Raw genomic sequence first — 55,296 nt, 5'->3', positions numbered from 1 at the left:
GGCATGGATGATCGCGTCATAGTCCGTCTCACCGCGGCCGATGTCCCGATAGGGGAACAAGCAGCCGGACGGAGACATCAAGCTCTCCTGAATCATGTCCACGACGCCGGTGTCAGTGATCACCGTGCCGGGCTGGCGATTCCCGGCACTGGAGGCGCGTTTGATCATTCCGTGGAATGGAGATTTCTTGTCGGAGTTCAGCACATCGCACAGGCTTGATGGCGCCTTGCGTATTGCCAGCCGTGCCGGCAGTGGGCTGTCGACCTCGGGCAGCAGTTCGGTGACCAGGCCGCGCGGTAGCGGGCGCGTGTTGTTGATGCGTACGAACTGATCACGTTGCAGGTTCACTGTATCGGCGACAAACGCCGTAACAGGAACCGGGAAGTCCCTGCGTTTGGCACGCGCCAGGGCCAAGGTGCGCTGTTGTCCATCAACGATCCAGGCAGGCTTCGGTTTGCCCTCCTCCGGCAGCGGAAGGAATAGCCGGCCAGTGTCGGAGTCACCGTCGTCCGGAAGCCGGTTGCCGCCGCGGGTGGCCTTGAATCGGACATCGGGCGAGAGCGCCATGATGATCGGGTTCGGAAAGATTGGAAGCGGGCTGTCTAGATACTCGGCGATCTCCTGGATGTGCTTGCGTACCTGTGGCCGCTGATAACCGATCAGCTTGCCTGCCTCGTCGCGGCTCACGCGGGAGATGTCGGCGAACTCCAGGACGTGCTCGGCCCGCAACATAAAAATGTAGAGCGGGTAGTCCTTGACCTGGACGATCCGAAGGGCCCGGACCTCGACGGAAGGCTCGTTCCTAGGCACGGACATCAGGACCATTCCTTGGGCGCGTCTTCCTGCATGACCTTCTGGAACAGTCCTTTGAAGCGGGCCTGCTCGCAAGACTGTCCAGAATCGCGGAGGCGGCGGAGCAGCCTGGTCGCAGAGACAGGGCCGATTTCCTCAGCCATAGTTGTGCGGATGAAGGCTAACACCTCGTCATCGCTGAGCCTGGTACCTGCCGTGCGGGCGATCACCGGTGGAGCAGACGCCCTCAACTCCGTCATCAGCGTGGCGAGTACCGTCCGTGTCAACGGCTTCTGCTGTTCGCTGGCCATCTCAAAAACACGAAGGGCGGCCCGTGCGTGCAAGGAAAGCAGGCTCCCGCCGACTGCCGGTTGGACCGCCGCGGTGACGGGAATGATGAAATCCTTCAGCCCTGGGTACCGGCCCCCCGGTCCAATGATCACGAAGTTGTCGGGATCAGCTAGTTTTCCGGCCGCCTGCCGGAGGTCATCCGCGCACGGCTTCAGGTAGGCATCGGACATCACGGCGATGACGACCGCGTCAGAGTTGCCGGCGGTGAGGCCGGTGAACGTCCGTGGAGAGCCGGGAACGGGCCCGGCCCACTGCGCCAGAGTCTCCCACCACCGGCGGGCGTCGTCGGTGGTCGAGGCGACGGAGTCGGCCTGACCGAAGGCGAAAGTGGCCGCATAGGCCGCAATGTGCGCGTCTTCTGGCATCAGCCCGTAGCCAGCCGAGCAGATCCACATTGATGCGTCGGGTCCAACTACCTCTCCGAGTTGCTTCGCCACCTGCCAGTACTCACCGGCGTACAGGTCGGCGGCGCGTGTGTTCGCCGCTTCCTTGGCCAGGCGGCAGATCCAGTCGCGGCAACGCGCTTCGGCACCATTGCCTTCGGCGAGTTCGCGTGCCCTGAGTGTGGGGGACAGCACGCCTCGCTTGCGGTTGGCACAGGTGACGATCAGGTGGACGGACCGGTCGCCCGGAGTGGTGTTGTTTCCCATGTCCTATGCGTCGCCGGTTCGGCGAGTCCAAGACACCGCCGCGTAGGCAGCGTGATTGTGGATACTCTCGTCGTTGACTGCGCGCAGCCGGTACGCGACGACGCTCTCCAGCGTCTTCAACGACTGGGCGACATTGCGGACCATGTCCTCAACGAAAGCGGGGCTGTCGTAACCCGCCATGGTCACGTGGCGCTCGTCCGGCCGCTTGAGGACGGCGTAGACCGGCGAGGATGCCGACTTCTCCGCGATGTCGATCAACTCATCAAACCAGAGACCGTTCTGTGGGTCGGTCGGCTCGACCTCGATCGTAATGTGACCGCGCTGGTTGTGGGCGCCCCGATCACTGATGGCCTTGCTGCACGGGCAGACACTGGTTACCGGCACCGTGACGGCTATCGTGACCTGGGTTCCCTCGGCTGCGCTGACGGCGGCCAGCGAGCACGCATAGTCAACGAAGCCGCGCGCGCCGGTCACCGGTGCCGAACGCTCAAGGAAATAAGGGAAGCCGAGGCTGACCCGCGATGTGGGACTGGCCATGCGTTGCCGCAGGTCCTCGGCGATGGTTGCGATACCGCTGAGGCTCAGTTGCTCCCGAGCCTCGTGCAGCACTTCGATGAAGCGGCTGAGGTGGGCTCCCTTGACCTCATGGCCTAGGCTGACAGACATGGTGGCGGTGCCTACGGTCTCCCGCTTGGCCCCCTGTCCGTCGGCGACTAGGACGGGATAACGGAGCCCTTCCACGCCGACCTCGTCGAGCGGAACGCCACGCGAGTCGGGCGTGGCCTGAACATCCTGCAGAATCATGCTTCCCCCCGGTAGACACAGCCGGAAGTACAGGTCTCACGCACCATGACGGCCGAGAGCGGCAGTTTGTCAGCCAACCGATCCCAAATCCACTTGGCAAGGACCTCGCTGGTCGGGTTCTCCAGCCCTGGGACCTCATTGAGGTAATAGTGGTCGAGTTGTGTGACCAGCGGTTTGACTGCGGTCTTGATCTCGGCGAAGTCCATGAGCCAGCCCATAGCCGGGTCGACTTCGCCGCTCACGTGCACCTCGAAGCGGTAGCTGTGGCCGTGCAGCCTTGCGCACTTGTGGCCGCCGGGCACGTTCGGCAGCCGGTGGGCAGCCTCGAACGTGAACTCGCGGAAGATCTCCATCAACGGATTCCCAAGGTCTTGTGAGTCTGGACGCTCAACTGCCATTGCGGGTTGGCAAGGCAGTAGTCGATCGCGGCCTGTGTGTTGGCAACGAGATCGGGACCGTCCATCGGCTGCAGGAGAAGCCGGTCGAAAGCAAGGTGTTCAAAACGTTCAGGTTCGGCGCCGACCTGCGGATAAACCAGCTTCAGGTCGTTGCCCGAGGTCAGCACGATCTTGGTGCCGGCTTTGGGGCTGACGCAGATCCAGTCGATGCCCTCGGGTGCGGGGCACGTCCCGTTAGTCTCGATTGCGATCTCGAACCCTTCGGCGTGGAGGGCGTTCACGGCCTCGCGGTCCAGTTGCAGGAGCGGTTCGCCGCCTGTGCAAACCACATAACGGCGGCTGCGCGGATGTTCGCGTCCCTGCCAGGTCTTGGCGACCGCAGCCGCGAGATCGGCAGCTGTCTGAAACCGGCCGCCGCCCGGTCCGTCGGTTCCGACGAAGTCAGTGTCACAGAACTGACAGATAGCCCGGTGGCGATCCTTCTCACGGCCGGTCCACAGATTGCAGCTGGTAAAGCGGCAGAACACCGACGGACGCCCTGCGTGGCTCCCTTCGCCCTGCAGCGTGTAGAAGATCTCCTTGATCCGGTACATCCGGCCCGTCAGGCCTTCGCCGACGTAAAGGAGGGGTCGACGAGGCCGAGTTCGGCGAAGCCCCGGCTGCGAAGCAGGCACGAGTCGCACGTTTCGCAGGCGCGGCCGTCGATGGGGTCGTAGCAACTGTGCGTCCAGTTGTAGTCCACGCCCAGCGCCAGGCCTCGCTCAATGGTCTGAGCCTTGGTCAGGTCGATCAGCGGAGTGTGGATCTTGAGCTTCTGAGTGCCTTCGACGCCGGCTTTGGTGGCGAGGTTCGCCATTCGCTCGTACGCCTCGATGTACTCCGGCCGGCAGTCGGGGTAGCCGCTGTAGTCCAAGGCATTGACACCGATGAACACATCCGACGAGGTCAGTGTCTCGGCCCAGGCGAGCGCGAACGACAAGAAGACAGTGTTGCGCGCAGGCACGTAGGTGATCGGAATCCCGTCGCCCAACTCGCTCACATCGTCGTGGCGAGGGACGTCGAGGGATTCGTCGGTCAGCGCTGAGCCGCCAAAGACGGCAAGGTTGATGTCAGCGATCACGTGCTCGGCTGCACCCAGCTCACGGGAGACCTTGTCCGCCGCGTTGAGTTCCTCGGTGTGCCGCTGTCCGTACCGGAAGCTGAGGGCGTAGGTCTCGTACCCCTCCTCCCGCGCGATCGCCAGGACGGTGGTCGAATCGAGACCACCACTCAGCAGGACCACTGCCTTGCGCTTGTCCGTGCTCATCTGTCGCTCCCCCATCCCCGGGCACCCACGGGAAACTGCAGCCTCATGCGTAACCCGGATGAGTGTAGTTTCCGTTTCGGGCGTCCGCAATCTGCCATGCGCACGGGGGAGTCGCCCGTGCCCACCTACGAGACGCTGGGCCGCACAACCGTAAGGTGAGTCGGATGCAGGGCTCAGCAGGATCACAGAAACTGCATCGATCGCTGCTGCGGAGACGAGAGCACTTAAGTCACAGTGAGTCATTGGTCGGTTGTTGGATGCCCACTCGCCGTACTGCAGGTCGAGTGTCCTGTGCACAGCGTGCTTGCGCTACGAAGGTGCCGACGTGGTCCGGGGTGGGAGCCGGCTCTATGCGAGAAGTGATCTCCACGAAGCCGTGGGCTTGGAGGATGGTGGTCCAGGTGTCTGGTTCGTAGGACCAGCGGTAGAGCCAGGCTTGGGGGCCGGTGAAGCCGGCGCCGTAGATGCCTTGGACGCCGTAGGAGCCGGGGACAGCGGGGGCGTGAGAGAAGACCAGCTTGCCGCCAGGGTTCAGGCGGGTGTGGATAAGCGGAAGCAGGTCGTCGGGGTTGGTGAACCAGACCGCGCCCCAGATGGAGTAGATGGCATCCCAGCGCTGGTCTGTGGCGGTGAGGTAGTCGATGACGTCGGCGTGTTCGAAGCGGGCCGAGGGAAGGTGGCCCCAGCGGCTCCGGGCGCGCTGGCACTGGGTCTCGGAGATGTCGATCCCGGTGGCTGCGATGCCCTTGGTTGTTAGAGCCGCTACGGCGTCGCCTCGGCCTGAGCCGAGTTCTAGGGCGGTGAGCGGGTCGCCGAGCAGTTCGTCGCCTGGACCGTGGCCGGGATACTGCGTCCAGCCGAAGGCGTTCTTGAGGGCTTCTTCTGGCGCCTCGTCTGTGACGCCCTCGGCGTAGTGATCCCAGTAGCTAGTGCGGTCATTGACGCTGGTCGGCATGTGTGCGGGCCCCTGGTGAGTGGATGGTGGGACCCGTGTCACGGTAGCCGTGGAGCGGCAGCGGCACCTGCTGCTTCGCCTTCAATGCACGGCGAGGGGCCGGTGCCTCGGCGGCGCCGGCCCCTCGGTGTGATGTGGATCAGTGGCAGTTGCTGCCGGGGTAGCAGGGGGTGCACTTGGCGAAGTCGGCCTCCCACAGGGGCCAGTCGATCGCGAACCCGTTGGCTTCGATGATGTGGGCCGTCCGCTCGACGGAGCCATCGTGCTTGAACTCGATCGCCGGGATGTGCTCCAGGAAGCGGCCGAAGTGCCGGTCGCAGAACTCGCGGTAGTTGCGGGTGTCGAGGATGAATCCGTGGACGGCGGTGTCGACTAGCGGGCCGCAGCCGATCTCCAGGTTCTCGCCCCACTTCTCCATCGCGGTGATGAGGTAGGCGACGGCCTGCCCGAACAGACGCTCGGCCATCACGGTGTCGAAGGGGTGGTCGCGGACGAGGAGGGCGATCTGCCGCTCCCAGACCTGTGGGTTGATGAACGACTTGGGGTCTCTGGGCTGGGTGCCCGTCCGGCCGATGTCCTGGACGGTTCCGGTGGTCATGATGAGCCTCCTTGAGCCGGTGACCTGCCGTGGGCTCAGCGGTCTGGCTTCACTGTCGGCCGGTTGGGACGACGTGAGGAGGCCGGCGTGCAGGTCGTGGACGCGGTGTGCATGTTCTGCACGGCCTCTGGGACTCAGCCGGGTGTTCGGCTTACGGTCGAAGGCTTGGGTTTATGGGATGCCGCAGCGGGCGGCCAGGCCTCGGAGCTCGGGGGACGTTCGGCCGGAGACCAGGAGGCTGGTCACCAGGTCGCGGACGGCTGGGCGGGAGTGTGTTTCTTGAGGGGCCGCGCGTTCTGCATGGAGGAGCGCCTGTAGGCACTGGTCGCGGCGTCCCCACATTCCGTATGCGCGGGCGATGTCGGTGAAGTAGCGGGCTCGGCGTTCCAGCGTCGGTAGAGACCGTGGCGTGAGTTTGCGGGCGGCTGCGATGGCTGAAGAGGGGTCGCCTGCGGCGTACTCGGCGGAGATGAGGTGGAGCTGGACTGCGGTGGGGCTGAAGCCGCCGCCGTGGTCGCGTAAGAGCACGCCTCTGCCGAGTTGTGCGGCGGTTGCGGCTGCTTGGTCTGTCAGCTGTCGCATACCGGAGCGGTCGCCGGCGTGGGCGGCGGTGTACGCGGCCGACATCACCAGCAAGCCGCGTTCGGCGGTGAGAGTTGGATCGCGGCCTTGCAGCATCTCGTCCTCGGCCATGCCCAATGCGATCTGCGCCGCCTGGGTGTGCAAGCCTGCGCGGCGTGCCAGCACGGCGAGGTTGCGTGCTGCTTCGCCAGCCACCAAGGGGTTGTCGGATGCGGCGGCGAGAGTGCGGGCCCTGTCGGCGGCGATCCAGCCGAGTTGATCGTCCAGCTTGATCATGATGCGCGTGACGAGTGTGTACGTCTCGGCGAGGACGGAGCTGGCCGTTTCTCCTGCTGAGTGCCCGCTGGAGATCAGGCGCGAGTGCCGGACGGAGTTGGGGGGCCTGTATCGGCTGACTTCGGTGGTCGGTGCCGAGCATCGCGTCGCGGATGCGAGGCAGTAGGTACTCACGCGGATTGGTTTCGGGGCCGGCCGCTGCCGCTACGGCGGCTCGGGCTGGGGCGCTGGCGGCGGCAGCGGTGACCGCGAGGCCGGTCAGCAGTTGGCGGCGCCGCACATCGTCCTCCGCGGGTGGGTGGATCGTCACCGTAGCGGTGATGCCCAGTGCGGTCGGGGTGATCTCTAGAACTTCGGCGAGGCGGCGGAGGGTGGCTACGTCGTCCAGCGCTTGGGCGCCTGTCTCCAGGCGGGAGATGGTGGAGCGGGAGCAGTGGATGCGGTTGGCCAGGTCGTGGTGAGTCCAGCCGCGGGCGACGCGGGCGGAGCGTACGAGCAACCCGAGGCTCGGGCTCATGGCGGCCCCCGTGATGAGAGGAACGAGCTCGGGAGAGTTATGCCCGTCGGGGTGCTCGTCCGCAGCCAGGGTGAGGTGGCCGTGTTGGGGCGGCTACATCGCCGGGGTCATGGGTGGAGGCGCCGCCAGCATTGGGAGCCTTCGACCGGTTTGGGTGCTGGACGGATGGCCGCCGTTTGAACGTTGGGCGAGCGATGAAAATATCTGTCGGTGCTGGTCCGGGACGGACCGTGTCGGCGAGTAGAAGGTAAGTCTCGCGGACAAATGACGGACAAAAGATCTTGAGGCCGGTCTCCTTGGAGGAGATCCGGCCTCTGACCTGCATCTTTGTGTCGGGGTGGCGGGATTTGAACCCACGACCTCTTCGTCCCGAACGAAGCGCGCTGCCAAGCTGCGCTACACCCCGGTGGTGGCTGCCCGGGAGTCGTACGTTCTCCCGGCGCCTTGTCCACCTTAGCGGATGGCGGGGGGTGGTGCGGCCCTATTTACGGGCTGTGAAGCCGGTCACGGCGCCGGAGGGGGTTAGGGCGATGTCGGTCAGGCCGGCGGTGGTGAGCCAGGTTCGGAGGTCGGTGAGTGTGCCGGGGGAGCCGAAGAGGCCGCGGCGTTGCATCAGGGTGATCAGGGCGTCGTGGCGGCGGGAGGTGCCGCGGGTCACGGTTGTGCCGCGGAGGGTGCCGCCGGGGCGTAGGACCCGGGTCAGTTCGGTGATGGCCAGAGCGGGGTCTTCGAGGCAGTGCAGGCCGTTGTAGGTGAGGACGGCGTCGAAGGTGGCGGGGCCGAAGGGGAGGGCGTAGATGTCGGTCTGGAGGAGGGTTCTCGTCTTGCGGCGGGCCCTCTTGAGCATGGTCTGGGAGAGGTCGGCTGCTACGTGGCGGGGGTTGTAGGTTATCGCCAGGCCGCCGCCGCAGGGGATGTCGAGGGTCAGGGCGGTGGGGTCTTGGGCCGCGATGCTCTCGCGGAGGTGGGTTATGTCGTAGTTCCAGAGGGTGCGGGCTCCTAGGCGGGAGAGCACGGGGTTCTGGACGGCGTAGTCGTAGAGCGCGGCTGGGAGGGTCGCGGTCTGCCAGTTCACCGGGGGACGAGGGTCAGGAGGGTCGCTTCGGGTGGGCAGCAGAAGCGCATGGGGGCCTTGGGGGACGTGCCCAGTCCTGCGGAGACGTGGAGCCAGGAGCCGCGGTGCTTGTTCAGGCCCTTGACGCGGGGACGGTCGATGCCGCAGTTGGTGGCGAGGGCGCCGTAGAAGGGGACGCAGACCTGGCCCCCGTGGGTGTGGCCGGCCAGGAGGAGGTCGTAGCCGTCGGCGGTGAAGCGGTCGAGGTTGCGGGGTTCCGGGGAGTGCATGACGCCCAGGTGGACGTCGGCCTGCGGGTCGACCGGGCCGGCGATCTTGTCGTAGTGGTCGCGGTCGATGTGGGAGTCGTCGATGCCGCCGAACTCGATGTCCAGTTCGCCTACTTTGAGGCGGCCGATGCGGTTGTTGAGGTCGAGCCAGCCGGCGGCCTGGAGGGACGAGGCGAGTTCGCGGTACGGGAGGTCGGGTTCGCGGCGGGTGCGGCCGTAGTCGGACTTGCTCGTCCGCCAGATGTAGCGCAGGGGGTTCTTGAAGATTGGGGAGTAGAGGTCGTTGGAGCCGTAGACGAAGACGCCCGGACGGTCGAGGAGGGGGCCCAGGGCGTCCAGGAAGGGGCCGATCGCGTCGCGGTGGGAGAGGGAGTCGCCGGTGTTGACGACGAGGTCGGGCTCCAGGGCGTCCAGGGAGCGGACCCAGTGGATGAGGCGGCTGCGGCCGGGTGTGAGGTGCGTGTCGGAGATGTGCAGGATCTTCACCGGGGGACGGCCGGGAGGCAGCACCGGCACGTCGAAGCGGCGGAGGCGGAACCAGTTCCGCTCGATCACCGAGGCGTACCCGAAGGTCGCGGCGCCCGCGCCCAGCAGCCCCAGAGGCACGGCGTAGATCTTTCGCACGGCTCTCCCTTCTCAGGGTTCCATGCTTCCAGAGATGGGCACCGCGCGGTAATCCCGATGAGCTCCGGGTGCCGTGCGGGCATGATGTGACCATGACCTTGAAGGAGAAGCTGGAGACCGATCTTTCGACCGCGATGAAGGCGCGTGATGAGGTGCGCACCCGCACGCTGCGGATGGCGCTGACGGCGGTGAAGAACGAGGAGGTCGCCGGGAAGCGGTCGCGTGAGCTGTCCGACGACGACGTCGTCAAGGTGCTCACCCGGGAGGCGAAGAAGCGCCGTGAGGCCGCGACCGCGTTCGGGGAAGCGGGGCGTGAGGAGCAGGCGCAGGCGGAGCGGGACGAGGGCGTGGTGCTGGAGGCGTATCTTCCCGCGCAGCTCACCGATGAGGAGCTGACTGCGCTGGTCGCGGACGCGATCGCCGAGACGGGTGCGGCGGGGCCCCGCGCGATGGGGCAGGTCATGAAGGCCGTGAACCCGAAGGTGGCCGGGCGGGCCGAGGGGGGACGGGTCGCGGCCGAGGTCAAGCGGCAGCTCGCGGAGTGAAGGGGCGGTGTCGCCGGACGGTCCGGCGACACCGTGGCGTCAGTCGTCCGGGCGCTCGCGTTCGGGGCCGCTGCTCACGTAGAGGATGACGGTGGTGCCGGGTGGGACTTCGCTGCCGGCGCCGGGCGAGGTGGAGACGACCGTCCCCTTCGGCTGGTCGGACTCGACGGACCCTGACGCGACCCTGACCTGGAGGTCGGCGCCCTGGAGCCGGGCGGTCGCGGAGGCGATGGTGCGGCCCTGCACGTCCGGGACCCCGACGGTGTCGCCGAAGTTGTTGGACGGGGTCCGGAAGCCGGTGGCGGGCTCGCCGGCGAGGGCGCGGCGCATCGACGTCTGCCAGATGCCGCCGGGGATGCCGGCGCCGTAGACGCCGTAGACCTTGTACTTCCAGGGGCCGCGGAAGTCCCAGTAGGCGGTGGCGGCGGCTAGGTCGGGGGTGAAGCCGGCGAAGACGGCGCAGGTGAACTCTTCACAGGTGCCGGTCTTGCCCGCGGCGGGCCGGCCGAGGCCGCGGCCCTGCGCCGTCCCCTTGGTGATGACGCCCTGGAGGATGGAGTTCACCTTGTCGGCGACGTCCTCGTCCAGGACCTGCTTGCACTTGTGCTCGGGGAGCTTCAGCCGCTTGCCCTGCGCGTCGACGACCTCCGTGACGGAGATCGGCGGGCAGTACTTGCCGCGGGCGGCGAAGCCGGCGTAGGCGGCGGCGAGGTGCACCATGTCGACGTCGTTGACGCCGAGGACCTGGGAGGGGATCGGTATCAGCGGGTTGCCGTTGCCCTGCCTCATGCCGAACTTCTCGGCCATCTTCACGGCGTTGCAGACGCCGACGCGCTTCTCAAGGGCCGCGTAGAAGGTGTTGACCGAGTGCCACGTGCCGGTCTTGAGGTTGAAGTTGCCCTTCTCGCTGTCGCCGGCGTTGGACACCGTCCAGGCTTCACCGCCGCCGACCAGGTCGTTGGTGTACTTCTTGCCCTGGATCGTCCCGGTGTACCGGCATGGCTGGAAGCCGCCGATCGTCATCGTCTCCGGCGAGTTGATCGTCGTGTTGACCGGGATGCCCTGGTCGAGTGCGGCGGCGAGCGTGAAGACCTTGAACGTCGAGCCCGCCGACACGCCGGTGCCGCCGCCGTGGGCGGTGTCCGCGGGGAGGTTGATGGTCGTCTTGCCCTTGCCGGGGCCGAACTCCTTGCTCAGCCCGATCGCCCTGATCTTGCCGGTGCCGGGCTCGACCATCGCCTCGGCGGCGACGCGGTTGCCGCGGGGGCGGACGGTCGAGCGCAGGGTCTTGTCGACGGCGCGCTGGTCCTTCGCGTCGAGCGTCGTGCGGATCGTGTAGCCGCCGCGGTTGAGTTCGTTGACGATGCCCTGCTGCTCTTTCGCCTCAAGGCTCCAGTACTTGCCGTCCGACAGGATGTTGAGCACGTCGTACTTCACGTACTCGCAGAAGTACGGCACCTTGCTGACCTGGCAGCCGCCGACCGGGTCGGTGCGGTTCAGCTCGATCGGCTTGGCGGCCTCCTCGTTGGCCTCGGCCTGGGTGATGTGACCGAGCTGGGCCATCCGGTGGAGGACGACGTCGCGCCGCTTCCGCGCGTCCTTCGGGTTGCGGATGGGGTCGTAGGCCGTGGGGTTCTGGGTGATGCCGGCGAGCAGCGCGGCCTGCCCGAGGGTGAGCTTGGACGCGGGGACGCTGAAGTACCGCTTGGCCGCGGCCTGGACGCCGTACGCGCCGGCGCCGAAGTAGGCGATGTTCAGGTAGCCCTCGAGGATCTGGTGCTTCGTCAGCCGCTGCTCGATGTCGAGGGCGTAGCGGAGTTCGCGGAGTTTGCGGCCGACGGTGGGCGCGGTGGCCACGCGGTACTCCTCCTGCGTCCTGGCGGCGTCGACCAGCAGGTTCTTGACGTACTGCTGGGTGAGGGTGGATCCGCCCTGCGTCTGCTCGGACTCGACGTTGGATGCCAGCGCGCGGAGCGTGCCCTTGAGGTCGAGGGCGCCGTGCTCGTGGAACCGGGAGTCCTCGATGTCGATGATCGCCTTCCGCATGATGGGCGCGACCTGGTCGAGGCGGACGGACTCGCGGTACTTGTCGAAGAACGTCGCGATCGCCTTGCCGTCGGAGTCGTACACCACCGTCTTCTCGGACGGGGGTGTCGTCTCCAGGCGGCCGTCCATGTTCTCGAAGTTGTTCGCGGCGTCGCGTGCGGTCAGGCCGGCGCTGCCGACGGCGGGCAGCGCGATGAACGCCACGAGGACGCCCGCGACGACCCCGGCCCCGAGCAGCCTGAACAGCGTGGATACCGCCTTGACCCGATCCGTATTCGCAACGCGCACGTGGACTAGGGTACGCGGGACGAGCAGTGCATCTGGGACACGTCTCCCGTAACTCCCGCTTTCCGGCGACGCTGACCGGGATGTTCGTCCGGTATGCCCTCATGATGACAACCTGCGCCGCGTCTGGCGCGTCAACTACAGGTAACTAGTCCGTTCCGGCGGTATGGCCCCGGTGGGCTATATCGAGAATGGGCCCTCCGGGGACTGTTGAAACGTCCCTCGCTTCCGTAAGTTCTTCCCCACGGCTTTCGTTTGGCGGCCTGACGTCCGCGCCCGTCCGGCCAAGGAGCGCAAATCGACACAGACCCTAGGGGAGTGGGGCCAAGATGTGGATCACGGATTGGACCGCCCGCGCCGCCTGCCGTAACGCGGATCCGGACGCCCTGTTCGTGCAGGGAGCCGCGCAGAACCGAGCCAAGCTCATCTGCCGCGGCTGCCCAGTGCGGACGGAGTGTCTCGCCGACGCCCTCGACAACCGGATCGAATTCGGTGTCTGGGGCGGGATGACCGAGCGGGAGCGTCGAGCCCTGCTGCGGCGCCGGCCGGATGTGCGATCGTGGCGCGCGCTGCTGGAGACCGCGAAGGAAGAGTATGAGCGGTCGGTCGATGTCGACGAGGAAGAACTCGTCGCCAGCTAACCGGCCCGCCCGAGCGGCTCGTCCGGTAGAGGTTCAAGGACCGGCACGGTCCAAAGAGAAGCGTGGCAGCGGGCCCGCACCGACACCCGGTGCGGGCCTGCCGCCGCACCCGCCCTCTGCCGACTCTCCATCCGCGACGTTGCGAGTATGCGACGTGCGCAGACTCAGGAGCGGCTCCGACTGCGTGTCCGCCCGTGCAGGGTGGGCGGCGGGAGGGTCAGGCGGCGGCCGGGGAGCTGGTGGGGGCTGCGAGGTCTTCGCCCACCTGGCGTAGGCCGTCGAGGTCGTGGACGTCCTCCGGCTGCGCGGGGACGGCCGTCACCGGGACGGTCGGGTGGGTGGACGCGAAGTGGTCGCGGAGCCGGTCCTCGCGGGCCGCGAGCTGCATGCGGTCGGTGTGGAGGCGGAGCAGCGCGGCGGTCAAAGGGTGTTCGCCGCGTTCTTCCAGCGTCTCGGCGGCGGCCTGGCTGCGTGCGGCCGACAGGGCGTCGGTGGCGGATTCGTGGACGCGGTTGACCACGAGCCCGGCGAGCGGCATGCGTTCCTCGGCGAGACGTTCCACGAAGTAGGACGCTTCGCGGAGCGCGTCGGGTTCTGGGGCGGCGACGACGAGGAACGCGGTGCCGGGCGTCTGGAGGAGCCTGAACGTCTTCTCGGCGCGTTCGCGGAACCCGCCGAACATGGTGTCGAACGCGGCGACGAACGTCTGCACGTCCCGCAGCAGCTGGACGCCGAGGACCTTGTTGATGACGCCGGTGAACATCCCGAACCCGGCGCTGATGACCTTGACGCCGAAGCGGCCGCCGGTCTTGGCGGGCGCGGCGAGGATCTTCATGAAGCGGCCGTCGAGGAAGCGGCCCATGCGTTCGGGGGCGTCCAGGAAGTCGAGGGCGTTGCGGGACGGCGGGGTGTCCACGATGATCAGGTCCCAGGCGCCGGAGCGGTGCAGCTGCCCGAGCTTCTCCATCGCCATGTACTCCTGCGTGCCGGACAGGCTGGACGACAGCGACTGGTAGAAGGGGTTGGCGAGGATCTGCTTGGCCCGGTCCGGGTCGGCGTGCGCCTCGACGATCTCGTCGAAGGTGCGCTTCATGTCGAGCATCATGGCGTGCAGTTCGCCGTCGCCGTCGATGTCGATCCTGCGCGGGTTGTTGTCCAGCTCCGACAGGCCCATCGACTGGGCGAGGCGGCGGGCGGGGTCGACGGTGAGGACGACCACGTCCCGGCCGCGTTCGGCGGCGCGGATGCCGAGGGCCGCGGCGGTGGTGGTCTTGCCGACGCCGCCGGAGCCGCAGCACACGATGATCTTCGTGCGCAGGTCGTCGAGCAGCGCGTCGACGTCGAGAGCGGGCGGGGTCTTACCGGTCGTCATCGCGTCCCCTCGATGGTCGTGCGCGGGCCCGGGGCGGTGGCCGGGCGGCGGTCCCGGACGCCGGTCGTGTGCGGGGCCGGGGCGGTTGTCATGCGGCGCCCTGGGCGCGCAGGGCGGAGGCCAGGTCGTACAGGCCGGCGAGGTCCATGCCGTCCGACAGCAGCGGCAGCGTGTAGCGGGGACGGTCGATCGACTCCAGGCGTTCCTTCTCGCGGCGCTGGAGCGCGGTGCGGCGGGCGTGGTCGGTGGCCTCGGCGGCGAGGATCGCGGCGATCGACTCGGAGTCGTGTTCGAGGCCGGCGGCCTTCACACCCCGGACGATCTCGTCGGTGTCGAGAGTGCCGGCGGCGGCCGCGGCGAGGTCGTCCTCGGCGAGGACGGTCGGGTGCTCCATGTTGACGACGACGCCGCCGATGGGGAGGCCGACGTCGGTGAGGGCGCGGATCCCGTCCATCGTCTCCTGGACGGGCATCTCCTCGAGGAGCGTCACGAAGTGCACGGCGGTCTCGGGGCTGCGCACGACCTTCATGACGGTGTCGGCGTGGTTGCGGACCGGTCCGACTTTCGCGAGCCCGGACACCTCGTCGTTGACGTTCAGGAACTTCGTGATGCGGCCGGTGGGCGGGGCGTCCATGACGACGGCGTCGTAGATGAACGAGCCGTCCTTCTTCTTGCGGCGCACCGACTCGCTGGTCTTGCCGGTGAGGATGACGTCGCGCAGGCCGGGGGCGATGGTGGTGACGAAGTCGACGATGCCGAGCTTGGTCATCGCCTTCCCGGCGCGCTTGAGGCTGTAGAACATCTCGAGGTACTCGATGAGCGCCTCTTCGGTGTCGATGGCGAGCGCGTACACGTCCCCGCCGCCGGGGGCGACGGCGACGCGGCGCTCCTCGTACGGCAGCGGCGGGCAGTCGAAGAGCTGGGCGATGCCCTGGCGTCCCTCGACCTCGACGAGGAGGACCTTGCGGCCCCCGGCGGCCAGGGCCAGGGCGAGTGCGGCCGCGACGGTCGTCTTGCCCGTGCCGCCCTTGCCGGTGACCACATGGAGGCGTACGCCGTCCCAGTCGGTGTCTCTCGCGCTCACCCGATCGACCATATCGTTCGCTCGTCAAACACTTCAGAGTGCGCCCGCCCTCATGCAAGTGATCCCTGACACGGTGCCGTCTCAGCTGCGGAGATCATTCGCGGACGTTGTTTCCGGCCTGCCCGCGGGGTTAGCTGGGAAACGTGAACCGGCCGTGGCCGGTCGCCTGAATCTTCACGGGTTCAGAGCCCTGTCGAGGCTCCGGGGAGGCCTGTCCGGCCCGCCCCGGCCGTCCACGCGAGAAAGGTGCCCGTGATGGAAGCAGTAGCACTCATCATTTTGCTCGTCGTCGTCATCGGCGGACTGATGGTCCTGTCGTCGTCCATCCGTGTCGTCCAGCAGTTCGAGCACGGGATCGTGTTCCGGTTCGGCCAGGTGCAGCGGGGCGGGCAGTTGCGCCCCGGCGCGGTCCGGGCCCCCGGGCTGACGGCGATCGTGCCGATCGTCGAGCGGATGCAGAAGGTCAGCCGGCAGACGATCACCATGGACGTGCCCGGTCAGGACGGCATCACGCAGGACAACGTGAGCGTCCGCGTCGACGCCGTCGTGTACTTCCGGGTGATCGACCCGGTGAAGGCGATCGTCAACGTCCACAACTATGGGTACGCGGTGTCGCAGATCGCTCAGACGTCCCTGCGTTCGGTCATCGGGCAGGCGGACATGCAGGAGCTGCTCGGCGAGCGCGCGAAGATCAACGCGCATCTCCGGGCGATCATCGACGAGATCACCGAGGACCCGTGGGGGATCATGATCGAGCGGGTCGAGATCAAGGACGTCTCGCTGCCCGAGGGGATGAAGCGGTCGATGGCCCGGCAGGCCGAGGCCGAGCGGGAGCGGCGCGCCCGGATCATCACCGCGGACGGCGAGTTCCAGGCGTCCAAGCGCCTCGCCGCCGCCGGCGAGATCATGTCGCAGGACCCGGCGGCCCTCCAGCTGCGTTTGCTGCAGACGGTCGTGGAGGTCTCCGCCGAGAAGAACAGCACGCTGATCATGCCGTTGCCGGTCGAGATCCTGCGGTTCTTCGACCGTGCCGCGGGTGCCGCCCGCCCGGCCGAGGAGGAGGCCGAGCGCGGGGACGGCAAGCCCGGCCTGGCGGAGCGGCTCGCCAAGGCCGAGGAGGAGCTGGCGAAGGCGGCGGAGACGTCCCCGACGCTGGGGTCTCCCGAGGACGTCCCGCCGGTCATCGGACTGGACGAGCCGAAGCGCGACGAGGCCGCTTCGCCAGGCCTGACCGGGCCGCCGGACGATGGGCGTCCCGGCATCACGGGCGCCGGCGGCGCGGAGGCTCCGGGTTCCGGTTCGCAGGACGGCGAGCAGCCCCCGCCCCAGCGCTGACCATGACCCGGTGACCCCGCCGCGATGATCACGACGGCCACCTCCGGGGCGAGTCTCCCGGAGGTGGCCCGTCAGGGGGTGAGGACGAGACGGCCCCGAAGGCCCCCGGCCTCCAGCCGGACGTGGGCCTTCGCGGCCTCCGCCAGTGGAAGCGCGCCGGCCACGCGCAGGGTGAGCCGGCCCTCGTCCACCAGGTCGGCGAGGTGGCCGAGCTGCCCTGCGTCGGCGCGGATCCACTCGTTGCGGACGCTGATCCCGCGCAGCGGCACCGGTACGGCCGGGCCGCCGTTGACGGCCGCGAACGTCCCGCCGCTGCGGACGGCGTCGAGCGCCGCCGCGGACAGCAGCGCCGCGTCCACGGCCCCGTCGACGCCGCCGGGGACGAGCGCGCGGACCGCGTCCGCGAGGTGGACGTCCCGCGGCACGAACATCTCCGCGCCGAGCCGGCGGACGAGGGCCTCGTCCGCCGCGGAAGCGGAGCCCACGATGCGGAGGCCGCGGAGCGCGGCGAGTTCGACGGCGTAGCCGCCGACCGCACCGGCCGCGCCGGTGACCAGCAGCGTGCCGCCGGGAGGAAGGCCGAGCAGGTCCAGTGCCTGCAGTGCCGTCAGCCCGTTCAGCGGCAGCGTGGCCGCCTCGCCCGGGGAGACCGAACGCGGCGCGCGGGCGACGGCGCCGGCGTCGAGGACGATGGCCTCCGCGTAGCCGGCGAGCGGGACGTCGAGCCGGTCCTGCAGCCCGATGACCTCGTCCCCGGCCGTGAGGTGCGCGACACCGGGGCCGGTCTCGTCCACGGTCCCGGCGACGTCCATCCCGATGCCGACCGCCGCCCGTGGCCCGGCCGCGATGGGTGAGCCGGGGGTGGGCGGTGTGCCGAAGGCGGGCATCAGCCCGGCGCCGGCCAGGGCGCCGGAGCGGACCGCCGCGTCGACCGGGTTGACCGCCGCGGCCGCCACCCGGATCCGCACCTGTCCCGGCCCGGGGACGGGCACCGGGACGTCGGCCTCCTCCAGCGCCTCGGGCCCGCCCGGTGCCTTGACGATGATCGCGCGCATGCCAGAACTCCCTGCGTGAAGTGGATTACGGGGAGAACCCCCGCACCGATCACTGTCGCCGGAACAGCGCGGAGCCGGAAGAAGTTACTTCGGAGTGCGTTCGGCACCCGGAGGTGAGCCCGCAGCATGGCGACGATGACGGCGGCGCAGCGCCGCGAGCAGGAGAAGGCGGCGTTCGACGCCTTCATGGAGACGTGCCCGATGAACCAGCTGCTGGGCATCGTCGGCAAGCAGTGGAGCACGATGGTCCTCATCGAGCTGGCGGAGGGCACGCGCAGGTACGCCGAGGTCAGCCGGGCGATGCCGGGCGTCAGCGCCAAGATGCTCACGCAGACGCTTCGTTCCCTGGAACGGGACGGATTCGTGGCGCGGACCGTCACGCCGTCCGTGCCGGTTCAGGTCGAGTACACGCTCACGCTGCTGGGCGAACGCATCATCCCGTTGGTCAGGTCGATGCTGGACTGGGCGAATCGCCACGTTGACGAGATCCATGCGGCGCGCGCGCAGTACGACGCGTCCTAGCGCGTCCTGAAGGGCGTCCAGGTCACGTCGACCGGAGGGCGAGTGGCGGGTCGACCGGAGGGCGAGTGGCGGGAGGCGGCTCCGGTGGCCCGTTGAACGGTGGGTTCGAAGGGGGTTCGGGTAGGCCGATCGCTAGGGTGAGGCGCATGAAGAAGTGGGAGTACGCGACCGTTCCGCTGCTGGTGCACGCCACCAAGCAGATCCTTGACAACTGGGGCCAGGACGGGTGGGAGCTCGTCACCGTCCTGCCGGGTCCGAACCCGGAGAACCTTGTGGCCTACTTCAAGCGCGAAGTGCAGTCCTAGCAGCCGGCCCTGAACGAGCAGCGCCTCAACGAGGAGGAGTCGCATTGAGCACGCCCGAAGAGCGGATCCGCGAGCTGGGGCTCGAGTTGCCGGAGGTCGTCCCACCGGTGGCGTCGTACGTCCCCACGGCACGGACGGGTTCGCTCGTCTACACGTCGGGGCAGGTCCCGCTGGTCAAGGGTGAGCTGGGCCTCACCGGGAAGGTGGGCGCGGAGGTCAGCCCCGAGGAGGCCGCCCGTCAGGCGCGGATCTGCGCGCTGAACTGCGTCGCCGCGCTTAAGGCGGAGGTCGGGGAGCTGTCCCGGGTGGTGCGGATCGTCAAGGTCCTCGGCTTCGTTGCCAGCGCACCCGACTTCCACGGCCAGCCGCAGGTGGTCAACGGGGCGAGCGACCTGCTGGCCGAGGTATTCGGGGACGCGGGGAAGCACGCGCGCAGCGCCGTCGGCGTCGCCGTCCTGCCGCTCGACGTCCCCGTCGAGGTCGAGCTGATCGCCGAGGTCTCCTGAGCCCGTCCGCCCCCCGGGGCCCGCGGATCTGGGCGCCGAAAAGGGCGGACGCCGGCGGCGGGGCTTGACTGAATGACGTTCGGTATGCCCGAATGGGCCGTCACAGGGCGGTGGGCGGGGGCTGGAGAATGGTAGGGCGGCGATGGTGAACGGGCTCAAACTGCCGGCGGAGTACCGGGGCCAGATCGAGGACATCCTGGCCGGCCGGGCCGAGCCCGTCCCGGCGCGTCCCGCGGCCACGGTCGTCGTCCTCCGCGATCATGACCGGCACGGGCTGCAGGCGTTCCTGCTGCGCCGCGTCCGGTCCATGGCGTTCGCGCCCGGCGCCTACGTGTTCCCTGGCGGTTCGGTCGACCCGCGCGACGGGGAGGCGTCGCTGGCGTGGTCCGGTCCGCCGGCCGCCGAGTGGGGCTCGGCGTTCAAGGCGGACGAGACGCTCGCCCGCGAGCTGGTGTGCGCGGCGGTCCGGGAGACGTTCGAGGAGACCCTCGTCCTGCTGGCGGGCCCGACCGGGCGGACGGTCGTGGACGATACGCGCGGCGACGAGTGGGAGACCGACCGGCAGGCCCTGCTCGACCGTTCGCAGTCGTTCTGCGAGTTCCTCGACCGGCGCGGTCTCGTGCTGCGTTCGGACCTGCTCCGCCCGTGGGCGCACTGGATCACCCCGAAGATCGAGCCGAAGCGCTACGACACCCGGTTCTTCGTCGCGGCGATGCCGGAGGGGCAGCGGGCCCGGGACGTCAGCACCGAGGCGGACCAGGTCGCGTGGGTGCGTCCGGCGGAGGCCGCCGAGCGCGCGACCAAGGGCGAGTGGATGATGCTTCCGCCGACCATCGCGACGCTGACCGAGCTCGCCGAGTACGAGACGGTCGCGGACGTGCTGGCCGCGCCCCGCGAGATCGTCGTCAACGAGCCCACGGCGGAGATCATCGACGGCGAGGCGTACCTGGTCATGCCGGAGTCCGACATGCGGCACTACCCGGGCTGGTGAGGGCGCCGTGCGCGGTGGGCGGGCGTTCATGTGGCGGCTGGCGGGCACGTCGGCGCTGCGGCATCTCGACCGGCTCGGCTGGAACCCGGTCCGTCACCCCGATCGGGTCTCGGGCAGGATGGGGGACATGACGGAGATCGACGGGATGGGCACTGAACGGGCGATATGTGTGCTTGCCCAGAACCCGTCCGCCATGACCCTGGACGGCACCAACACGTGGATCATCGCGGAGCCCGGCGCCGACGAGGCCGTCGTCGTCGACCCGGGCCCCAAGGACGGCAAGCACCTGCGGCGCGTCCTGGAGACCGTCGAGGCCCAGGGACGCCGCGTCGGTCTCATCCTGCTCACTCACGGCCACCCCGACCACTCCGCGGGCGCGGGGAAGTTCGCGAAGCTGGCCGGCGGGTCCGTCAAGGTGCGGGCGCTCGACCCGCGGCACCGGCTCGGCGACGAGGGGCTCTCGGAGGGGGACGTCGTCACGACCGGCGGCCTGGAGCTGCGGATCATGGAGACGCCGGGCCACAGCGACGACTCGCTGACGTTCTGGCTGCCGGCGGACGGCGCCGTTCTCACCGGCGACACCGTCCTCGGGTACGGGACGACCGTTCTCGAGGGCAGGCTCAGCGACTACCTCGGCTCGCTGGACCGGCTCCGCGCGTTCTCCGCCGACGTCGAGGCCGCCACCATCCTCCCCGGCCACGGGCCGAAGCTGGACGACCCGATCGCCGTCCTCGACCACTACATCGACCATCGCCGCGAGCGCCTCGCCCAGGTCGAGGCCGCGGTCGCCGCGGGCGCGCGGACCGCCCGCGAGGTCGTCGAACGCGTCTACGCCGACGTCGACAAGTCGCTCTGGCCCGCCGCCGAGGCGTCCGTCCAGTCCCAGCTCGACTACCTGAACGAGCGCTGAGCGGACGCGCTCGCGCCGCGCCGCGCCGGTGGTCGGCCCAGCGGCCGGGCGCTACTTCGAGCGCTTGCGGAGGCGCTCGATGTCGAGGATGACGACGGCGCGGGCCTCTATGCGCAGCCAGTTGCGCTGAGCGAAGTCGGCGAGCGCCTTGTTGACCGTCTCCCGGGACGCCCCGACGAGCTGCGCCAGTTCCTCCTGGGTGAGGTCGTGGTGAACGTGCAGGCCGGCCTCGGACGGCTGGCCGAAGCGCTCCGCGAGGTCGAGCAGCGCCTTGGCGACGCGCCCGGGGACGTCGGTGAACACCAGGTCGGCCATGACGTCGTTGGTCTTGCGCAGCCGCTGCGCGAGCGCGCGAAGCAGCTGGACGGCCACTTCGGGGTGGCCCGTCAGCCAGGGACGGAGATCATCGTGGCCCAGACCGGCCAGGCGCACCTCCGTCACCGCTATGGCGCTCGCCGTCCGGGGACGCGGGTCGAAAAGCGACAGCTCACCGAACATCTCGCTGGGGCCGAGCACGCTCAGCAGGTTCTCCCGGCCGTCGGGCGCGGTCCGGGTCAGCTTGATCTTGCCTTCGAGAACGACGTACAGCCGGTCTCCGGTCTCGCCCTCGTTGAACAGTGTCTGACCGCGGGCGAGACGCACCTCGGTCACGTTGGCGCGCAGCGCCTTGGCGCCCTGCTCGTCGAGGGCCTCGAAGAGCGGGGCTCTGCTCAGAACGTCCACGTCGCGATCGGTCACGCTTCTCCTCCTCGAACACCTACATGCATAGTGTGACGTACGTCCCACCGCGTACGTGAAGGCAGGGTCACGGCGCGCCGAAACGCGGGACCGGGCTCTCCGGCCTCGCCGGGGCGCCGCGGTCCCGTTCGCCCAGTGTACGGACCTTTGGGTGAATGCCATCACAGCGGTCTCATCGCCCCTAACCGGACGGTCCCGGAGGTGTAGCGGTGGTGCCCTAATCTGAGCGGATGTCCCAGTCCTCGCCGCGCAGGCTTCCCCGGGGGCGTCACGCGCTCTCCCGCTCGGAGGTCGAGCGGGTGCATCGCGACCGCCTCTGCGTGGCCATGGCGGCGGCGATGACGGAGAAGGGCTACGTGGGCACGTCGGTCGAGGACGTGCTGAGGCGGGCCAGGGTGTCCCGCCAGAGCTTCTACGGCTTGTTCTCGTCCAAGCTCGACTGCTTCATGGCGGCGTTCGACAAGGCGAGCGCGCTGCTCTGGTATCAGCTGGAGGGCGCCGCGGAGGGCGGGGGCACCCCGATGGCCCGGTTCGAGCGTGCCTTCACCGCCTACCTGGAGGCGCTGGCGTCGGAACCGGGTTATGCGCGGCTCTTCCTGGTGGAGGTGTACGCGGCGGGTCCGGAGGCCATTCAGCGGCGCTCGGAGATCCAGCACGACCTTGCCGAGGCCCTCGCCGAGATGATGGGGCTGAGCGGTGAGGCCGCCGCGTTCGCCTGCCAGATCGTCGTGTCGGCGGTGGGTGCGATGGTGACGCCGGCGGTCGCGGCGGGCGACATGGAGGCGCTCCGCGCGGTCGGCCCGCCGGTCATCGACCATGTGCGCCTCCTGCTGGCGTCGGGCGCCCTGGACGGCTGACGCACCGGAGACGCGATGGGCTTCAGCGGTGCTCGTCGGGCTGGATGCGCAGCGCCGTGATCACGGTGGCGAGCATCTCGTAGTGGCCGGCGAGCACGGTCAGCTCGACGCACTCGCCCTCGGTGAGGTAGGTGCGGAGCGCCGTCCAGGCGTCGTCGTCGAGGTCGCGCCGGTCGTGGAGCTGGTCGGTCGCGGTGAGGATCGCCCGCTCGCGGGGGTTCCAGCCGGCCGCGTCCGGCCCCTCCTTGAGACGCTCGACGTCGCGTTCGCGGACGCCGGCGCGGCGGGCGAGGCGGACGTGGTGGTCGAACTCGTAGCGGCAGTCGCGCAGATGGGCGACGCGGAGGATCACCAGTTCGGTCTCCCGGCGCGGCAGGGTGCCGCCGGGCATGAGCCGTCCGGCGAACCACAGCCAGCCGCGGAACAGGCCGCGGCGGCGCGCCAGGGTCAGGAACAGGTTCGGCGGTCCCGTGCCGGCGGCCCTGCCCGCGATCTGGCAGGCGAGCCAGTTCACCACTCCCACGTCCCGGATCCGGCCGGGGGTGGCGCGGGGCGCCGTCACCGGTGGGACTCCGGCTGCGGTGTGGTCAGTTCGACCTGTTCCGTCCGCGCGATTTCGAGGATCTGGCCGAGGCCGCGCTGGACGGCGCGGTCGACGACGGGCTGCGCGATCATCCTGACCGGCAGGACGCCGCCGACCCACCAGGGTGCGAAGACGCGCTTGGAGCGACGGGCGATTCCGCGTTCCAGCGCGTCGATCCCCACGCGCAGCGGCGCGACGCTCGAAAGGAGGCTGCTGCTCGCACCCGCGTTCATGAGGGCGGACGCCGCCTTGGTGTCGAACCCCCGCCGCGTCATGTCGGTGTCGAGTTCGGCGAAGTAGGCGACGCCGGCCTTCGCGCCGGACGGACGAAGCTCGGCCCTCAGCGTGTTGCCCAGCGCCTCCACAGCGGCCTTGGACGCGCTGTAGGCGCCCAGCAGCGGCGCGTGCACGGCCGCCGCGAGGGACGCCACGGCCAGCGCGTAGCCGCGTTCATGGCTGATGTGGGGTCCGGCCGCCCGGAGGGTGTTGTGGACGCCCAGGACGTTCACGCGCAGGCTCTGTTCCAGGATGGACGGGTCCCCATGGATGATCGGCATCTGCGCGGCGACACCGGCGTTGGCCACGACCACGTCCAGGCCGCCCAGTTCGCGCGCCGCGTCGTTCGCGACTTCCTCGACCTTGCCGCGGTCGGTAACGTCGCAGGCCCACCATGGGGCCTGCCCGCATTCGGCGGCGACGGCGGCGAGCTGTTCGGGCTCCAGGCCGGTGAGCGCGACCCGCGCGCCGCGTTCGTGCAGCCTGGTGGCCAGGGCGGCGCCGATGCCCCGGGCGGCGCCCGTGATCAGTACGCGCCGTCCGGCGAGGGTCGCCGTCCACCGGGAGGAGTCGAAAATCATGCGGGTGACCTTAGCATAAAAGAACATGCGTGTCTTTTTAAGGAAGGCTCTACCCTGGCGGCATGGCGACCAATGCGGCCCCGAGCGGTGCGGGCCCCAGCAGTGCGGCCCCGAGCGATGCGGGTCAGAAGGGCGGGCGCACCCCGCGGGGCGGTGGCGGTGCGGGGCGCAAGCCCGAGACCCGGCTCGCGCTCGTGCGGCGGGCGCGCCGGATCAACCGGATCCTGGCCGAGACCTACCCCGACGCGCACTGCGAGCTGAACTTCGGCACCCCGTTCCAGCTGCTCGTCGCGACCGTCCTGTCGGCGCAGACCACCGACATGCGGGTGAACCTGACCACGCCGGGCCTGTTCGCCAAGTACCCCACGCCGGAGGATCTGGCCGCCGCCAACCCCGAGGACGTTGAGGCGATCCTGAAACCCACCGGGTTCTTCCGCGCCAAGACCAAGTCGGTGATGGGGCTGTCCGCCGCTCTGCGCGACAAGTTCGGCGGAGAGGTCCCGGGGCGGCTCGAAGACCTCGTCACCCTGCCCGGCGTCGGACGCAAGACGGCCAACGTCGTCCTGGGAAACGCGTTCGACGTCCCCGGAATCACCGTCGACACTCACTTCGGCCGCCTGGCCCGCCGGTTCGCCTGGACGGCCGAAGACGACCCGGTGAAGGTCGAACAGGAGATCGGCGAACTCATCCCGCGCAAGGACTGGACGATGCTTTCGCACAGGCTGATCTGGCACGGCCGCCGCATCTGCCATGCGCGCCGTCCCGCCTGCGGCGCATGTCCCCTCGCACGGCTGTGCCCGTCGTTCGGCGAAGGCCCGATCGACGAGGAGACCGCGCGCAAGCTCGTCAAACCCGGGCCGTTCTCATGACGCGGGCGCGGACGCCGGGAAGGAACGCGGGCGCCGGGGAGTTGGGACGGACGTGACCGAGACCGCCCCCAGTTGCCCTCCATGGCTCGAACGCTTCCGCACCGAAGGCCCCCGGATGCAGGTGCCGCCGATGTTCCGGCCCGCCTCCGCCGCCCGCGCGGCCGCCGTCCTGATCCTGTTCGGCGAAGGCCCGGACGGCCCCGACGTGCTGCTCACCGAACGCGCGGCCACGCTCAACAAGCACGCCGGTCAGGCGGCCTTCCCCGGCGGCCGCATCGACCCCGAGGACGACGGGCCCGTCGCGGCGGCGCTGCGCGAGGCGTGGGAGGAGGCCGGCGTCGAACCGGCCGGCGTGGACGTCCTGTGCTCCCTGCCCGAGCTGTACCTGCCGCGCAGCGAGCACCGCGTCACACCCGTCGCCGGCTGGTGGCGGGAGCCGTCGGACGTCGCCCCCGGCCACCCCGGCGAAGTCGCGGCGGTCGCACGCGTCCCCATAGGCGAACTCGTCGACCCGGCGAACCGGATGATGGTCCGGCACCCGTCCGGGATCAAGCTCGGCCCGGCGTTCCACGTCCGGGACATATTCGTGTGGGGGTTCACGGCGGCGCTGCTCACCCAGGTCCTGGACGCCGGCGGCTGGAACCGCCCCTGGGACACCGGCCGCGTCGAGGAGCTTCCGCCGGAGGTCCTGAACCTCGCCTCCCGCGGCTGAGCACCCCCGGACCGGCGGCGATGACCGCCTGCACCCGGCGCGACGAGACGAACCGCAGGTCAGGCGGATGATCTCATCCCGGGCGACGACGGCGACGGGCGTGCATCACACCCGACGCCTACTCAACGCACCCGAATCTGGTACATCGAGGGGACGTTAACCGGGGGCGCGGACCTATACGGTGAAGCGGTGCTGCACGACCACATTCTTGATCTCATCCTGCTCGTGCTCGTCGTGCTGTTCGGAGTCTCGGGCTACCGGCAGGGCTTCATCGTGAGCCTGCTGAGCTTTGGCGGCTTCGTCGGCGGCGGCGTCGCCGGAGTGCTGATCGCGCCGCCGATCGCGGAGGCCACGGTGGAGGGCGCCGCGCAGCAGGTCCTCCTCGCCATCGTCATCGCGTTCCTGGCCGCCACGTTCGGGCAGCTGCTCGCGTCCTCCCTCGGCGCCATCCTGCGCAACCGGGTGACCGGCATGAACGCCCGGACGGCCGACGCGGTCGGCGGCGCCTTCGTCAGCGCCATGTCGCTGCTGATCGTCGCCTGGTTCTTCGGCAGCCTGTTCGCCAACTCCGGGTTCAAGCCCGTCCGGACCCAGGTCAAGGGCTCCTCCATCATCGGCGGCATCAACGACGTGATGCCGCCGCAGGCGCAGTCCTGGTTCACCTCGTTCCAGGGCTTCGTGAAGAGCAGCGAGTTCCCGCAGGTCTTCAACGGCCTCGGCGGCGAGTCCGTGGTGCAGGTGCCGCCACCGGACGAGTCGGTCCTGAACACCCGGGGACTGAAGGCCGCCCGCGGCAGCATCGTGAAGATCGTCAGCACGGCGCCGCAGTGCCAGCGCCGGATCGAAGGCACCGGGTTCGTGTTCGCGCCGCAGCACATCATGACCAACGCGCACGTCGTCGCCGGGGCCCGCGGCCAGTCGAGGGTCGCCACCGTGAACGGCGAGACCGGCCGCGGACGCGTCGTCCTGTACGACCCCAAGCGCGACGTCGCCGTCCTGTACGTGCCGGGGCTGCGGGCGCCCGCGCTGAAGTTCGCCGACGAGGCCCGCGTCCGCGACGACGCGATCATCGCCGGTTTCCCGAAGAACCAGCCGTTCACCGCCGGCGCCGCCCGCATCCGCGCCCGGCAGACGGCGCGCGGCCCGGACATCTACCACTCCGGCCAGGTCAGCCGTGAGATCTACGCCATACGCGGCAAGGTCGAGCCCGGCAACTCCGGTGGCCCGCTGCTGACCACCGACGGCCGCGTCTACGGCGTCATCTTCGCGGCGGCGCTGGACACGCCGTCCACCGGCTACGCCCTCACCGCGAAGGAGGTCGCCCCAGACGCGCGCGTGGGGCGGAACGCCACGACACCGGTGTCCACGCAGAGGTGCTCTGACTGAGTTACGCCTTGACGAGGCGGACGGTGATCGGGCCGTCCTCAGGACGGTCGGCGGCCAGCGCACGTGTGCGTTGAACCACTCCCTGGACGTCGATGCCGTGCGGAGGGACGGCCGCGTACGGGACGAGGCGGTCGGCGGCGCGGCTGAGGAGTGCCTCGGCGCCGCGCGTGTTTCCGCGGCGCAGATGGGTTATCCCTACCGCGACCTGTGCCAGACCTCTCCACAACTCCCGTTCGGGCTCCGGGGCCGCCTTCCAGACCGCTTCCAGTACCTCGTGCGCATGGAACGGACGGTCTTCGTCCAGGAGACGCTGTGCCTCGACCAGGGCCTCGGCGGGTGGCAGGTCGATGTCTTCGGGCATCGTGGGTATGCCGGACGCGCCGTGAGGCAGAGGTCGCCCGTACGCGTCGCGCGGCCGTGCGTTGCGTGGGCGTCCAGCCTCGTCCCGATCCCGCATCCCTCCACGGTACGCGGGTGTCCGCTCAGCGTTCGGGTTCGGGGTCGGCGAGCCAGCCGAGAAGCTGGGCGTCGAACGCCCGCGGGCGTTCCTGGTGAGGGAAATGACCGGCCCCGTCGATGAGCTTCCAGCGGTAGGGGGCGGCCACGTAGCGGCCGGAGCCCTGCGCACTGCCCGGGAGGGTGCACGTGTCGAGCGTGCCGTGCAACTGGAGCGTGGGTACCTGGATGGGGGCGCGCATACGGTGCGCGTAGCGGATACCGTCCGGGCGGGCCACCGAACGGATGAGCCAGCGGTGGTACTCCAGCGCACTGTGCGCCGCCCCCGGAATCTGCACGGCCTTCCTGACGAGCTGCTCTGTGCGTTCGTCCGGCCAGCCCGGGGCGGACCATTCGTGCAGAAGCCTCCCCACCAGCGCCGCGTTGTCGCGGACGAGCCGCCGCTCGGGCCACAGCGGCAACTGGAAACCGAACGTGTGCCGCGTCGCCCACCCTTGCCCGCGCGGGTCACTGGTGACGGCCTGGCGCAGCCGAAGCGGATGCGGGGCGCTGACCACGGCGAGCCGCTGGACGACCTTCGGGTGGTAGACGCCCATCGTCCAGGCGAGCAGTCCGCCCCAGTCGTGCCCGACGACGATCGCGTTGGCCTCCCCCAGCGCGCGGACGAGCCCGGCGGCGTCCCCGGCCAGCGTGACCAGGTCGTAGCCGCGGGGCGGTTTGTCGCTGCCGCCGTACCCGCGCAGATCGACCGCCGCCGCCCGGTAGCCGGCCGCGGGCAGCGACACGAGCTGGTTGTGCCACGACCACCAGAACTCGGGGAAGCCGTGCAGGAGCAGGACCAGAGGCCCCTCACCGGCCTCGGCGACGTGGAACCGCGTCCCGCCGGCGCTGACCTGCCGGTGGGTCCAGGGTCCGTCGACCTCGATCAGTGATGCCTCGTTCCCGGACATGGCGTGCGTCAGGCCGTCAGCTCGGGGGCGTCGGAGTCGCCGCGGCGGCGGAGCGCGGCCAGGTCGTGCTTCAGCGTCTTGCGGGTCCGCTTCGCCCCTTCGATCTTCTTGATGAACCGCTTGGCGATGAGCATCAGGAGGCCCGCGAGCACCACGTACACGACCGCGACGATGAGGAACGCGAGCCAGTGCCAGATGCCGAGCCCCACCAGGCCGTACGCGAGCGAGATCGACAGCAGGATGACGACGAGCCCGCCCATCACCGCGGCGATGGTGAACATCACGCTGCTGATCGCCGCCTTCTTGGCGTCGGCCTTGAGTTCCAGCTTGGCCAGGGCCATCTCCGCCCTGATGAGGTTGGAGACGTTGCTCGACGCCAGCGCGACCAGCTCGCCGACGGACTTGTCCTCGACGCGCTCGCCCGGTAGAGCCTCCGACATATCGATTTCTCCTTAGTCCGGGCGCGCGCGCAGACGCACCCTTCTCCGGAAGACGACGGCCGCGGCCGCCGAGGCGAGAATGCTCGCGATCAGGACCGCAGTCGTCACTCTCTCGAATTGTGACGGGTCGGTATAGGCCAAACCGCCGATCAGCAGCGAAACGGTGAAACCCACCCCGTGAAGACCCCGTGAAGACCCCATGAACCTACCGATCATGACGGCGGCCCGCGCCGGTGGGCCGTCCACCGGGCGCGGGCCGCGTCGTTCGCGGTCGGTCGTCGGACTCGCGGTCAGTCGTCGTTCGCGGTCAGTCGTCGGACATGCGGTCAGTCGTCGGACTTGGCGCTGGGCAGCTTCTCGGAGATGAGGTCCATGACCGTGCTGTCGGCGAGCGTGGTGACGTCGCCGATGCTGCGGTTCTCGGCGACGTCCCGCAGCAGCCGCCGCATGATCTTGCCGGAGCGGGTCTTGGGCAGCTCCGGCACCATCATGATCTGCCGGGGCTTCGCGATCGGGCCGAGCACCTTGGCGACGTGGTCGCGCAGTTCCCGCAGGAACTCCTCGCCCTCCACGTCCCCGCCGGCGTCGCCGCGGGGGATGACGAACGCGACGATGGCCTGCCCGGTGACCGGGTCCGTCGCCCCCACGACCGCCGCCTCGGCGACCTTCGGGTGCGCGACCAGGGCCGACTCCACCTCCGTCGTGGAGATGTTGTGGCCGGACACGAGCATGACGTCGTCCACGCGGCCGAGCAGCCACATGTCGCCGTCGGTGTCCTTCTTGGCGCCGTCACCGGCGAAGTACAGGCCCTCGAAACGCGACCAGTACGTCTTGACGTACCGTTCGTCGTCGCCCCAGATCGTCCGCAGCATGCCCGGCCACGGCTCCCTGACCACCATGAAGCCGCCGCCGCCGTTCGGCACCGACCGGCCCTGGTCGTCCACCACGTCGGCGGCGATGCCCGGCAGCGGACGCATCGCCGCGCCCGGCTTGCACTCCGTGACGCCGGGCAGCGGACTGATCATGATGGCGCCGGTCTCGGTCTGCCACCACGTGTCCACCACCGGGGTCCGGTCACCGCCGATGTGCTTGCGGTACCAGACGTAGGCCTCGGGGTTGATGGGCTCGCCGACCGACCCCAGCACGCGCAGCGACGACAGGTCGTACTCCGCCGGGATGTCGTCGCCCCACTTCATGAACGTGCGGATCGCCGTGGGCGCCGTGTAGAAGATGGACACCTTGTACTTCTGGATGATGTCCCACCAGCGGCCCTTGTTGGGCGTGTCGGGCGTCCCCTCGTAGATGACGCTGGTCGCGCCGTTGGCGAGCGGCCCGTACACGATGTAGGAGTGCCCGGTGACCCAGCCGATGTCGGCCGAGCACCAGAAGATGTCCTTCTCCGGCTTCAGGTCGAACACCGCCCAGTGGGTGTACGCGCACTGGGTCAGATAGCCGCCCGTGGTGTGCAGGATGCCCTTCGGCTTCCCGGTCGTGCCGGACGTGTACAGGATGTACAGCGGGTGCTCCGAGTCCATGGGCTCGGCGGTGTGCTGGTCACTCTGCCGTTCCACGACGTCGTGCCACCACAGGTCGCGGTCGTTCTCCGCCACCTGCTCGCCGGTGCGGCGGACGACGATGACGTGCTCGATCGTCGGCGTCTGCGCGACGGCCTCGTCCACGATCCCCTTCAGGTCGGACGGCTTGCCGCGCCGGAACCCGCCGTCCGCCGTGATGACGAGCTTGGCCTGCGCGTCGTCGATGCGGGTCCGGAGGGCCGTGGACGAGAAACCGCCGAACACGACGGAGTGGGTGGCGCCGATACGCGCGCACGCCAGCATCGAGATCGGCAGCTCGGGGATCATCGGCAGGTAGATCGCGACACGGTCGCCCTTGCGGACGCCCAGTTCGAGCAGGGCGTTCGCGGTCTTGTTCACCTCGCGCTGGAGGTCGGCGTAGGTGAGGGTCCGGGAGTCGCCGGGCTCGCCCTCCCAGTGGAACGCGACCTTGGCCCCGCGTCCGGCCTCGACGTGACGGTCGACGCAGTTGTAGGCGACGTTCAGCTCACCGCCCACGAACCACTTGGCGAACGGCGGGTTACTCCAATCCAGGACGTCGTCCCAGCGCTTCGTCCAGGTGAGCCTGTCCGCCTGCTCCGCCCAGAAGGCCAGGCTGTCCTCCGCTGCCTGCTCGTACGCCTCGGCCTTGACGTTGGCCGACTCGGCGAGCTCCGCGGGCGGGGGGAAGCGCCGGGTCTCCTGAAGAAGGTTGGACAGTGTTTCTTGGCTCTGGCTCAACGCGCACTCCTTGCTAGCTGAAGCGGGGTCGCCCGGTATCCCCACTTCACCAGGAAGGCGCCGGTCCCCACAAGGCCGCCTTCCGGATGTCGGAGAAGAGCGCGACCGGTTGCCGTGACTCCGGATCGTGTTGTGCGGTGCTCAGCACAACAGCCCTTCCCCAGTCTGCCGCGCCGAAATCGCTTTCGTCGCCCACCGCCGTGGGGCGTTGCGTGGGCGTCGCGGGTGACCGAATAGGGTCGGGCCGTGACCGATGCCCTTGCTGATGTAGCGAACCTTCCCGGTGTCGCCGACGCCGTCGATGACGCGCGTTCCGCCGTGGACCGGCTGCTCGGCCACCGCATCCTGCGGCGGCGCAGCGCCGAGGTGTCCACCGAGTCCGCGCTGCGCGGGGCGCGGGCCTCCGCCGTCCTCGAAGGCGCATCGGTGACGCTGGACGAGCTGCGCACCACAGAGCACCCGTCCGATCCGGTCGTTCAAGGCTCTTTGCGTGTGTCCGCTGAACTGGGGACGCTGACGGAGACGTGGCGTAATGCCCCGCGGCAGGCGCTCGCGAGACTTCACGTCCTCGCTGCGGCGGACGCGGTCGAAGACGCCGATCTCGGACGTCCGCGCTTGGACGGCGGGACTGTGAAGGACGTGCTGGGCCTGGGCGAGCCGCCTTCGCCGTCCGAGGTGGCCCTCCGCCTGGACACGCTCAGCGGACTGCTCACCGAGACGACGAAGGCGCCGGCGCTCGTGGTCGGGGCCATCGTGCACGGCGAGCTGCTGACGCTGCGTCCGTTCGGCTGGGGGAACGGGCTTGTCGCCCGCGCCGCCCAGCGGGTCACCTTCGTCGCCCGTGGCCTGGACCCCAAGTCACTTGTCGCGCCAGAGGTCGGGCACCTGGAACTCGCCGACGACTACGCCGAAGCGCTCCGCGCCTACTCGTCCGGCACTTCCGAGGGTGTCGTGCAGTGGATCGCTCACTGCGCGGCGGCCGTGGCGGCTTCCGCGCGGGACTCACAGGCCATCTGCGAAGCGTTCATGCGCGGCTGATCCCGCCAGCCGGCAGGTCTGGTCCCGCCACCTGGAGGATTGGTTCCGCCGCCTGGCAGGTCTGGCTCTGCCCGGCAGGTCTGGTTCTGTCACCTGGCAGGTCCATGCTGTGCGTATGGCAGATCGCATGCACGGGCGACCGGCGGCACCCACCGACACCACCATCTCGTCGGCGAACTGGGATTCGCGTGACCTGACCGGTGAGAACCACGAAAACGTCCTGTTCGTGGACGTCGATATGACCGAGGCCGGTGGTGTCGGCGCCGTCTTCACCGATTGCACGTTCCGCGGCACGCGTTTCAACGCGTCCACTCACACGGACGCCGCGTTCCTGAACTGCACGTTCGTGCGATGCGGTTTCTTTGACGCCACCTTCAGCGGCTGCAAGCTCATCGGAAGCATGTTCGACGGCTGCACGTACGACCTGTTGAAGGTCGAGGGCGGCGACTGGTCGTTCACCGGCCTTCCGGGCGCCGACCTCCGCCGCGCGTCGTTCACGGACGTACGGATGCGTGAAGTCGATCTCACAGGTGCGAGGTGTGCGGGCGCCGAGATTCGCGGCGTCGACTTGTCAGGTTCGTCACTCCACAAGGCGGACTTTTCCGGCTGTGATCTCCGCGGAAGCGACATCTCCGGGATGGATCCGTTCACCGTCGAACTGAGGCGCGCGGTGATCGATCCGTTTCAGGCGGTCGTCGTGGCAACGGCTCTGGGACTGGAAGTCCGCGACTAGCGCCGCCGTGCCCCACGGCCTTGAAGCGGAGCGAACGGCGCCCCTCTACGGGACGCCGCCGCCAGTCACGTCACACCGGGTTACCAAGCGTGCACCTCAAATCCGTCGGACCGGGTCAAGCCCGTCTCGACGCGCCTCCCGCGGCTGGTCGCGCGTGGGTGCCCGGCTGCCGTGCTCGGACACGTGGTCCGTATGACCTGTCTACGCCTCATTTGACCTGCTGACAAGCCCCCATTCGGGAAAGTGCGTCCGGCGGGCGGCCATCGCGCCGGACGGGACACCGGTGCCTTGTGAGGTCAAGATGGGATAGAGCGCGCCATTCCGGACTATCCGGAACTACCTCTCTGGTCCCGATTTTGATCACTCACCGTGATCGTTTCTATTTGCGCCGGATCGGCGGGGCGACAGGAAAGATCTTTAGTTCTGCTGTACGCTCCGACTCCCGTCCCGATGCACTCCTTGTGCACGGGAACGGGGTGCCCGTCGAGGGTGGGACGGCGTCTCACACACCGTCGCCCCGCACGCCGAGGGCATCACCCCGACCAGGTGAGGAAAATCGTCACGCGGGAGGGGCAGATTGCGTCTCGACGAAACTCTCGACCATCGGGCAGCATATGTTTGTATCTGCCTAGACTGGAGTCAGTGAGTTTGCCTCTGCCATAGGGCGAACTTGCGTACGGCTTACGCCGAACTCCCCCGAGACTTTCTTGGGAAAGCGGGCCGGCTCTACCCCCCCGGAGCCGGACCGCCCGGCGACCCCCGCTCTCCCCCCCGGCGGGGGTCGCCCAGCCGTGAAGCGGCCGGGCGGTGGCGCCAGACGCACAAGCGCCACCGCCCCGCCGCCCCGGCCCACCCAGGCACACCCGGCCAACGCGCCCGCCACCCCACCTCTCCGCCCGGCCGGCGGCCCCCGCGCCCGTCCACGGCACGCCCTCCCACGGCATGCCCGCTCGCCGTGCCTTCGCCTCGTCGAAGAGCAGGGAGGCGAAGTTATCCACAGTTCACGGAACGTCTTCACCGCGGTCACTCCGCGTCGCAAGGTGGATCCCACCGAACGTCGAAGGAGTATCCGATGAACCTCGCGGCACTGATCGTCACGGGCGACCCCGCCCTCGCCGACGGCCTGCTCCGGCTCGCGGCCGCCGCCGACGCCCACGCCGAAGTCGCCTACAGCGCCGATGAGGCCAGGGCCGCCTGGACGTGGCCGGCCCTCATCGTCGTCGGCGCCGACGCGGCCGGGGACGTGGCGTCCGCCGGCCTCCAGCGCCGTCCGGGCGTCGTCCTTGTCACCGGCGACGGTGCCACGTCCGACACGTACCGCCTGGCGGTCGAGGCCGGCGCGCAGGACGTCGCCGCCCTGCCCGACCAGGAAGACTGGCTGATCAACGCCTTCGCCGCGGCCGGTGAACCCGAGAGCGGCTGGGCCACCACGGTCTGCGTGGTCGGTTCACGGGGCGGCGCGGGCGCCAGCGTCCTCGCCACCGCGCTTGGTCTCACGGCCGCCGGCCAGGGCCTGCGCACGCTGCTCGTCGACGCCGACCCGTTCGGTGGCGGCGTCGATCTCATGCTCGGCCTGGAGGAGCACGAGGGCGTTCGCTGGCACGACCTCGCCGAACGGCGGGGCCGGCTGAATACCGCGACACTGCGCGAGACGCTGCCGCGGTCGGGTGACCTGTCCGTCCTGTCCTGGCGGCGCGGTGAACCGGTCCCGGTCTCCGACGACGCCGTCCGGTCCCTGTTCGACGCGGCCGTCCGCGGCTTCGACCTGGTCATCGTGGACGTGCCCCGCTATCCCGGCGACGTCGGCCGCGCGGCCCTGCGCTCCGCCGACATCACGTTCCTGCTCGTCCCGGCCGAGGTCCGCGCGACCGTCGCCGCCGACGGCCTCGCCGCCTCCCTCCGCCGCGACACCGCCGACGTGCGCCTCGTCGTCCAGGGCCCGGCCCCCGGCGGGCTCACCGCCGGCGCCGTCGCGCACGCGCTCGACATCCCGTCCGCCGGCGCCTTCGAACGCGACCGCCGCCTCCCCACCGCCATCGACGAGGGCGGCCTCGAACGGGCCTGCCGCCGAGGACCTCTCGCCGAGTTCTGCGCCGGCGTACTCGCCAACCTCGCCCTCCAGCCCTACGCGTACCGGGAGGAGGCCGCATGACCGGGCTGTCCGACGCCATCCGCGACAGGCTGGCCGACTCCGGCGGCGAGCCGACCACAGGCCGGGTCGCCGCGGCCCTGCGCGCGGAGGGACGCCTGCTCGGCGATCGCGAAGTGCTCACCCTCGCCGACGAATTACACGCCGAGTTCGTCGGCGCCGGGCCCCTGGAGCCACTCCTGCGCTCCCCGGACGTCACGGACGTCCTGGTGAACGGTCCCGACGAGGTCTGGGTCGACGCGGGCTCCGGTCTCGTCCGCACCGCGCTGCGGTTCCCGGACGAGCCGTCCCTCCGCCGCCTGGCCCAGCGCCTGACCGCCGCCGCCGGACGACGCCTGGACGACGCCGCCCCCTACGCCGACGCACGGCTGCCGGGCGGAGTGCGGCTGCACGCCGTCCTCCCGCCCGTGGCCGCCACGGGGACCTGCCTGTCCCTGCGGCTCCCTCGCCGCCGCGCCTTCACGCTCGACGAGCTCATCGCCGCGGGCACCATCCCGCCCGAGGGCGCCGACCTGCTCGCCGCCTTGATCGAATCCCGGGCCGCCTTCCTGGTCACCGGCGGAACGGGAACCGGCAAGACGACCTTGCTGAGCTCGCTCCTCTCACTGGCAGATCCCGCCGAACGGCTCCTCCTCGTGGAGGACTCCGCCGAGCTGAAACCGTCCCACCCTCACGTGGTCAGGCTGGAAGCACGACCGCCCAACATGGAGGGCGCCGGAGGCGTGACCCTGAACGACCTCGTCCGCCAGGCCCTCCGCATGCGTCCCGACCGTCTGGTGGTGGGCGAGGTCAGAGGCCCGGAGGTCGTGGTCCTGCTGCAGGCCTTGAACACGGGCCACGAAGGGGGCTGCGGCACCCTGCACGCCAACACGGCGGGGGACGTGCCCGCCCGCCTCGAAGCCCTGGCATGCGCGGCCGGTCTGACCCGGGAGGCCGTCCACAGCCAGTTGGCCGCCGCGCTGGACATCGTGGTCCACCTGGTCCGCGAACCGGGCGGAGGACGCCGCCGCGTGGCGGAGATCTGCCTCCTCCGCCGAGCGCCCGACGGCCTGGTCGGCGTCGTCCCCGCGGTCTCGTTCACCGCGTCCGGCGAGGTCATCCGCTCCCCGGGCGCAGTGTCCCTCGCCACCAGGCTGGGAGAAGGCCCGTGATCAACACATTGGCAATTCTCTGTTCGGCCGCCGCCGTCTGGATGCTTCTGACCCCTGCTCCCGCTGCGCGCCGCCTGGACCGCCTCGTCACCAGCCCGCCCGACAACCCGATCATCCTCGTCAAGGCAAGAGCCGATGCGTTCCAAGAACGGAGAACCCGCCCCCGCCGACGGCGCGCATCCGTCATCGAACTGTGCGACGCCATGGCCGCCGAACTCGCCGCGGGCCGAACCCCCGACGACGCGTTCACAGCGGCCGCCACGGTCCTGGACCCGCACGTCTCGAAGGAACTGCTCAGCATCCCCCGACCACCTTCGGAGCACTTGGGGGAACTCGCGGCCCGGCCGGGCGCCGAAGGTCTCCGCCTCCTGGCGGCCTGCTGGCGCGTCGGCTCCGAACGCGGCGGCACCCTCGCCACCGTCCTGGACGGACTGGCCGTCGCCCTCCGCGACGAAGAGTCCCAACGCCAGGACGTCTCCGTCCAGTTGGCCGGCCCCAGGGCAACAGCCCGGCTTCTCGCCGTACTGCCCCTCCTGGGCCTGGCCATGGCGGCGGCTCTGGGCGCGCACCCGATCCCCTTCCTCTTCGGCACTCTTCCGGGCGCGGCGTGCCTGATCACAGGGACGGCCCTCAACCTGACCGGCCTCTACTGGACCCGCCACCTGGCCAAGTCCGCAGAATCCACCCGCTGAGCGCTACACCAGCGAACCAACCCAAAGCACACCGAGGCCAAGGCCCCGAGCCGTCCGGTGCCACACCGCCCTCCGTCCCCTCCCTTTGTCGGGTCCCCACGCTCAAGGAGCTCTGATGATGGCGTTGATGGCCGTGCTATGCGCGGCAGCGTCGGCCTTCCTTCTTCCCATGACCACGAACCCAGCCGCGAACAGGCTGAGAGACCAGTTCCGGAGGCCGGTGCTCCGCCCAACACGGCAGAACCCAGATCAAGAGAAGCGCAGCAGCCAAGGTCAGCACGAGCGTGATCATGGCCGCCGACCCCGGAGTATCGAGACGATGCCGGGACCCGAGCCTGGCAAGACGCAAGACGCAGCCCATAGACGCGACGTCATCCTCCGATGCCTGGCCGCGGCGATGGCAGGAGTGCTCTGCAGGGTGATGCTGGGCGGGCCGGCCGGAACGGCGATCGGCGTCCTGGTCGCGACGGCTGTCTGGTTCTCGTTCGGCCGCCTGGGGAACGCGGAACGCAGACGCAGGCGGGCGCGCCTCGTCGCGGACCTGCCCGTGGCGGTGGACCTTCTCGCGGCCTGCCTGCGCGGCGGCGCCCCCTGGCATGACGCGGTCACCGCCGTCGCGGACGCGGTCGGCGGCCCGCTCGGGGACGAGTTGCGAGCGGTCTCCACCCAGATCCGGTTAGGGGCCGACCCGGCCGAAGCATGGCTCACGCTCGCGAAGGAGCCGATGCTCGCTCCGCTGGCCCGCACGGCTGTCAGGGCGGCGTCCACCGGCGCCGCACTGGCCCCGTCCCTGAGCCGCCTCGCACGAGACCAGCGCCGTGTGGCGCGCTCGGCCGCGGCGGCCAGGGCGCGGTCGGCGGGCATCCGCGCGCTCGCCCCGCTCGGCTTGTGCTTTCTTCCCGCCTTCGTTCTGCTCGGCGTCGTCCCCGCCGTCGCCGGGATCGCCTCGACGATTCTCCTGCCGCGGTGACCGGAGTTATCCACAGTGCGCCGTTCACCCGTGACCCGGCCCCCCGGCTCGGCAGCCTCTGAACAGAACGACCACGAGGGAAAGGAGCCCCATGCGGGCGATACAGACGGCGGTGCGGCGATGGCCCCGCCAATGCGGGGACCGGGGAATGTCCACGGCCGAGTACGCGGTCGGCACCATCGCCGCGGCGGCGTTCGCCGGCCTGCTGTTCAAGATCGTGACCAGTCCGCAGGTGAAGGAGTTGCTCTTACAGATCATCGAGAAGGCCCTCAAGCTGGCCGGCTGAGGGACCGCGGGATGGCCACGGCGGAGATCGCCGTGGCACTCCCCACCCTGGTCCTGGTGACCGCGCTGGCGCTGTGGGGCTTGACGGCGGCGTCCGTCCAGCTCACCTGCACGGACGCCGCCCGAACCGGTGCCCGCGCGGCGGCCAGAGGCGAATCCCTCACCGCCGTGCGCGAACTGGTGGTGAAGGCCGCCCCCAAGGGAGCCACGGTGCGGGTAAGCCGAGATGAGGCCACCGTCCACGTGGACGTCTCCACCCCCGTCAAGCCCCCTGCGGCAGCCGCCCTGCCCTCCTTGACCGTCCACGCCCACGCGGCCGCCGCAACAGAACCAGGCGTCCCACCCAACAACAACTGAGCCACCGCACAACCCCACGCAACGTCCCCGCCCGTCGTCGGTGGGGGTGGTGGAGGGCGTTTGAAGTTCGGTGGTTCGTCTTGGTGGGGCCTGTTCTGGGAGGGCGGTGTTGAGAGGCGGGTATTGAGAGGTGGGTGTGGTGGTGGGGGTTGGTGAACGTGTGCGAGGGGTGTTCGGGGCAGATCGTGGGGCGGGGACGATCTGGGTCCTGGCCTTTGCCGCCGTGATCTGGGTGGGCGGGATCGCGGCGGTGGCGGTCGGTGGGGTGCGGGGTGCTCGGCATCGGGCGGCTGCGGCGGCTGATCTGGCGGCGTTGGCCGGGGCGGGCCGGGCGGTGGCGGGCGGAGCCGACGCGTGCGAGAGGGCGAAGGTGATCGCGGTCGAGTCCGGGGCGCGGTTGGTGCGGTGCCGGGTGAGGGGCGATGTCGTCGAGGTGTCGGTGACGGTGGACCTGGTGGTGCCCATGGGGCTCGGGGCGGTGCAAGTCCTATCGCGGGCAAGGGCTGGCCCTGTGAAGCAGGAGGGCGTACCCTGACGCGACACAGCTCGTTGCACTGAGTGTCAATAGGCCGGGGAGTCGCGGAGGATGAAACGCGTGTCTCTTTGTCATCGTCCTGTGACTTGTGCTACCCGGTGGTACGTTACGCTGCCGTAAGCGTGTAGTTATCGCACGGGACGGTGTGCCCCGCGAGGCCTCGGCGGGATGAGACGAGCAGACGCTGTCGAAGGGATTGAGCCCGTGACCATCATTCGCAGGATCGGTGCAGTCGCGCTGGCGGCCCCCCTTGCGATGAGCTTCCCGGTACTCAGCGCACTCCCCGCGCAGGCCGCCACGACGAGCGTCATCACCCCGGCGGACGGCGCGGTCATCAAGAGCGGTTCCGAGTTGACCGCCGAGGCTCACTTCGACTTCGCGATCACCATGCAGCTGTGGGTCGACGGCCCGGGGATCGGCAATACGTTCCTCAAGGAGAAGGGCTTCGCCGGCGACATGTCCGGGACCTTCCCGATCCGGCGGAACGGCAGCTACAAGGTCTACCTGAAGGGCAAGCAGACCGGCCACATCTACGACTCCAACACCTTCACCGTGCGCATCGCGCCGGCCGCGCCCACCGGTGTGTCCGCCCAGGTGTCCGGCGGCAAACTCGTCGTGAAGTGGAACCGCGGTCTTGAAGACGACCTGAGCGGCTACGCGCTTTCAGGTTCCGGGGTGAAGTCCAAGTCCGGTTCGGTCGGGTCGCTCTGCCAGGGGACGAGTTGCTCCACCAGCCTTTCGCTGACCCGGTCGAGCGGGGCGGTCTCCGTGGGCGTCCGGGCACAGCGCCCCACCGGGACGGGCGGATCGCTGTACTCGAGCACCTCCACCGCGAACGCCGCGGTGGGCGGTGGCGGTTCAGCGTCGCTGCCCGGTGGCTCCGCGCCGTCCCTCCCCACGGGTGAGGCGCCCAGCGCCGCGACCCCGCTGACGCCGTTCAACAACGAGTCGCCGGTGACCCTGCCGTCCGTCCAGCCCGAGGGGGCGACGCCCGGGTTCACCTACCCGGCGCCGCAGATCGCCACCGACTCGCCGAAGGCCCAGAACATCGCCGCCACCGATCGGCTCCAGTGGGGCAAGAGCGTAGGCATCGCGCTGGTCCTCCTGATCGTCGCCGCGCACCTCGGAACCTGGACGCGTCGCCTGCGCTTCGCCCAGACGGGAACGAGCAGCAAGGGCATGGCGGCCCGCATCGCACGAAGCGGCACCGGCCGCAAGCGGGTCAAGAAGACACGCGAGCAGATCGCACGCGCCGAGGCTCTCGCCAAGACGGCCCCGGTCATGGCGGTCGGCGGCAAGGCCAAGAAGGGCGGACTGGGCCGGAAGCCCTCGCGCCCGGGTGACACGATGATCCTCACGCCGCCGTCGGCCAAGGCGAAGCCCGCGCGCCGTCCCGCGACTCTCGGCAAGGTGGCCAGCGGCGTGGACGTCAGCATCGCCGCCAAGTCCGGCTCGAAAACCAAGCGCGCCCGCCGCCGCAAGTAACCGAACCCCGAGCGAGAGACCAGCCCCGGAACGTGGCGGGCCTGGAGCCGAACGCCCTGGGTTGCGCCGAAGTTCACGGGTAGGGCGAGACCGGCCCCGGAGCGTGAGGGCCTGGCGCCGATGGGCCCGGGGTGAGGCGGAGTTCACGGGTAGGGCGAGACCGGCCCCGGAGCGTGAGGGCCTGGCGCCGATGGGCCCGGGGTGAGGCGGAGTTCGCGGATAGGGCGAGACCGGCCCCGGAATGTGAGGGCTTGGAGTCGATGGCCTCGGGTTGAGGCGGAGTTCACGGGTGGCTGACTTCTGGGGCCCTGTGGGGTCTTGATGATCTTGTTATTCCGATGGGTGCGGGGTCGTCCAGGTGTAGTGGGAGGCGGTTCGGGTGGGTGTTCGGGGGTTGATCGAGAGGGGCTGGCGGGCTGGTTTGGGCAGGGTCTAGGCTGCCTTGCCGGGTGGATCGTCCAGATCGTCCAGCAAGGCGTCCATGGAGAGGAGACCCTCCGCATGATCTTCCTGGGGCTGATCGTCACACTCGCCGCCATCGTGGCCGGGGTCGCCGTGGTGCTGGGGAACACGGGCGACGCGCAGATGACCATGTTCGGCGACAGTGTTCCGGGGATCACGGAGCAGTGGCACGTCTTCATGGCCGGGGCCGTCGTCTCCATCGTCTTCATGGCGGGGATGCTGGTCGTCGCGCTGGGGTTCAAGCGTGCGGTGAACGCGCGCCGGGAGTTGCGGGATCTGCGGGACGAGCATGAGGAGTCCCTGCAGACGCTGGAGATGGAGCGGCGGAAGCTGCAGCACGCCCTGGCTCAGGCGCGGCGCGGAATCGACGACCAGCCGTCCGTGCCGGCTCAGCGGGTCGCTCCGAGCTGACGATGCGCGGCCGGGCTCTCAGGGCGACTCGTCCTGGTTCGCCGGAGCCACGTACTGGGCCTCGTAGGCCTCCGATGGGGCGATGGGCGTGATGACGTCGATGAGGACGCCGTTGGGGTCGGCCACGATGAAGTGACGCTGCCCGAAGTCCTCGCTGCGAAGGCGGAGTTCGGGGTGCAGACCTTCCCGGAGGACGAGCCGTTCCCATTCGGCGTCCACGTCCTCCACCTCGAAGTTCAGCAGCAGCCCTCGGACGGGTGTCCGGTACGCCTCCGGCAGCGTCGGGTGTGCGTGGTCGAGCAAGGCCAGTTCGTAGGGGGACGTTCCGGGGCGGCGCAGGCTCACGTACCAGTCCGCCTCGAACGTCGTCTCGAATCCCAGCAGTTCGGTGTAGAAGCGGTGGGATGCCTCCAGCTGGGAGGTGCAGATCACCGGGTAGAAGCTGGTCAGTCGCATGGACGCTCCTTTCACATACCAACGGTATGCGAAGCTACACTGACATACCGCCGGTATGTCAAGGAGGTCGCGTGAACGTCAGGGCACGGCAGCGGGAGCGGACGCGTGAAGCGCTGCTGCGCGAGGGCAGGACACTGTTCGCCACGCGCGGGTACGGCGAGGTGAGCCTCGCCGAGATCGTCGGCGCGGCCGGGGTCACCAAGGGCGCGCTGTACCACCTGTTCGAGAGCAAGGCCGACCTCTTCCGCGCCGTCCTGGGGCAGGTGCAGGAGGAGGTGGCCCGGACGGTGGCGCGGACCGCCGACGCCGAGGACGACCTCTGGACACGCTTCACGGCGGGCTGCCAGGCGTTCCTCACCGCCAGCACGGCCCCCGGCATCCAGCGCATCATGCTCGTGGACGGTCCGGCGGTGCTGGGCTGGAACGACTGGCGGGCCATGGACGAGGCCGGCTCGGCCAGCCATCTCGCCGACGTGATCACCGAGTTGATCGGTGAGGGACTGATCGCGCCTCAGCCGGTCGCGCCGCTGACCCACCTGCTGTCCGGCGCGATGAACGAGGCCGCGCTGTGGTTGGCGGCGTCCGGTGACCCCGAGGCGAACCTGCCCGATACCCGGTCGGCGCTGGCCCAGATGCTCGACGCCCTCCGCGTTGCTTGACGCGCGTTGCTTGGTGCGCGTTGCTTGACGCGCGCTGCTTGGTGCGCGTTGCTTGATGCGCGTCGCTTGACGCGCGCTGCCGATGGAGATCAGGAAGCTGAACACCGTTCGTCCGTCCGGCTGAACGCTGTCCGCACGTCCGGCTGAACACCGTCCGTCGGTCTGGCTGAACACGTCCGCCCCTTCCGGCTGATCATTGTCCGTCCCGTCCGGCTGAACATCGTCCGCGCGCGTGTTGGATCGCTGGTGGCGAGTTGGTGTTGTCGGCTCGGGCGCGGTTGAGGAGAGTGCCTTCTCTGATTTTTTCTGTCGTGGGTGTCGGATCGTGGTGGGTTCGTTCGTGGCCATGGTGAGAGGCCGGCAACGGGCCGGTCGCCGTTCAGTAGAGGAGCGTGCACACCATGGACCGGGAGAGTGTGAGCGCCACCCTGACCGTCGCCGCGCCCGTGGCGAGGGTGTTCGCGGTGCTGGCGGACCCGACGACCCATTCCGCGATCGATGGGACCGGCTGGGTTCAGGAACCCGCCGACCGGGCGCTGCTGACCGAGGTGGGGCAGGTTTTCCGGATGGACATGTATCACTCCGGCCATCCTGACGGTGACTACCGGGTGGCCAACAAGGTGGCGGTGCTCGACCCGCCGCGCGCCATCGGCTGGATGACGGGGACGGAGGCGGACGACGGCCGCCTGGAGTTCGGCGGCTGGATCTGGCGTTACGATCTCGCGCGGCTCGGCCCGTCCGAGACTGAGGCCACGCTCACCTACGACTGGTCGGCGGTGCCGCAGAGCATCCGGGAGTACCTGCAGTTCCCGCCATTCGGCCCCGAGCATCTCATCAACTCACTGCACCACCTGGCCGAGCTTGCCGCACCGACGTCCCGGACCAGACGCCTGGCGACGGTGTCCGGTGGCTGACAGCGCCGCCAGTGCCGCAACCGAGGAAACCGGGGCGATGGCGGCCCGTTCGAAGCGAACCGCGTCCAACGCCGTGGTCTCCAGTCTGTACCCGCACATTTAGATCGACCGCATTCGAGGAGAGCATCATGACCGCTACTTACACCTTCGACGTCTTTTCCACCCTCGACGGCTACGGCTCCTACAACAGCGACGGCGACTGGGGCGGCTACTGGGGCAAGCAGGGTCCCGAGTTTCTCGACCGCCGCCTCGACCTGTACCGCGAGGAGCAGCGGATGGTCCTCGGGGCCAACACCTTTCGGCAGTTCGTGGAGGCGCTGGGCCCGAGCACCGAGGAGGCCAAGGTGACCGACCCGGTGAACACCCGGATGAGGAACATGCCGACGACGGTGGTGTCGACCACGCTGGAAGGCCCCCTCAACTGGCCGGACGCGACCCTCCTGAGCGGCGACGCCGTCGACGTCGTCGCCCGGCTCAAGGAGGAGTCCGAGGTGCCGCTGCGCTCGCACGGCAGCTTGTCGATGAACCGGGCGCTGATGGCCGCCGGCCTGGTCGACCGCGTCCTCGTGACGCTCTTCCCGGTGATCAGCGGTCAGACCGGGGCGGACCCGATCTTCCAGGGCGCGGCCGACTTCGACCTCGAGCTTCTCGAGGCCCGGACGCTCGACGGCCACACCCAGGAGCTCATCTACCGGCCCACCCCGCATATCTGAGGGTCACGCCGGGGCTTGGGCGAGGAGGATGGCGAGGAGGTCCAGGGCGCCTTGCTTGTCCAAGGGGTCGTTGCCGTTTCCGCATTTGGGGGACTGGATGCAGGACGGGCAGCCGGAGTCGCACTCGCAGGACTCGATCGCGTCACGGGTGGCGTGGAGCCATTCGGCGGCGTCGGCGTAGCCGCGTTCGGCGAAGCCGGCGCCGCCCTCGTGGCCGTCGTAGACGAAGACAGTGAGGAGCTCGGTGTCGGGGTGTAGCGCGGTGGACACGCCGCCGATGTCCCAGCGGTCGCACGTGGCGAAGAGGGGGAGCAGGCCGATCGAGGCGTGTTCGGCGGCGTGGGCGGCGCCGGCCAGGTCGAGCCTGTCGAGAGAGGCGATCTGGGTGTCGGAGAGCGTCCACCAGACGGCGCGGGTGCGGAGGGTGCGGGCCGGGAGGTCGAGGGGCTTCTCGCCGAGCATCTCGCCTGTTTGCAGGCGGCGCATCTGGTAGCCGACCACCTGGCGGGTGACTTCGACGGTTCCGAAGCAGAGCGTGGCCTCGCCCCAGGACGTGGAGCGGAGCCGTTCGACGATGGCGATGTCGGTGACGTCGCGGGCGGTCGTCGAGTAGTCGGGGTCGGCCGGTTCGACGAGCGCCACCGAGTCGTCCAGGTCGAGGGTTTGGACGATGAACGAGTCGCCCTGGTGGATGTAGACGGCGCCGTCGTGGACGGTGGTGTGCGCGGACGCCTCGTCGACCGTGCCGAGAAGGCGTCCGGTGCCCAGTTCGACGACCTGGATGGGTTCGCCGCCCGCTCCCCGGATGTCGGCCAGCCCGGCGGCCTTGTCGCGACGTGTCCAGTACCAGCCGGCGGGGCGGCGGCGGAGGAAGCCCCGGCGGACGAGGTCGGGCAGGAGGTCGGCGGTCGAGGGGCCGAAGAGCGGGAGATCGTCCTCGGTGAGCGGCATCTCCGACGCCGCCGCGCATAGGTGGGGTTCAAGGACGTACGGGTTGTCGGGGTCGAGCACGGTGGCCTCGACCGGCGTCCCGAAGATCGCCTCCGGGTGGTGGACGAGGAACGTGTCGAGCGGGTCGTCGCGGGCCACCAGGACCGACAGTGCCGCCTGACCGGAGCGTCCGGCGCGTCCGGACTGCTGCCACAGGGACGCGCGGGTGCCGGGCCAGCCGCAGACGAGGACGGCGTCGAGCCCGGAGACGTCCACGCCGAGTTCCAGGGCGTTCGTGCTCGCCAGGCCGATGATCGAACGGGAGCGGAGTGCGGCCTCCAGGGCGCGCCGTTCCTCGGGGAGGTAACCGGCGCGGTAGGCGGCGACCTGCTCGGCCAAGGCGGGAGTGACCTCGTGCAAAGCGCGCTTGGCGCTGAGTGCGACCGACTCTGCACCGCGCCTGGAACGGACGAACGCGAGCGTCTGGACGCCTTCGACGACGAGGTCCGCCAGAAGGTCGCCGGCTTCGGCGGTGGCGGTGCGCCGGATCGGGGCGCCGCGCTCGCCGCGCAGTTCGGTCAGGGGCGGTTCCCAGAGCACGAACGTCGCCGGGCCGCGTGGTGAGGCGTCGTCGTCGACGGCGACGACGTCCAGTCCGGTGAGGCGGGACGCGGTGGTCGCGGGCTCGGACGTGGTGGCGGAGGCGAGGATGAAGGTCGGGTCGGCGTGGTACCGGGCGCACAGTCGGCGCAGGCGGCGCAGGACGTGCGCGACGTGCGAGCCGAAGACGCCGCGGTAGCCGTGCGCCTCGTCGATGATGACGTAGCGCAGACGGCGCAGGAACGACGACCAGCGGGAGTGGCTCGGCAGGATCGACCGGTGCAGCATGTCCGGATTCGTTAGCACGTAGTTCGCGTGTTGCCTGACCCAGGTTCGCTCGTCCTGCGGCGTGTCGCCGTCGTATGTCGCCGCGCGCACACGCGTGAGGCGCAGGGCGCGCAGGGCGCGGAGCTGGTCCGCGGCGAGCGCCTTGGTCGGCGACAGGTAGAGGATCGTCCCCTCGTGGCGAGGATTCTCATCCCCCGCATAGATCGCCTCGATGGAAGGCAGCAGGTAGGCCAGGGATTTCCCGGACGCCGTCCCTGTGGCGATGATCACAGAGCGGCCTTCGTGGGCGTGTTCGGCGGCGGCGGCCTGGTGCTCCCAGGGCGCCTCGATGCCGGCCGCGGCCAGCCGCTCGACCAGCAGTGGCGTTGACCAGGCGGGCCAGTCGGCTCGGCGGCCCTGACGTGCGGGAACGCTCTCCACATGGGTGATGCGTTCGCGCCGGGTGGGGTCGGCGAGCAGCCGGTCCAGGGGGGAGGAAGATCTTTGGGCGCCCATCAGGTTTTCAGTTTGCCAGCCGGGGCAAAACAACGGGAACGCCCCGGCGCCGGTGTGCCCGTCCCCCTGTCCTGGCCACTGGATCAGCAGGTCAGACGGGATGGCGCGAACTTTCGTCCGTGTGGGCGATAACGTGCGTGTACGACGCCGGAGCGTGGTTGAATCACGGCGAACTCTCGATGGCCGATCCGCCGCCCCGGTTGGCCCGGCGATCGAGATCAGATAGTGCTGCACGGCGCGCTGGAGGATCTGTGGACCTGAAGGTGAACGACTACACCACTGACGATGGCCTCACCGTCATCAACGTGGAGGGCGAGATCGACGTCTACACGGCGCCGAAGCTTCGCGAGAAGCTCATCGACCTGGTCAACAAGGGCAAGTTCCACCTGCTCGTGGACATGGAGAAGGTGGAGTTCCTCGACTCCACCGGTCTCGGCGTCCTCGTCGGCGGGTTGAAGCGGGTGCGCGCCCACGACGGTTCGCTGGAACTGGTGTGCACCCAGGAGCGCATCCTCAAGATCTTCCGGATCACGGGGTTGACCAAGGTCTTCGGCATCCACGACTCGATCGCCGAGGCCGAGGAGAAGCGCAAGGGCGCCAAGTAGGCGGCCTGTAGCTGAAATGTCGACCGTTGAACTGTCCTTCAGTGCGCTGCCCGTCCATGTTCGGACCGCCCGCCTGATCGTCACCGCCGTGGCCCGCCGCAGCGGTGTTGCCGAACCGTTGCTGGACGAGGTCAGGCTCGCGGTCGGGGAGGCGTGCTCGCGTGCCGTGGAGGCGCATCGCCGGCACTGCCCGGACGAGCCCGTCCGCCTGGAGCTGAGCGGCGCCGACCGCCGCTTCGAGGTGACCGTCAGCGACACCGTCTCCGAGGACGCGGCGGGGGGCCTTCCCACGGCCCCGGACGCGGAGGAGTTCGAGTACGGCCTGGGCGAAGGCACCGCGGAGCTGGGGCTGGCCGTCATCGCCGGGCTCGCCGACGACGTGGAGATCGCCGCCACGCCCAAGGGGGTCCAGATACGGATGAGCTGGCCGGCCGAGGCGGAGGCGACCATCTGACGCGCGCCCGCCCCCACCGACGGCCGAAGGCCCCGCCCACCCCGGGCGGGGCCTTCGACGTCCCAGGACCACGAAGTCCCGCAAGGGCCGTGAACACACCCCAGACCCCCACTCCGGCTCCGCCTGGGGCGAGTGCTCGTGGTGGTGGGTTGGGGTGTCCGGTTTGGGACGTGTGGGGCTGGTGGGTTTGGGGGTGTGAGACTCTCTTGGGGATGATCTCGGTCTGGATCGATTTGGGTCTGGACTTATTCCGTGTTAATGGCTAGCTTAAATGCGGACGCCGGTGGCCTCGCCGATGCGCCTGAGACGTGCTGCGCATGTCAAGGTGGCCGCGAGGTAATAAAGAGCTAACCCAGGCTGACCTGGGGAAACGACGCATGGCCGGGCCTATTGGGGAAATTCCGACGTACCGTCCATTGCATTTTGGCGACATCCGCATCCAGGGCCCTTCGGCCTTAACATTCGACCTACGCCTGCGTAGACTCCCCGCACCCGCGTTGCCGTGCGAGGGCGTTCGAAATCATGACTCGCGGGGTACGCGGTAAAGATCGTCTTTAGACGGTCGAGATCGCAACACCCCTGTCGAGGAGGACGGATGTCTGGGCTTTCCCTGTCAAGCCCGGCCAGCGCAGATGTGGATCTCGGCGGCGGCGACCTCTCATTGGTCGTCGTCGTCGCCGTGGTCGCTCTGCTGGCACTGGCCGTCGCCGCGGGTCTCGTACGTGATGTCCTGGCCGCGGGCCAGGGCACCGACAAGATGCAAGAGATCGCGCGAGCCGTTCAGGTAGGAGCGAGCGCCTACCTGAAACGCCAGTTCCGAACGGTCGCGGTCTTCGTGGTCCTGATCCCGCTCGTACTGCTGCTGCTACCCGCCGACTCGACCGGGGAACGGATCGGGCGGTCGGTCTTCTTCATCATCGGCGCGCTGTTCTCGGCCGTCACCGGGTTCGTCGGCATGTGGCTGGCGGTCCGGGGCAACGTCCGGGTCGCCGCGGCCGCCCGCGAGGAGGGCGGCGAGAGGACGGCGATGCGCATCGCCTTCCGTACGGGCGGCGTCGCCGGCATGTTCACCGTCGGGCTCGGCCTGTTCGGTGCGGCGGTCGTCGTGCTGGCCTACCAGGGCGACGCGCCGAAGGTCCTGGAGGGCTTCGGGTTCGGCGCCGCGCTGCTCGCCATGTTCATGAGGGTCGGCGGCGGCATCTTCACCAAGGCCGCCGACGTGGGCGCCGACCTGGTCGGCAAGGTCGAGCAGGGCATCCCCGAGGACGACCCCCGCAACGCCGCGACGATCGCCGACAACGTGGGCGACAACGTCGGCGACTGCGCCGGCATGGCCGCCGACCTGTTCGAGTCGTACGCGGTCATGCTCGTCGCGGCGCTGATCCTGGGCACCGCGGCGTTCGGCACCGAGGGCCTGGTGTTCCCGCTGATCGTGCCGATGATCGGCGTGATCACCGCGGTGATCGGCATCTTCGCGGTGGCGCCCCGGGCGGGCGACCGGTCCGGGATGACGGCGATCAACCGGGGCTTCTTCATCTCGGCGGGGATCTCGGCGATCCTCGTCGCGATCGCCGCGTTCGCGTACCTGCCCTCGTCGTTCGCGGACCTGACCGGGGTCACCGACACGGCGATCCAGAACCTGGACGCCAACCCCCGCTGGGTGGCGATCGGCGCGGTCCTCATCGGCATCGTGCTGGCCAGCGCGATCCAGTTGCTGACCGGCTACTTCACCGAGACGAACCGCAAGCCGGTCCAGGAGGTCACCAACAGCGCCCGCACCGGGCCCGCGACCGTCATCCTGTCCGGCATCTCGCTCGGCCTGGAGTCGGCCGTCTACACCGCCCTCGTCATCTGCGGCGCCATGTACGGGGCGTTCCTGCTCGGCTTCGGCAACACCACCGTCGCGCTGTTCGCGGTGGCGATGGCCGGTACCGGGCTGCTGACCACCGTCGGCGTGATCGTCTCGATGGACACGTTCGGCCCCGTCTCCGACAACGCCCAGGGCATCGCCGAGATGTCCGGGGACGTGACGGGCGAGGGCGCGGCCATCCTGGAGCGGCTGGACGCGGTCGGCAACACCACGAAGGCCATCACCAAGGGCATCGCGATCGCGACGGCGGTGCTCGCCGCGACCGCGCTGTTCGGCTCGTTCCGGACGACGGTGATCTCGGCGCTGAACGACGCGTCCGACGAGGCCAAGGACGCGCTCGGCGACTTCGGCGTGTTCAGCCTGTCGATCGACAACCCGAACGTGCTGATCGGGCTGATCGTCGGTGCGGCCGTGGTGTTCATGTTCTCCGGCCTCGCCATCATGGCGGTCGGCCGGGCGGCCGGACGGGTCGTGGTCGAGGTGCGGGAGCAGTTCCGCACCAAGCCCGGGATCATGGACTACACCGAGAAGCCCGACTACGACCGCGTCGTGGACATCTGCACCCGGGACGCGCAGCGCGAGCTCGCCACCCCCGGACTGCTGGCGATCATGACGCCGATCGCGGTCGGCTTCGCGCTCGGGTACGCGCCGCTGGGCGCCTACCTGGGCGGCGCGATCGCGGCGGGCGTGCTGATGGCGGTGTTCCTCGCCAACTCCGGCGGCGCCTGGGACAACGCCAAGAAGCTCGTCGAGGAGGGCCACCTCGGCGGCAAGGGCAGCCCCGCGCACGAGGCCACGATCATCGGTGACACGGTCGGCGACCCGTTCAAGGACACCGCCGGTCCCTCGATCAACCCGCTGATCAAGGTGATGAACCTGGTGGCGCTGCTGATCGCGCCCGCGGTCGTCACGTACGCGGGCAACACCCTGCTGCGCGTCGTGGTGACCGTGGTGTCCGTCGGGGTCGTGGTGGCCGCCATCGTGATCTCCAAGCGGCGCGCGGACCCGATCGCCGAGCCGGCCGTCGAAGGCGGCGCGCCCGGCCCGGCCGCCACCGAGGGCGGCGAGGCCGAGGGCGGCGCCATCGAGGAGGGCTCCCCGGAGGAGGCGGCGGTCGGCGCCGACTCGGGCGGCGCCACGGCTCAGTCCGGCAACGAGGAGACGCCCGCCAAGAACGGCTGACCGTTCGGGCGGATCCGCCTATCGAGGCGGAGGGGCCGGTGGCGACGCGCCGCCGGCCCTTCCGCATGCCCGGGGCCCTGTCACGTCCGCCGGGGACCGGCCATACGCTGTACGTACCGGAGTGGACCGAAAGCGGGAGGCGCTGTGGCGGGCGGCGGCGGCAAGTCGACGATGTCGGGGGCCAAGGGCTTCGCCATCGTGCTCGGCGGAATGCTCGGCATCATGCTGGTGCTCTGGGCCCTGGCGGCCTGGGCCGCCCCGTAACCCCCGCCGACCGGTGCGGTCCGCGGTGGTGTCGGTGTATCACGGGCCTGACGCAGCGATGCGGACACGCCGACCTCAGCCGTCACCGCAACCACGCAACTACCGAAACCGTCGCGATCGCGACCGAAGGCAGATTCGAGCGAGCGAGGATCTGATCGTGCAGCGAGCCGCAAGGCGAGTCGGAGCGATGCAGCGATCGCACCGCGTTGCCCGACGATGGAGGGCCCTTTAGGGCCCGAAGGAGGAGGGGAATGCCAATAGTTACAGTGCTCCGCCACGCCAAGGCCGTCGCGGGGCTGGGGATCGCCGATATCGACCGGACTCTCAACGACCGCGGCCGGCGGGACGCCGCGGCGGCCGGGGAGTGGCTGCGCGCGAACGACCTCGTCCCCGAGCTGGTGCTGTGCTCCACGTCGGCGCGGACGCGGGAGACGCTCGCCCTTCTGGACGTCGACGCCGAGGTGAGCTTCGAGTCCGGGATCTACGACAACGACCCTGACGGGCTCCTCGCGCTGGTGGCCCAGACTCCGGACGATGTCGGACGGCTGCTGCTGGTGGGGCACAACCCGTCCGTGCACCAGCTCGTCCACGACCTGACCGGGAGCGCCCCGGACAGCTTCCCGACGTGCGCGTTCGCCGTGATCGATTTGCCGGGCGCGTGGGCGGACGTCCGTCCCGGCGCGGGGACGCTCCGCGTCACCCGCACCCCTAAGGGCTGACGTCAGCGGCGGGGTTCGGTGGCGTTCAGGGACGACTCGATGACGGTCCCGGCGTCCTCGCGCAGCATCCGGATCGTGTGGCGGGTGCCGGACACCTGGAGCAGGGCGTGCCGGAGCGGGGTGAACTCGTCCCGTCCGACGCCCGAGGTGATCTCGGCGCGGCGCCGCCGGGTGAGCTTGGACAGGTGGGTGTCGAGGTCGGCGAGTTCCTCGCTCAGCTCCTCGGCGGGCGTGGCGGCCTTCGGGTCGCGCGCCTCCGGTTCCTCCAGCAGTTCGGCGGTCTCCTCCAGCTGGTCGGCGAGGCGGTCGAGGATCTCGGGGATCGGCCCGGTGTCGACGGCCTCCTCGCGGGACAGCTTGGCGACGGTGATCAGGTGGTCGCGTGTGCGGTGCGCGGCGTCCACGGCGGTCTCCAGCTCGGCGATCAGCTCGGTGTCGGGCACCCGTTCGTGGCCGAGCCGCGTCCGGGTGCCGGCGACGGCCTCGGCGGACCGTTCCGCGGCGACGATCGTGTCGTGCGGCAGGCGGACGCGTTCCCCGGCGAGGACGTCCGCCGCCGCCCGCACGAGGCCGGCGTGCCGGTCGAGGAGCCGGCCGAGGTGCACGGGCAGGCGTTCCAGGTACCCGGCGGGCCACAGCAGCCGGACGGCGAGATAGGCCATGACCGTCCCGCCGATCGTCAGCACGATCCGCTGGCCGGCGGTGACCCAGTCGGCGGGCGTGGAGAAGTCGAGCAGCATCATCGCCAGCGGCGTCCCGAACAGCGCCCAGTAGGCGAAGTTCACCGCGCGCATTGCGAACCCCGCCAGTGCGAAGCAGAAGACGATCAGCACGATGACGGGCGGCCCGGGCGCGAGCGTCAGGATGACGGCCGCGACGACCGACCCGGCCGCGGTGCCGCCGACGCGCTGGACGAGCCGTTCGACGGTCTCGCCGTAGGTGGCGCGCAGGCTCAGCATCGCGGTGATCGTCATCCAGTGCCCGTAGCCGAGGTCCAGCGCGGCGGCGAGCGCCATCGTCACCAGGGCCGTCAGGAACACGCGCGACACCTGCCGGAACATCGGTGAGCGGGTGCGGACGGCGCGGCGGAGCTGCTCCCAGACCGGCCCCGGGTCGAACTCGGGCATCCGGGGCGGGCCGAGCCCGAACCGCAGTCCGCCCGCGACGAGGCGGCGGGTGGAGGCGACTTCGCCGGTGATGCGGTCGATCGACCGGCGCACCTGCCCGATCAGCGCGACCGCGACGAGGTCCTCGTCCCCGGCGAGGCCCGCGCGCCTGATGTGTTCGGCGGCCCGGCCCATCCGCCGGACGGCGGCGGACTCCTCACGGCCGAGCGGCGCCGCGCCCGCGCTCGCGACCGCGCCGGACAGCAGCCGCAGCCGCGCGGCGAGCGCCGAGATCGCCGTCTGCGTCTCCTCCTGCCATTCGCGGTCCGGCGGATAGTTCTTCGCGGCCTCCAGGACGGCCTGGAGCGTCACCGTCTCGTGCAGGACCCGTCCGAGCGCCTCGATGAGCCGTTCGGGCCTTGTGGGCTCTGTCCGCCCTCTTCCGGACCGGTACAGCGCGTACGTGGCGCGTGCCGTGGTCAGCGACTCCGATGCCGCCCGCCGCTTGGCCTCCCAGTCGGGGATGCGGGTGACGGCCAGCAGGTCGGGGTTGGTCAGGTCGACCTCGTCGAGCGGGCTGCTGTCCAAGGCCGCGACGTCCTGCGCCACGGCGTCCAGTGCCTCCGCGACCGCGTCCGCCGACTCGCTCAGCGCTGCCCGCAGCGGCCGCAGCCGCCGCGCGGGCCACGGCGCCAGCAGCAGACCGGCGAAGAGCAGCCCGCCGATCAGCTCCAGTACCCCGATGAGGATGACGTCGGACGGCGGCCGGACCGCGCTGAGCAGCACCGCCAGCCCCGCCGTCGACCCGATCCGCGGGACGGCGACGCCCAGCGCGATCAGCGGCGGCACCACGATGACGGGCAGCCACATCGTCTCGCTCAGCAGCCCGCCGAACGCCGACCCGACCGCCACCACGAGCACGCCGACCGCGAGGTCGCGGGCCCGCGCCCCGTACGGTCCCTCCGGCGCCCGCAACGCGACGAGGTACGCGCCGAGCGCGATCATCGACCCTTGCGCGCCGTGCCCGGTCGCCGCTCCGGCGAACAGCGGCACCGCCATGGCGAGGGCGGCCACCACCCCGTACATGGGCGCGGCCTCTCCACCGATCCGGGCGTAAGCCTCCGCCGCCCGCTGCAGCACGTTCGTCCGCCTCTTCCTCGACCTCTCGGGCGGCTCGAACCCCGCCGTCTCACCTGTACCCAGGTGATCTTCCACTAAGGCCGAACGTCCGGCGCGACGGAGTTCATTCCGGCGCCTGCTCGCCGTCATGCGCGGCCAGCAGGTCCGCGAGGACGGCCTGCTGTTCGAGGTCGTCGGGGATCAGCACGCTGGTGAAGGGGGCGTTGACGGTGTTGCGGTCCGTCTCGGCCAGGGTGCGCAGCAGGGGGATCAGCGGCTCGATGTCGCCGCCCAGTTCGCGGGCGGCGTCGTGCAGCCAGGGCCTTGCCGAGCCTTCGGCGATCCGCCGGGCGACGGCGTCGAGGAACGGGCCGGGGTCGCCGTTGATCCTCCTGACCGCCAGCGCGGCCTCGTACCGGTAGAACTCGTCGCCGCCCAGGTCGAGGAGGACCGGCACCAGGGCGGACGCCTCCTCGCCCAGCCGTCCGGCGAGAAGGGCGGCGCCCCGGGCGGGGGCGCGGCCGTGCGCCAGGACCTGCTCGGCGGCGAGCAGCGCCGTGCGGGTGTCGCCGGTGAGGTCCAGGACGAGTCCGGCGGCTTCGATCCGCTTCTCGCAGGCTTCGAAGTCGGCCGTCTCGGTGGAGGCCAGTTCGCGGAGGGCGGGCAGGAACGCGTCCGGCGGCAGGCCGTGCGCCCTCATCAGTTCCGCCGCCCGGACGACCTCGCCCGCGTCGGCGGCGGCGAACGCGAACCGGGTGACGTACCCGGTGTCGCCGGTGATGACGGCGAGCGCATCGGCGCACGCCTCCCGGAAGTCCCACTGCCCGGTGCCCGTGACGGCGTCGCGCAGGGCCGGTACCGCGGCGGAGGCGCCGGGGCCGATCGCTCTCAGCGCCCGCACGGGCGCGAGCCTCTCCGCGCGGACGAGGCCGGACAGTTCGGGTGCGGCCGCCGCGGCCTCGGATCCCCAGGTGATCAGGAGCCCGGGAATGGCCACATCGGGTTCGTGCGCCATGAGCGTCTCCAGGCCGGCGGACGCCAGGTGCGGACGCAGGACCTTCAGCAGCGCGGGGTCGTACGGCGCCTTCCGCTCGGCGAGCAGGTCGACCGTCCCGCCGTCGAACCATCCCTCCCCGAACGCGCCGGTGACCGAGACCGGCCACGCCGGGTCGTCCGCGAGGACCAGCATGCGCAGCGCGGCGGCGAGGAGGCGCCCCTCCGCCGTCTGCAGGCCCTTCCAGTTCCGGTGGTCGGTCAGGGCCGTGCGCGGTGGGGACTGCGCGTAGTCCGCGAGTGCGGCGACGGCGGCCGGGACGACCTGGCGGACTTCCACGAGAAGTTCGGCGGCTGCGGCGCGCACCTCGATCTCCCGGTGGGAGACGGCCTCGGCGAGCAGATCCGCGAACCGCGTCCGCGCCGACCTCGACCAGTAGCAGCGCCATTGGACGCCGTTCACGACCGCGTTCGCGTTCTCCGGCGACCCGTCGCGCACGAAGGAGCGGGCGAGGTCGACGGCGTCGGCTTCGGGGGCGCCGGCGATGATGTCGCTCAGCGACTCCTGTGACCACACGAAGTCGCGGAAGGGGTCGCATGCGGCCCAGCATTCACGGACGGCCGCCGTGGCCGCGGGGCCGAACGTCTCGCCGTGGACCGCGATCGTCCAGGCGGCGGCGGCCCGCGGCAGAAGCGGCCGGTCCGGGGCGAGTTCCGCCTGGAGC

Annotated in this window: 57 protein-coding genes, 1 tRNA gene and 1 pseudogene (2 of these 59 cut by a window edge); 30 read left to right on the top strand and 29 right to left on the bottom strand. The window is 70.0% G+C overall.

Going from position 1 to position 55,296, the window contains the following annotated elements:
* The 13 genes and pseudogenes from dbpB to AB0C35_RS24605 all read right to left on the bottom strand — a co-directional run.
* On the bottom strand, positions 1–816 hold the 5' portion of the coding sequence (dbpB, locus tag AB0C35_RS24665; RefSeq protein WP_358459906.1) for a DGQHR domain-containing protein DpdB. The gene continues 333 nt to the left of window position 1, outside the view; the window shows 816 of its 1,149 coding nt (coding positions 1–816); its start codon is at positions 814–816; its stop codon lies off the left edge, out of view.
* Positions 816–1,793: a hypothetical protein gene (locus AB0C35_RS24660; RefSeq protein WP_358459903.1), complete on the bottom strand. Its 978-nt coding sequence runs from the start codon at positions 1,791–1,793 to the stop codon at positions 816–818. Before AB0C35_RS24660 ends, dbpB begins: the two co-directional genes overlap by 1 nt.
* Positions 1,794–1,796: 3 nt before the next feature.
* Positions 1,797–2,597: a GTP cyclohydrolase FolE2 gene (gene folE2 / locus AB0C35_RS24655; protein WP_358459900.1), complete on the bottom strand. Its 801-nt coding sequence runs from the start codon at positions 2,595–2,597 to the stop codon at positions 1,797–1,799.
* Positions 2,594–2,950, bottom strand: coding sequence for a 6-carboxytetrahydropterin synthase QueD (gene queD, locus AB0C35_RS24650; protein ID WP_358459897.1), 357 nt, complete (start codon positions 2,948–2,950; stop codon positions 2,594–2,596). Before queD ends, folE2 begins: the two co-directional genes overlap by 4 nt.
* Entirely contained in the window at positions 2,950–3,588 is a 639-nt protein-coding gene (gene queE, locus AB0C35_RS24645; RefSeq protein WP_358459894.1) for a 7-carboxy-7-deazaguanine synthase, read from the bottom strand. Before queE ends, queD begins: the two co-directional genes overlap by 1 nt.
* 8 nt (positions 3,589–3,596) lie before the next feature.
* Positions 3,597–4,301 (bottom strand): 7-cyano-7-deazaguanine synthase QueC, encoded by a 705-nt coding sequence (queC, locus tag AB0C35_RS24640; protein WP_358459891.1) that lies wholly within the window; start codon positions 4,299–4,301, stop codon positions 3,597–3,599.
* A 229-nt stretch (positions 4,302–4,530) separates the two neighbouring features.
* Positions 4,531–5,256: a class I SAM-dependent methyltransferase gene (locus AB0C35_RS24635; RefSeq protein ID WP_358459888.1), complete on the bottom strand. Its 726-nt coding sequence runs from the start codon at positions 5,254–5,256 to the stop codon at positions 4,531–4,533.
* A gap of 139 nt (positions 5,257–5,395) precedes the next feature.
* The gene (locus AB0C35_RS24630; protein ID WP_358459885.1) at positions 5,396–5,854 is read right to left on the bottom strand and encodes a hypothetical protein; all 459 of its coding nucleotides are present in this window, start codon (positions 5,852–5,854) and stop codon (positions 5,396–5,398) included.
* Between the two features lie 171 nt (positions 5,855–6,025).
* A complete protein-coding gene (locus AB0C35_RS24625; protein WP_358459882.1) occupies positions 6,026–6,712 on the bottom strand; it encodes a hypothetical protein in 687 nt (228 codons plus the stop codon).
* Positions 6,713–7,052: 340 nt separating this feature from the next.
* Positions 7,053–7,229 (bottom strand): annotated as a pseudogene (locus tag AB0C35_RS24620) (helix-turn-helix transcriptional regulator); the annotation flags it as partial.
* Between the two features lie 332 nt (positions 7,230–7,561).
* Positions 7,562–7,635 (bottom strand) — tRNA-Pro (locus AB0C35_RS24615).
* A 75-nt stretch (positions 7,636–7,710) separates the two neighbouring features.
* The gene (locus AB0C35_RS24610; RefSeq protein ID WP_358459879.1) at positions 7,711–8,304 is read right to left on the bottom strand and encodes a class I SAM-dependent methyltransferase; all 594 of its coding nucleotides are present in this window, start codon (positions 8,302–8,304) and stop codon (positions 7,711–7,713) included.
* Positions 8,301–9,197 carry a metallophosphoesterase gene (locus AB0C35_RS24605; protein WP_358459876.1) on the bottom strand — a complete coding sequence of 299 codons (897 nt, stop codon included), beginning with the start codon at positions 9,195–9,197 and terminating at the stop codon, positions 8,301–8,303. The genes AB0C35_RS24610 and AB0C35_RS24605 overlap by 4 nt, the downstream gene beginning before the upstream one ends.
* Before the next feature lie 92 nt (positions 9,198–9,289).
* On the opposite strand from AB0C35_RS24605, the gene AB0C35_RS24600 reads away from it, so the two are divergent.
* Positions 9,290–9,742, top strand: coding sequence for a GatB/YqeY domain-containing protein (locus AB0C35_RS24600; RefSeq protein WP_358459873.1), 453 nt, complete (start codon positions 9,290–9,292; stop codon positions 9,740–9,742).
* A 39-nt stretch (positions 9,743–9,781) separates the two neighbouring features.
* On the opposite strand, the gene AB0C35_RS24595 is transcribed toward AB0C35_RS24600, so the two are convergent.
* Positions 9,782–12,076: a penicillin-binding protein gene (locus AB0C35_RS24595; protein ID WP_358459870.1), complete on the bottom strand. Its 2,295-nt coding sequence runs from the start codon at positions 12,074–12,076 to the stop codon at positions 9,782–9,784.
* Positions 12,077–12,402: 326 nt separating this feature from the next.
* On the opposite strand from AB0C35_RS24595, the gene AB0C35_RS24590 reads away from it, so the two are divergent.
* Positions 12,403–12,714, top strand: coding sequence for a WhiB family transcriptional regulator (locus AB0C35_RS24590; RefSeq protein ID WP_131881865.1), 312 nt, complete (start codon positions 12,403–12,405; stop codon positions 12,712–12,714).
* 217 nt (positions 12,715–12,931) lie between these two features.
* On the opposite strand, the gene AB0C35_RS24585 is transcribed toward AB0C35_RS24590, so the two are convergent.
* The gene (locus AB0C35_RS24585) at positions 12,932–14,086 is read right to left on the bottom strand and encodes an ArsA family ATPase (protein ID WP_358459866.1); all 1,155 of its coding nucleotides are present in this window, start codon (positions 14,084–14,086) and stop codon (positions 12,932–12,934) included.
* Between the two features lie 88 nt (positions 14,087–14,174).
* Entirely contained in the window at positions 14,175–15,170 is a 996-nt protein-coding gene (locus AB0C35_RS24580) for an ArsA-related P-loop ATPase (RefSeq protein WP_358459863.1), read from the bottom strand.
* 255 nt (positions 15,171–15,425) lie between these two features.
* On the opposite strand from AB0C35_RS24580, the gene AB0C35_RS24575 reads away from it, so the two are divergent.
* On the top strand, positions 15,426–16,505 hold the full coding sequence (locus AB0C35_RS24575) for an SPFH domain-containing protein (RefSeq protein WP_358459860.1): 1,080 nt from the start codon (positions 15,426–15,428) through the stop codon (positions 16,503–16,505).
* A 71-nt stretch (positions 16,506–16,576) separates the two neighbouring features.
* On the opposite strand, the gene AB0C35_RS24570 is transcribed toward AB0C35_RS24575, so the two are convergent.
* The gene (locus tag AB0C35_RS24570; RefSeq protein WP_358459857.1) at positions 16,577–17,560 is read right to left on the bottom strand and encodes an NADP-dependent oxidoreductase; all 984 of its coding nucleotides are present in this window, start codon (positions 17,558–17,560) and stop codon (positions 16,577–16,579) included.
* A 126-nt stretch (positions 17,561–17,686) separates the two neighbouring features.
* Between AB0C35_RS24570 and AB0C35_RS24565 the strand changes: the two genes are divergently transcribed.
* The 5 genes from AB0C35_RS24565 to AB0C35_RS24545 all read left to right on the top strand — a co-directional run bounded on the left by AB0C35_RS24565 (position 17,687) and on the right by AB0C35_RS24545 (position 20,794).
* Positions 17,687–18,082: a helix-turn-helix domain-containing protein gene (locus AB0C35_RS24565; protein WP_358459854.1), complete on the top strand. Its 396-nt coding sequence runs from the start codon at positions 17,687–17,689 to the stop codon at positions 18,080–18,082.
* 146 nt (positions 18,083–18,228) lie between these two features.
* Positions 18,229–18,387, top strand: coding sequence for a DUF4177 domain-containing protein (locus AB0C35_RS24560; protein WP_021591512.1), 159 nt, complete (start codon positions 18,229–18,231; stop codon positions 18,385–18,387).
* 44 nt (positions 18,388–18,431) lie between these two features.
* Positions 18,432–18,893 (top strand): RidA family protein, encoded by a 462-nt coding sequence (locus tag AB0C35_RS24555; RefSeq protein ID WP_358459850.1) that lies wholly within the window; start codon positions 18,432–18,434, stop codon positions 18,891–18,893.
* Between the two features lie 142 nt (positions 18,894–19,035).
* On the top strand, positions 19,036–19,884 hold the full coding sequence (locus tag AB0C35_RS24550) for an NUDIX hydrolase (RefSeq protein WP_358459847.1): 849 nt from the start codon (positions 19,036–19,038) through the stop codon (positions 19,882–19,884).
* 127 nt (positions 19,885–20,011) lie between these two features.
* Positions 20,012–20,794, top strand: coding sequence for an MBL fold metallo-hydrolase (locus AB0C35_RS24545; protein WP_358460002.1), 783 nt, complete (start codon positions 20,012–20,014; stop codon positions 20,792–20,794).
* Positions 20,795–20,845: 51 nt separating this feature from the next.
* Here the strand turns inward: AB0C35_RS24545 and AB0C35_RS24540 are convergent, their stop codons facing one another.
* Entirely contained in the window at positions 20,846–21,532 is a 687-nt protein-coding gene (locus AB0C35_RS24540; protein ID WP_131981365.1) for a Crp/Fnr family transcriptional regulator, read from the bottom strand.
* A 230-nt stretch (positions 21,533–21,762) separates the two neighbouring features.
* Between AB0C35_RS24540 and AB0C35_RS24535 the strand changes: the two genes are divergently transcribed.
* On the top strand, positions 21,763–22,389 hold the full coding sequence (locus AB0C35_RS24535; protein ID WP_358459843.1) for a TetR/AcrR family transcriptional regulator: 627 nt from the start codon (positions 21,763–21,765) through the stop codon (positions 22,387–22,389).
* A gap of 22 nt (positions 22,390–22,411) precedes the next feature.
* On the opposite strand, the gene AB0C35_RS24530 is transcribed toward AB0C35_RS24535, so the two are convergent.
* Complete coding sequence (locus AB0C35_RS24530) at positions 22,412–22,951, bottom strand: carboxymuconolactone decarboxylase family protein (protein ID WP_358459841.1); 540 nt, start codon at positions 22,949–22,951, stop codon at positions 22,412–22,414.
* Complete coding sequence (locus AB0C35_RS24525) at positions 22,948–23,829, bottom strand: SDR family NAD(P)-dependent oxidoreductase (RefSeq protein WP_358459839.1); 882 nt, start codon at positions 23,827–23,829, stop codon at positions 22,948–22,950. The genes AB0C35_RS24530 and AB0C35_RS24525 overlap by 4 nt, the downstream gene beginning before the upstream one ends.
* Before the next feature lie 62 nt (positions 23,830–23,891).
* Between AB0C35_RS24525 and nth the strand changes: the two genes are divergently transcribed.
* The 3 genes from nth to AB0C35_RS24510 all read left to right on the top strand — a co-directional run bounded on the left by nth (position 23,892) and on the right by AB0C35_RS24510 (position 26,796).
* Positions 23,892–24,698 (top strand): endonuclease III, encoded by an 807-nt coding sequence (gene nth, locus AB0C35_RS24520; RefSeq protein WP_358459836.1) that lies wholly within the window; start codon positions 23,892–23,894, stop codon positions 24,696–24,698.
* A 52-nt stretch (positions 24,699–24,750) separates the two neighbouring features.
* Positions 24,751–25,410 carry a CoA pyrophosphatase gene (locus tag AB0C35_RS24515; RefSeq protein WP_358459833.1) on the top strand — a complete coding sequence of 220 codons (660 nt, stop codon included), beginning with the start codon at positions 24,751–24,753 and terminating at the stop codon, positions 25,408–25,410.
* Between the two features lie 189 nt (positions 25,411–25,599).
* Positions 25,600–26,796, top strand: a complete 1,197-nt coding sequence (locus tag AB0C35_RS24510) for a MarP family serine protease (RefSeq protein ID WP_358459830.1) — start codon at positions 25,600–25,602, stop codon at positions 26,794–26,796.
* A gap of 1 nt (position 26,797) precedes the next feature.
* Here the strand turns inward: AB0C35_RS24510 and AB0C35_RS24505 are convergent, their stop codons facing one another.
* From AB0C35_RS24505 to acs, 5 genes are all read right to left on the bottom strand, one after another.
* Positions 26,798–27,157 carry a DUF309 domain-containing protein gene (locus AB0C35_RS24505; RefSeq protein ID WP_358459827.1) on the bottom strand — a complete coding sequence of 120 codons (360 nt, stop codon included), beginning with the start codon at positions 27,155–27,157 and terminating at the stop codon, positions 26,798–26,800.
* A 121-nt stretch (positions 27,158–27,278) separates the two neighbouring features.
* Positions 27,279–28,202, bottom strand: a complete 924-nt coding sequence (locus AB0C35_RS24500; RefSeq protein WP_358459824.1) for an alpha/beta hydrolase — start codon at positions 28,200–28,202, stop codon at positions 27,279–27,281.
* Positions 28,203–28,210: 8 nt separating this feature from the next.
* Positions 28,211–28,642: a phage holin family protein gene (locus AB0C35_RS24495; RefSeq protein ID WP_358459821.1), complete on the bottom strand. Its 432-nt coding sequence runs from the start codon at positions 28,640–28,642 to the stop codon at positions 28,211–28,213.
* A gap of 12 nt (positions 28,643–28,654) precedes the next feature.
* Entirely contained in the window at positions 28,655–28,843 is a 189-nt protein-coding gene (locus tag AB0C35_RS24490) for a Na+/H+ antiporter NhaA (RefSeq protein ID WP_358459818.1), read from the bottom strand.
* 125 nt (positions 28,844–28,968) lie between these two features.
* On the bottom strand, positions 28,969–30,936 hold the full coding sequence (gene acs / locus AB0C35_RS24485) for an acetate--CoA ligase (protein ID WP_358459815.1): 1,968 nt from the start codon (positions 30,934–30,936) through the stop codon (positions 28,969–28,971).
* Between the two features lie 246 nt (positions 30,937–31,182).
* Here acs and AB0C35_RS24480 point away from each other — a divergent pair, with 246 nt between their 5' ends.
* From AB0C35_RS24480 to AB0C35_RS24430, 11 genes are all read left to right on the top strand, one after another.
* Positions 31,183–31,974 (top strand): oxidoreductase, encoded by a 792-nt coding sequence (locus AB0C35_RS24480; protein WP_358459813.1) that lies wholly within the window; start codon positions 31,183–31,185, stop codon positions 31,972–31,974.
* A 115-nt stretch (positions 31,975–32,089) separates the two neighbouring features.
* Positions 32,090–32,707 (top strand): pentapeptide repeat-containing protein, encoded by a 618-nt coding sequence (locus tag AB0C35_RS24475; protein ID WP_358459810.1) that lies wholly within the window; start codon positions 32,090–32,092, stop codon positions 32,705–32,707.
* A 1,072-nt stretch (positions 32,708–33,779) separates the two neighbouring features.
* Positions 33,780–34,859 (top strand): septum site-determining protein Ssd, encoded by a 1,080-nt coding sequence (gene ssd / locus AB0C35_RS24470; protein ID WP_358459807.1) that lies wholly within the window; start codon positions 33,780–33,782, stop codon positions 34,857–34,859.
* Positions 34,856–36,007, top strand: a complete 1,152-nt coding sequence (locus AB0C35_RS24465; protein ID WP_358459804.1) for a TadA family conjugal transfer-associated ATPase — start codon at positions 34,856–34,858, stop codon at positions 36,005–36,007. Before ssd ends, AB0C35_RS24465 begins: the two co-directional genes overlap by 4 nt.
* Complete coding sequence (locus AB0C35_RS24460) at positions 36,004–36,699, top strand: type II secretion system F family protein (protein ID WP_358459801.1); 696 nt, start codon at positions 36,004–36,006, stop codon at positions 36,697–36,699. Before AB0C35_RS24465 ends, AB0C35_RS24460 begins: the two co-directional genes overlap by 4 nt.
* 421 nt (positions 36,700–37,120) lie before the next feature.
* Positions 37,121–37,669: a type II secretion system F family protein gene (locus AB0C35_RS24455; RefSeq protein ID WP_358459798.1), complete on the top strand. Its 549-nt coding sequence runs from the start codon at positions 37,121–37,123 to the stop codon at positions 37,667–37,669.
* A gap of 91 nt (positions 37,670–37,760) precedes the next feature.
* Positions 37,761–37,955: a DUF4244 domain-containing protein gene (locus tag AB0C35_RS24450; RefSeq protein WP_358459796.1), complete on the top strand. Its 195-nt coding sequence runs from the start codon at positions 37,761–37,763 to the stop codon at positions 37,953–37,955.
* Positions 37,956–37,987: 32 nt separating this feature from the next.
* Complete coding sequence (locus AB0C35_RS24445) at positions 37,988–38,311, top strand: TadE family type IV pilus minor pilin (protein ID WP_358459793.1); 324 nt, start codon at positions 37,988–37,990, stop codon at positions 38,309–38,311.
* Between the two features lie 130 nt (positions 38,312–38,441).
* Entirely contained in the window at positions 38,442–38,846 is a 405-nt protein-coding gene (locus tag AB0C35_RS24440; RefSeq protein ID WP_358459790.1) for an Rv3654c family TadE-like protein, read from the top strand.
* Between the two features lie 204 nt (positions 38,847–39,050).
* Entirely contained in the window at positions 39,051–40,331 is a 1,281-nt protein-coding gene (locus AB0C35_RS24435) for a hypothetical protein (RefSeq protein WP_358459787.1), read from the top strand.
* Positions 40,332–40,832: 501 nt separating this feature from the next.
* Positions 40,833–41,204 carry a hypothetical protein gene (locus AB0C35_RS24430; protein WP_358459784.1) on the top strand — a complete coding sequence of 124 codons (372 nt, stop codon included), beginning with the start codon at positions 40,833–40,835 and terminating at the stop codon, positions 41,202–41,204.
* Positions 41,205–41,222: 18 nt separating this feature from the next.
* On the opposite strand, the gene AB0C35_RS24425 is transcribed toward AB0C35_RS24430, so the two are convergent.
* Positions 41,223–41,660: a VOC family protein gene (locus AB0C35_RS24425; RefSeq protein WP_358459781.1), complete on the bottom strand. Its 438-nt coding sequence runs from the start codon at positions 41,658–41,660 to the stop codon at positions 41,223–41,225.
* A 71-nt stretch (positions 41,661–41,731) separates the two neighbouring features.
* On the opposite strand from AB0C35_RS24425, the gene AB0C35_RS24420 reads away from it, so the two are divergent.
* From AB0C35_RS24420 to AB0C35_RS24410, 3 genes are all read left to right on the top strand, one after another.
* The gene (locus AB0C35_RS24420) at positions 41,732–42,319 is read left to right on the top strand and encodes a TetR/AcrR family transcriptional regulator (RefSeq protein WP_358459778.1); all 588 of its coding nucleotides are present in this window, start codon (positions 41,732–41,734) and stop codon (positions 42,317–42,319) included.
* A 401-nt stretch (positions 42,320–42,720) separates the two neighbouring features.
* Positions 42,721–43,233 carry a hypothetical protein gene (locus tag AB0C35_RS24415; RefSeq protein ID WP_358459775.1) on the top strand — a complete coding sequence of 171 codons (513 nt, stop codon included), beginning with the start codon at positions 42,721–42,723 and terminating at the stop codon, positions 43,231–43,233.
* A gap of 128 nt (positions 43,234–43,361) precedes the next feature.
* Positions 43,362–43,946 carry a dihydrofolate reductase family protein gene (locus AB0C35_RS24410; RefSeq protein ID WP_358459772.1) on the top strand — a complete coding sequence of 195 codons (585 nt, stop codon included), beginning with the start codon at positions 43,362–43,364 and terminating at the stop codon, positions 43,944–43,946.
* Between the two features lie 3 nt (positions 43,947–43,949).
* Here AB0C35_RS24410 and AB0C35_RS24405 read toward each other — a convergent pair whose 3' ends face one another.
* Positions 43,950–46,259: a DEAD/DEAH box helicase gene (locus tag AB0C35_RS24405; RefSeq protein ID WP_358459769.1), complete on the bottom strand. Its 2,310-nt coding sequence runs from the start codon at positions 46,257–46,259 to the stop codon at positions 43,950–43,952.
* Positions 46,260–46,510: 251 nt separating this feature from the next.
* Here AB0C35_RS24405 and AB0C35_RS24400 point away from each other — a divergent pair, with 251 nt between their 5' ends.
* The 4 genes from AB0C35_RS24400 (at position 46,511) to AB0C35_RS24385 (ending at position 51,353) form a co-directional block, all read left to right on the top strand.
* Positions 46,511–46,864, top strand: a complete 354-nt coding sequence (locus AB0C35_RS24400; RefSeq protein ID WP_021597910.1) for an STAS domain-containing protein — start codon at positions 46,511–46,513, stop codon at positions 46,862–46,864.
* A 16-nt stretch (positions 46,865–46,880) separates the two neighbouring features.
* The gene (locus AB0C35_RS24395) at positions 46,881–47,318 is read left to right on the top strand and encodes an ATP-binding protein (protein ID WP_358459764.1); all 438 of its coding nucleotides are present in this window, start codon (positions 46,881–46,883) and stop codon (positions 47,316–47,318) included.
* A 595-nt stretch (positions 47,319–47,913) separates the two neighbouring features.
* The gene (locus tag AB0C35_RS24390; protein WP_358459761.1) at positions 47,914–50,370 is read left to right on the top strand and encodes a sodium-translocating pyrophosphatase; all 2,457 of its coding nucleotides are present in this window, start codon (positions 47,914–47,916) and stop codon (positions 50,368–50,370) included.
* A gap of 515 nt (positions 50,371–50,885) precedes the next feature.
* Positions 50,886–51,353: a histidine phosphatase family protein gene (locus tag AB0C35_RS24385; protein WP_358459758.1), complete on the top strand. Its 468-nt coding sequence runs from the start codon at positions 50,886–50,888 to the stop codon at positions 51,351–51,353.
* Between the two features lie 2 nt (positions 51,354–51,355).
* Here the strand turns inward: AB0C35_RS24385 and AB0C35_RS24380 are convergent, their stop codons facing one another.
* Positions 51,356–53,599 carry an FUSC family protein gene (locus AB0C35_RS24380; protein WP_358459755.1) on the bottom strand — a complete coding sequence of 748 codons (2,244 nt, stop codon included), beginning with the start codon at positions 53,597–53,599 and terminating at the stop codon, positions 51,356–51,358.
* Positions 53,600–53,702: 103 nt separating this feature from the next.
* Positions 53,703–55,296 carry the 3' portion of a hypothetical protein gene (locus AB0C35_RS24375; protein WP_358459752.1) on the bottom strand. The gene runs 539 nt beyond the window's last position, so only the last 1,594 of its 2,133 coding nucleotides appear in the window; its start codon lies off the right edge, out of view; its stop codon occupies positions 53,703–53,705.

Source organism: Spirillospora sp. NPDC048819 (assembly GCF_040650055.1).
Taxonomy (GTDB): domain Bacteria; phylum Actinomycetota; class Actinomycetes; order Streptosporangiales; family Streptosporangiaceae; genus Spirillospora.
This window is presented reverse-complemented; position numbering and strand designations above follow the sequence as displayed.

Excerpts from the sequence above, each read along its gene's own strand:
- AB0C35_RS24660 (WP_358459903.1), bottom strand. The coding sequence starts at position 1,793 with ATGGGAAACAACACCACTCCGGGCGACCGGTCCGTCCACCTGATCGTC.
- folE2 (WP_358459900.1), bottom strand. The coding sequence starts at position 2,597 with ATGATTCTGCAGGATGTTCAGGCCACGCCCGACTCGCGTGGCGTTCCG.
- queD (WP_358459897.1), bottom strand. The coding sequence starts at position 2,950 with ATGGAGATCTTCCGCGAGTTCACGTTCGAGGCTGCCCACCGGCTGCCG.
- queE (WP_358459894.1), bottom strand. The coding sequence starts at position 3,588 with ATGTACCGGATCAAGGAGATCTTCTACACGCTGCAGGGCGAAGGGAGC.
- queC (WP_358459891.1), bottom strand. The coding sequence starts at position 4,301 with ATGAGCACGGACAAGCGCAAGGCAGTGGTCCTGCTGAGTGGTGGTCTC.
- AB0C35_RS24635 (WP_358459888.1), bottom strand. The coding sequence starts at position 5,256 with ATGCCGACCAGCGTCAATGACCGCACTAGCTACTGGGATCACTACGCC.
- AB0C35_RS24630 (WP_358459885.1), bottom strand. The coding sequence starts at position 5,854 with ATGACCACCGGAACCGTCCAGGACATCGGCCGGACGGGCACCCAGCCC.
- AB0C35_RS24625 (WP_358459882.1), bottom strand. The coding sequence starts at position 6,712 with ATGATCAAGCTGGACGATCAACTCGGCTGGATCGCCGCCGACAGGGCC.
- AB0C35_RS24600 (WP_358459873.1), top strand. The coding sequence starts at position 9,290 with ATGACCTTGAAGGAGAAGCTGGAGACCGATCTTTCGACCGCGATGAAG.
- AB0C35_RS24590 (WP_131881865.1), top strand. The coding sequence starts at position 12,403 with ATGTGGATCACGGATTGGACCGCCCGCGCCGCCTGCCGTAACGCGGAT.
- AB0C35_RS24585 (WP_358459866.1), bottom strand. The coding sequence starts at position 14,086 with ATGACGACCGGTAAGACCCCGCCCGCTCTCGACGTCGACGCGCTGCTC.
- AB0C35_RS24575 (WP_358459860.1), top strand. The coding sequence starts at position 15,426 with ATGGAAGCAGTAGCACTCATCATTTTGCTCGTCGTCGTCATCGGCGGA.
- AB0C35_RS24570 (WP_358459857.1), bottom strand. The coding sequence starts at position 17,560 with ATGCGCGCGATCATCGTCAAGGCACCGGGCGGGCCCGAGGCGCTGGAG.
- AB0C35_RS24565 (WP_358459854.1), top strand. The coding sequence starts at position 17,687 with ATGGCGACGATGACGGCGGCGCAGCGCCGCGAGCAGGAGAAGGCGGCG.
- AB0C35_RS24560 (WP_021591512.1), top strand. The coding sequence starts at position 18,229 with ATGAAGAAGTGGGAGTACGCGACCGTTCCGCTGCTGGTGCACGCCACC.
- AB0C35_RS24550 (WP_358459847.1), top strand. The coding sequence starts at position 19,036 with ATGGTGAACGGGCTCAAACTGCCGGCGGAGTACCGGGGCCAGATCGAG.
- AB0C35_RS24545 (WP_358460002.1), top strand. The coding sequence starts at position 20,012 with ATGACGGAGATCGACGGGATGGGCACTGAACGGGCGATATGTGTGCTT.
- AB0C35_RS24535 (WP_358459843.1), top strand. The coding sequence starts at position 21,763 with ATGTCCCAGTCCTCGCCGCGCAGGCTTCCCCGGGGGCGTCACGCGCTC.
- AB0C35_RS24525 (WP_358459839.1), bottom strand. The coding sequence starts at position 23,829 with ATGATTTTCGACTCCTCCCGGTGGACGGCGACCCTCGCCGGACGGCGC.
- nth (WP_358459836.1), top strand. The coding sequence starts at position 23,892 with ATGGCGACCAATGCGGCCCCGAGCGGTGCGGGCCCCAGCAGTGCGGCC.
- AB0C35_RS24505 (WP_358459827.1), bottom strand. The coding sequence starts at position 27,157 with ATGCCCGAAGACATCGACCTGCCACCCGCCGAGGCCCTGGTCGAGGCA.
- AB0C35_RS24500 (WP_358459824.1), bottom strand. The coding sequence starts at position 28,202 with ATGTCCGGGAACGAGGCATCACTGATCGAGGTCGACGGACCCTGGACC.
- AB0C35_RS24495 (WP_358459821.1), bottom strand. The coding sequence starts at position 28,642 with ATGTCGGAGGCTCTACCGGGCGAGCGCGTCGAGGACAAGTCCGTCGGC.
- AB0C35_RS24490 (WP_358459818.1), bottom strand. The coding sequence starts at position 28,843 with ATGGGGTCTTCACGGGGTCTTCACGGGGTGGGTTTCACCGTTTCGCTG.
- AB0C35_RS24475 (WP_358459810.1), top strand. The coding sequence starts at position 32,090 with ATGGCAGATCGCATGCACGGGCGACCGGCGGCACCCACCGACACCACC.
- ssd (WP_358459807.1), top strand. The coding sequence starts at position 33,780 with ATGAACCTCGCGGCACTGATCGTCACGGGCGACCCCGCCCTCGCCGAC.
- AB0C35_RS24465 (WP_358459804.1), top strand. The coding sequence starts at position 34,856 with ATGACCGGGCTGTCCGACGCCATCCGCGACAGGCTGGCCGACTCCGGC.
- AB0C35_RS24455 (WP_358459798.1), top strand. The coding sequence starts at position 37,121 with ATGCTGGGCGGGCCGGCCGGAACGGCGATCGGCGTCCTGGTCGCGACG.
- AB0C35_RS24450 (WP_358459796.1), top strand. The coding sequence starts at position 37,761 with ATGCGGGCGATACAGACGGCGGTGCGGCGATGGCCCCGCCAATGCGGG.
- AB0C35_RS24430 (WP_358459784.1), top strand. The coding sequence starts at position 40,833 with ATGATCTTCCTGGGGCTGATCGTCACACTCGCCGCCATCGTGGCCGGG.
- AB0C35_RS24425 (WP_358459781.1), bottom strand. The coding sequence starts at position 41,660 with ATGCGACTGACCAGCTTCTACCCGGTGATCTGCACCTCCCAGCTGGAG.
- AB0C35_RS24415 (WP_358459775.1), top strand. The coding sequence starts at position 42,721 with ATGGACCGGGAGAGTGTGAGCGCCACCCTGACCGTCGCCGCGCCCGTG.
- AB0C35_RS24410 (WP_358459772.1), top strand. The coding sequence starts at position 43,362 with ATGACCGCTACTTACACCTTCGACGTCTTTTCCACCCTCGACGGCTAC.
- AB0C35_RS24405 (WP_358459769.1), bottom strand. The coding sequence starts at position 46,259 with ATGGGCGCCCAAAGATCTTCCTCCCCCCTGGACCGGCTGCTCGCCGAC.
- AB0C35_RS24395 (WP_358459764.1), top strand. The coding sequence starts at position 46,881 with ATGTCGACCGTTGAACTGTCCTTCAGTGCGCTGCCCGTCCATGTTCGG.
- AB0C35_RS24390 (WP_358459761.1), top strand. The coding sequence starts at position 47,914 with ATGTCTGGGCTTTCCCTGTCAAGCCCGGCCAGCGCAGATGTGGATCTC.
- AB0C35_RS24385 (WP_358459758.1), top strand. The coding sequence starts at position 50,886 with ATGCCAATAGTTACAGTGCTCCGCCACGCCAAGGCCGTCGCGGGGCTG.